At 28.6% G+C, this 57,671-nt stretch carries 60 protein-coding genes (1 of these 60 running past the window's edge); 44 read left to right on the forward strand and 16 right to left on the reverse strand.

All coding sequences use genetic code 11. From position 1 onward, the window contains the following. On the reverse strand, positions 1–286 hold a 286-nt coding region (locus CRU95_RS04695), incomplete at its 3' end, for a fumarate hydratase (RefSeq protein WP_258238635.1). A gap of 196 nt (positions 287–482) precedes the next feature. On the opposite strand from CRU95_RS04695, the gene CRU95_RS04700 reads away from it, so the two are divergent. From CRU95_RS04700 to CRU95_RS04715, 4 genes are read left to right on the forward strand one after another with little or no spacing between them, the layout of a single operon-like run. Further along, positions 483–773: a hypothetical protein gene (locus tag CRU95_RS04700; protein ID WP_129099999.1), complete on the forward strand. Its 291-nt coding sequence runs from the start codon at positions 483–485 to the stop codon at positions 771–773. Between the two features lie 11 nt (positions 774–784). Further along, the gene (locus CRU95_RS04705) at positions 785–1,462 is read left to right on the forward strand and encodes a response regulator transcription factor (RefSeq protein WP_129100000.1); all 678 of its coding nucleotides are present in this window, start codon (positions 785–787) and stop codon (positions 1,460–1,462) included. Next, positions 1,459–2,706: an ArsS family sensor histidine kinase gene (locus tag CRU95_RS04710; protein ID WP_129100001.1), complete on the forward strand. Its 1,248-nt coding sequence runs from the start codon at positions 1,459–1,461 to the stop codon at positions 2,704–2,706. Before CRU95_RS04705 ends, CRU95_RS04710 begins: the two co-directional genes overlap by 4 nt. 17 nt (positions 2,707–2,723) lie before the next feature. Then, positions 2,724–3,842 carry an aminoacetone oxidase family FAD-binding enzyme gene (locus tag CRU95_RS04715; RefSeq protein ID WP_309109217.1) on the forward strand — a complete coding sequence of 373 codons (1,119 nt, stop codon included), beginning with the start codon at positions 2,724–2,726 and terminating at the stop codon, positions 3,840–3,842. Between the two features lie 2 nt (positions 3,843–3,844). On the opposite strand, the gene CRU95_RS04720 is transcribed toward CRU95_RS04715, so the two are convergent. The 3 genes from CRU95_RS04720 to CRU95_RS04730 are packed head-to-tail and all read right to left on the reverse strand — an operon-like array spanning position 3,845 to position 6,272. Then, on the reverse strand, positions 3,845–4,654 hold the full coding sequence (locus CRU95_RS04720) for a metal ABC transporter permease (RefSeq protein WP_129100003.1): 810 nt from the start codon (positions 4,652–4,654) through the stop codon (positions 3,845–3,847). A gap of 8 nt (positions 4,655–4,662) precedes the next feature. Then, positions 4,663–5,412, reverse strand: a complete 750-nt coding sequence (locus CRU95_RS04725; RefSeq protein ID WP_258238636.1) for a metal ABC transporter ATP-binding protein — start codon at positions 5,410–5,412, stop codon at positions 4,663–4,665. Further along, on the reverse strand, positions 5,403–6,272 hold the full coding sequence (locus CRU95_RS04730) for a metal ABC transporter solute-binding protein, Zn/Mn family (protein WP_164969732.1): 870 nt from the start codon (positions 6,270–6,272) through the stop codon (positions 5,403–5,405). The genes CRU95_RS04725 and CRU95_RS04730 overlap by 10 nt, the downstream gene beginning before the upstream one ends. Before the next feature lie 159 nt (positions 6,273–6,431). Between CRU95_RS04730 and CRU95_RS16585 the strand changes: the two genes are divergently transcribed. The 10 genes from CRU95_RS16585 (at position 6,432) to CRU95_RS04775 (ending at position 13,394) form a co-directional block, all read left to right on the forward strand. Next, the gene (locus tag CRU95_RS16585; RefSeq protein ID WP_164969733.1) at positions 6,432–6,590 is read left to right on the forward strand and encodes a hypothetical protein; all 159 of its coding nucleotides are present in this window, start codon (positions 6,432–6,434) and stop codon (positions 6,588–6,590) included. 45 nt (positions 6,591–6,635) lie between these two features. Next, a complete protein-coding gene (locus CRU95_RS04735; protein WP_129100005.1) occupies positions 6,636–7,448 on the forward strand; it encodes a TIGR00282 family metallophosphoesterase in 813 nt (270 codons plus the stop codon). Further along, complete coding sequence (locus CRU95_RS04740) at positions 7,441–8,082, forward strand: 3-methyladenine DNA glycosylase (protein WP_129100006.1); 642 nt, start codon at positions 7,441–7,443, stop codon at positions 8,080–8,082. Before CRU95_RS04735 ends, CRU95_RS04740 begins: the two co-directional genes overlap by 8 nt. Before the next feature lie 13 nt (positions 8,083–8,095). Next, entirely contained in the window at positions 8,096–8,884 is a 789-nt protein-coding gene (locus CRU95_RS04745) for an AAA family ATPase (protein ID WP_013134495.1), read from the forward strand. A gap of 1 nt (position 8,885) precedes the next feature. After that, positions 8,886–9,137 (forward strand): hypothetical protein, encoded by a 252-nt coding sequence (locus CRU95_RS04750; protein ID WP_129100007.1) that lies wholly within the window; start codon positions 8,886–8,888, stop codon positions 9,135–9,137. 14 nt (positions 9,138–9,151) lie between these two features. Then, on the forward strand, positions 9,152–9,862 hold the full coding sequence (gene ubiE / locus CRU95_RS04755; protein ID WP_129100008.1) for a bifunctional demethylmenaquinone methyltransferase/2-methoxy-6-polyprenyl-1,4-benzoquinol methylase UbiE: 711 nt from the start codon (positions 9,152–9,154) through the stop codon (positions 9,860–9,862). An 8-nt stretch (positions 9,863–9,870) separates the two neighbouring features. Beyond that, the gene (gene xseA / locus CRU95_RS04760; RefSeq protein ID WP_129100009.1) at positions 9,871–11,058 is read left to right on the forward strand and encodes an exodeoxyribonuclease VII large subunit; all 1,188 of its coding nucleotides are present in this window, start codon (positions 9,871–9,873) and stop codon (positions 11,056–11,058) included. A gap of 68 nt (positions 11,059–11,126) precedes the next feature. Beyond that, on the forward strand, positions 11,127–11,609 hold the full coding sequence (locus CRU95_RS04765) for a chemotaxis protein CheW (protein WP_129100010.1): 483 nt from the start codon (positions 11,127–11,129) through the stop codon (positions 11,607–11,609). Positions 11,610–11,621: 12 nt separating this feature from the next. Next, positions 11,622–12,026, forward strand: coding sequence for a response regulator (locus CRU95_RS04770; RefSeq protein WP_129100011.1), 405 nt, complete (start codon positions 11,622–11,624; stop codon positions 12,024–12,026). Then, a complete protein-coding gene (locus tag CRU95_RS04775; protein WP_129100012.1) occupies positions 12,027–13,394 on the forward strand; it encodes a response regulator in 1,368 nt (455 codons plus the stop codon). A gap of 4 nt (positions 13,395–13,398) precedes the next feature. Here the strand turns inward: CRU95_RS04775 and CRU95_RS04780 are convergent, their stop codons facing one another. Continuing rightward, positions 13,399–13,926, reverse strand: a complete 528-nt coding sequence (locus CRU95_RS04780) for a peptidylprolyl isomerase (protein ID WP_129100013.1) — start codon at positions 13,924–13,926, stop codon at positions 13,399–13,401. A 131-nt stretch (positions 13,927–14,057) separates the two neighbouring features. Here CRU95_RS04780 and CRU95_RS04785 point away from each other — a divergent pair, with 131 nt between their 5' ends. The 6 genes from CRU95_RS04785 (at position 14,058) to groL (ending at position 18,029) form a co-directional block, all read left to right on the forward strand. Continuing rightward, a complete protein-coding gene (locus CRU95_RS04785) occupies positions 14,058–14,399 on the forward strand; it encodes a ferredoxin (protein WP_258238637.1) in 342 nt (113 codons plus the stop codon). Positions 14,400–14,431: 32 nt separating this feature from the next. Continuing rightward, positions 14,432–14,815, forward strand: coding sequence for an aspartate 1-decarboxylase (gene panD / locus CRU95_RS04790; RefSeq protein ID WP_129100014.1), 384 nt, complete (start codon positions 14,432–14,434; stop codon positions 14,813–14,815). Then, positions 14,808–15,131, forward strand: a complete 324-nt coding sequence (locus CRU95_RS04795; protein WP_013134505.1) for a YbaB/EbfC family nucleoid-associated protein — start codon at positions 14,808–14,810, stop codon at positions 15,129–15,131. The genes panD and CRU95_RS04795 overlap by 8 nt, the downstream gene beginning before the upstream one ends. Continuing rightward, positions 15,131–15,991, forward strand: coding sequence for a polyprenyl synthetase family protein (locus tag CRU95_RS04800; protein ID WP_129100015.1), 861 nt, complete (start codon positions 15,131–15,133; stop codon positions 15,989–15,991). The genes CRU95_RS04795 and CRU95_RS04800 overlap by 1 nt, the downstream gene beginning before the upstream one ends. 137 nt (positions 15,992–16,128) lie before the next feature. Continuing rightward, positions 16,129–16,386, forward strand: coding sequence for a co-chaperone GroES (gene groES, locus CRU95_RS04805; RefSeq protein WP_013134507.1), 258 nt, complete (start codon positions 16,129–16,131; stop codon positions 16,384–16,386). Then, positions 16,386–18,029 (forward strand): chaperonin GroEL, encoded by a 1,644-nt coding sequence (groL, locus tag CRU95_RS04810; protein ID WP_129100016.1) that lies wholly within the window; start codon positions 16,386–16,388, stop codon positions 18,027–18,029. The genes groES and groL overlap by 1 nt, the downstream gene beginning before the upstream one ends. A gap of 298 nt (positions 18,030–18,327) precedes the next feature. Here the strand turns inward: groL and CRU95_RS04815 are convergent, their stop codons facing one another. Then, positions 18,328–18,789, reverse strand: a complete 462-nt coding sequence (locus CRU95_RS04815) for a YkgJ family cysteine cluster protein (RefSeq protein ID WP_375153683.1) — start codon at positions 18,787–18,789, stop codon at positions 18,328–18,330. Between the two features lie 229 nt (positions 18,790–19,018). Here CRU95_RS04815 and glmS point away from each other — a divergent pair, with 229 nt between their 5' ends. The 16 genes from glmS to CRU95_RS04895 all read left to right on the forward strand — a co-directional run bounded on the left by glmS (position 19,019) and on the right by CRU95_RS04895 (position 37,718). Next, the gene (gene glmS / locus CRU95_RS04820; protein WP_129100018.1) at positions 19,019–20,818 is read left to right on the forward strand and encodes a glutamine--fructose-6-phosphate transaminase (isomerizing); all 1,800 of its coding nucleotides are present in this window, start codon (positions 19,019–19,021) and stop codon (positions 20,816–20,818) included. Positions 20,819–21,070: 252 nt separating this feature from the next. Next, positions 21,071–22,288 (forward strand): methionine adenosyltransferase, encoded by a 1,218-nt coding sequence (metK, locus tag CRU95_RS04825; protein ID WP_129100019.1) that lies wholly within the window; start codon positions 21,071–21,073, stop codon positions 22,286–22,288. Between the two features lie 18 nt (positions 22,289–22,306). Then, complete coding sequence (gene accD / locus CRU95_RS04830; protein WP_129100020.1) at positions 22,307–23,176, forward strand: acetyl-CoA carboxylase, carboxyltransferase subunit beta; 870 nt, start codon at positions 22,307–22,309, stop codon at positions 23,174–23,176. Further along, positions 23,176–23,787: a thiamine phosphate synthase gene (locus CRU95_RS04835; protein WP_129100021.1), complete on the forward strand. Its 612-nt coding sequence runs from the start codon at positions 23,176–23,178 to the stop codon at positions 23,785–23,787. Before accD ends, CRU95_RS04835 begins: the two co-directional genes overlap by 1 nt. Continuing rightward, the gene (locus tag CRU95_RS04840; RefSeq protein ID WP_258238644.1) at positions 23,783–24,241 is read left to right on the forward strand and encodes a 23S rRNA (pseudouridine(1915)-N(3))-methyltransferase RlmH; all 459 of its coding nucleotides are present in this window, start codon (positions 23,783–23,785) and stop codon (positions 24,239–24,241) included. Before CRU95_RS04835 ends, CRU95_RS04840 begins: the two co-directional genes overlap by 5 nt. A 50-nt stretch (positions 24,242–24,291) precedes the next feature. Then, positions 24,292–24,648, forward strand: coding sequence for an RNA polymerase-binding protein DksA (gene dksA, locus CRU95_RS04845; protein ID WP_129100023.1), 357 nt, complete (start codon positions 24,292–24,294; stop codon positions 24,646–24,648). A gap of 16 nt (positions 24,649–24,664) precedes the next feature. Beyond that, positions 24,665–25,681: a hypothetical protein gene (locus CRU95_RS04850; protein WP_129100024.1), complete on the forward strand. Its 1,017-nt coding sequence runs from the start codon at positions 24,665–24,667 to the stop codon at positions 25,679–25,681. 1 nt (position 25,682) lies between these two features. Next, a complete protein-coding gene (locus CRU95_RS04855; protein ID WP_129100025.1) occupies positions 25,683–26,633 on the forward strand; it encodes a tRNA-dihydrouridine synthase in 951 nt (316 codons plus the stop codon). Between the two features lie 24 nt (positions 26,634–26,657). Beyond that, on the forward strand, positions 26,658–27,470 hold the full coding sequence (locus CRU95_RS04860) for a 50S ribosomal protein L11 methyltransferase (protein WP_129100026.1): 813 nt from the start codon (positions 26,658–26,660) through the stop codon (positions 27,468–27,470). 1 nt (position 27,471) lies between these two features. Then, on the forward strand, positions 27,472–29,550 hold the full coding sequence (gene ftsH, locus CRU95_RS04865; RefSeq protein WP_129100027.1) for an ATP-dependent zinc metalloprotease FtsH: 2,079 nt from the start codon (positions 27,472–27,474) through the stop codon (positions 29,548–29,550). Next, on the forward strand, positions 29,543–30,118 hold the full coding sequence (locus tag CRU95_RS04870) for a hypothetical protein (RefSeq protein ID WP_129100028.1): 576 nt from the start codon (positions 29,543–29,545) through the stop codon (positions 30,116–30,118). The genes ftsH and CRU95_RS04870 overlap by 8 nt, the downstream gene beginning before the upstream one ends. A gap of 230 nt (positions 30,119–30,348) precedes the next feature. Then, a complete protein-coding gene (locus CRU95_RS04875) occupies positions 30,349–31,902 on the forward strand; it encodes a 2-isopropylmalate synthase (protein WP_129100029.1) in 1,554 nt (517 codons plus the stop codon). Between the two features lie 116 nt (positions 31,903–32,018). Next, positions 32,019–34,019, forward strand: coding sequence for a DUF1538 family protein (locus CRU95_RS04880; RefSeq protein ID WP_129100030.1), 2,001 nt, complete (start codon positions 32,019–32,021; stop codon positions 34,017–34,019). Beyond that, complete coding sequence (locus tag CRU95_RS04885; protein WP_129100031.1) at positions 34,003–34,335, forward strand: thioredoxin family protein; 333 nt, start codon at positions 34,003–34,005, stop codon at positions 34,333–34,335. The genes CRU95_RS04880 and CRU95_RS04885 overlap by 17 nt, the downstream gene beginning before the upstream one ends. Beyond that, positions 34,336–34,755, forward strand: a complete 420-nt coding sequence (locus CRU95_RS04890) for a heme-binding domain-containing protein (RefSeq protein WP_129100032.1) — start codon at positions 34,336–34,338, stop codon at positions 34,753–34,755. Beyond that, positions 34,755–37,718, forward strand: a complete 2,964-nt coding sequence (locus CRU95_RS04895) for an HNH endonuclease (RefSeq protein WP_129100033.1) — start codon at positions 34,755–34,757, stop codon at positions 37,716–37,718. The genes CRU95_RS04890 and CRU95_RS04895 overlap by 1 nt, the downstream gene beginning before the upstream one ends. A 35-nt stretch (positions 37,719–37,753) precedes the next feature. Here the strand turns inward: CRU95_RS04895 and eat are convergent, their stop codons facing one another. The 4 genes from eat to CRU95_RS04915 form a co-directional block, all read right to left on the reverse strand. Then, on the reverse strand, positions 37,754–39,175 hold the full coding sequence (gene eat / locus CRU95_RS04900; protein ID WP_129100034.1) for an ethanolamine permease: 1,422 nt from the start codon (positions 39,173–39,175) through the stop codon (positions 37,754–37,756). A gap of 12 nt (positions 39,176–39,187) precedes the next feature. Continuing rightward, entirely contained in the window at positions 39,188–40,078 is an 891-nt protein-coding gene (eutC, locus tag CRU95_RS04905; RefSeq protein WP_129100035.1) for an ethanolamine ammonia-lyase subunit EutC, read from the reverse strand. Between the two features lies 1 nt (position 40,079). Further along, entirely contained in the window at positions 40,080–41,480 is a 1,401-nt protein-coding gene (locus CRU95_RS04910) for an ethanolamine ammonia-lyase subunit EutB (protein ID WP_129100036.1), read from the reverse strand. A 211-nt stretch (positions 41,481–41,691) separates the two neighbouring features. Continuing rightward, on the reverse strand, positions 41,692–43,548 hold the full coding sequence (locus CRU95_RS04915) for a GGDEF domain-containing protein (protein WP_129100037.1): 1,857 nt from the start codon (positions 43,546–43,548) through the stop codon (positions 41,692–41,694). A gap of 191 nt (positions 43,549–43,739) precedes the next feature. On the opposite strand from CRU95_RS04915, the gene CRU95_RS04920 reads away from it, so the two are divergent. Continuing rightward, positions 43,740–44,126 carry a response regulator gene (locus CRU95_RS04920; protein WP_129100038.1) on the forward strand — a complete coding sequence of 129 codons (387 nt, stop codon included), beginning with the start codon at positions 43,740–43,742 and terminating at the stop codon, positions 44,124–44,126. Positions 44,127–44,149: 23 nt separating this feature from the next. On the opposite strand, the gene CRU95_RS04925 is transcribed toward CRU95_RS04920, so the two are convergent. From CRU95_RS04925 to CRU95_RS04945, 5 genes are all read right to left on the reverse strand, one after another. Next, positions 44,150–45,469, reverse strand: a complete 1,320-nt coding sequence (locus tag CRU95_RS04925) for an MFS transporter (RefSeq protein ID WP_129100039.1) — start codon at positions 45,467–45,469, stop codon at positions 44,150–44,152. A 1-nt stretch (position 45,470) separates the two neighbouring features. Further along, entirely contained in the window at positions 45,471–46,178 is a 708-nt protein-coding gene (hisA, locus tag CRU95_RS04930) for a 1-(5-phosphoribosyl)-5-[(5-phosphoribosylamino)methylideneamino]imidazole-4-carboxamide isomerase (protein ID WP_129100040.1), read from the reverse strand. Positions 46,179–46,193: 15 nt separating this feature from the next. Then, positions 46,194–47,045, reverse strand: a complete 852-nt coding sequence (locus CRU95_RS04935) for a TIGR01777 family oxidoreductase (protein ID WP_129100041.1) — start codon at positions 47,043–47,045, stop codon at positions 46,194–46,196. A gap of 12 nt (positions 47,046–47,057) precedes the next feature. Beyond that, positions 47,058–47,663, reverse strand: coding sequence for an imidazole glycerol phosphate synthase subunit HisH (gene hisH / locus CRU95_RS04940; protein ID WP_129100042.1), 606 nt, complete (start codon positions 47,661–47,663; stop codon positions 47,058–47,060). 61 nt (positions 47,664–47,724) lie between these two features. Continuing rightward, on the reverse strand, positions 47,725–48,297 hold the full coding sequence (locus CRU95_RS04945; RefSeq protein WP_129100043.1) for a ComF family protein: 573 nt from the start codon (positions 48,295–48,297) through the stop codon (positions 47,725–47,727). A 125-nt stretch (positions 48,298–48,422) separates the two neighbouring features. Between CRU95_RS04945 and CRU95_RS16785 the strand changes: the two genes are divergently transcribed. After that, positions 48,423–50,684, forward strand: coding sequence for a methyl-accepting chemotaxis protein (locus tag CRU95_RS16785; RefSeq protein WP_129100044.1), 2,262 nt, complete (start codon positions 48,423–48,425; stop codon positions 50,682–50,684). Between the two features lie 76 nt (positions 50,685–50,760). Beyond that, a complete protein-coding gene (locus CRU95_RS04955) occupies positions 50,761–52,086 on the forward strand; it encodes an MATE family efflux transporter (RefSeq protein WP_129100045.1) in 1,326 nt (441 codons plus the stop codon). A 39-nt stretch (positions 52,087–52,125) separates the two neighbouring features. On the opposite strand, the gene CRU95_RS04960 is transcribed toward CRU95_RS04955, so the two are convergent. Beyond that, positions 52,126–52,764: a Crp/Fnr family transcriptional regulator gene (locus tag CRU95_RS04960; RefSeq protein WP_164969734.1), complete on the reverse strand. Its 639-nt coding sequence runs from the start codon at positions 52,762–52,764 to the stop codon at positions 52,126–52,128. A 555-nt stretch (positions 52,765–53,319) separates the two neighbouring features. Here CRU95_RS04960 and CRU95_RS04965 point away from each other — a divergent pair. The 5 genes in view from CRU95_RS04965 to CRU95_RS04985 are tightly spaced (at most 10 nt apart) and all read left to right on the forward strand, a layout consistent with a single transcriptional unit that may run on beyond the window. Beyond that, positions 53,320–53,880 carry a 4Fe-4S dicluster domain-containing protein gene (locus tag CRU95_RS04965; RefSeq protein WP_129100047.1) on the forward strand — a complete coding sequence of 187 codons (561 nt, stop codon included), beginning with the start codon at positions 53,320–53,322 and terminating at the stop codon, positions 53,878–53,880. Between the two features lie 10 nt (positions 53,881–53,890). Further along, entirely contained in the window at positions 53,891–55,852 is a 1,962-nt protein-coding gene (locus tag CRU95_RS04970) for a proton-conducting transporter membrane subunit (RefSeq protein WP_129100048.1), read from the forward strand. Between the two features lie 10 nt (positions 55,853–55,862). Continuing rightward, complete coding sequence (locus CRU95_RS04975) at positions 55,863–56,786, forward strand: respiratory chain complex I subunit 1 family protein (protein ID WP_129100049.1); 924 nt, start codon at positions 55,863–55,865, stop codon at positions 56,784–56,786. Between the two features lies 1 nt (position 56,787). Beyond that, the gene (gene hyfE, locus CRU95_RS04980; protein WP_129100050.1) at positions 56,788–57,435 is read left to right on the forward strand and encodes a hydrogenase 4 membrane subunit; all 648 of its coding nucleotides are present in this window, start codon (positions 56,788–56,790) and stop codon (positions 57,433–57,435) included. A gap of 3 nt (positions 57,436–57,438) precedes the next feature. Then, on the forward strand, positions 57,439–57,671 hold the start of the coding sequence (locus tag CRU95_RS04985; RefSeq protein WP_129100051.1) for a hydrogenase 4 subunit F. It continues 1,252 nt past the right edge of the window; 233 of the gene's 1,485 nt are visible here — the first part of the coding sequence; its start codon is at positions 57,439–57,441; its stop codon lies beyond the right edge, outside the window.

The raw sequence follows: 57,671 nt of genomic DNA on the forward strand, positions 1-57,671 counted from the left end.
CATTTAATAAATCAACTAACTCTTTTTTAATATCTAAAGGAGCATTTAATCCAACCTTTACAAAGATATTAACACTTCCTGTATCTTGACATAAAGGTCTATGACCCATTGCACACATTTTTGAATTTATTAATATTTGTCCAATTGCATTTTTTGCAGCTTCACCTTTTTCTACATTATAAGCTTCTACCATTCCTTTTACAAAATCTTCTGGATGATAAAACGATATATATTGACATGCATCTGCTATACTCTCGATTATATCTTGCTCGGTTATTTTTTTCATAATTTAGATACCTTTATAATTAAATTATCTAAGTATAACTAATAAATGTTTATGAAGTTTAGTTTTTTATAATATAAAATCATATGAAATTTATGTGAATATTTTAGTAACACATATTAACTTTGAGTTAACATTTTATTTAGAAATGGTTATATGTCTCTGTCACAATTACTAAAAGATAATCAAGGAGGAATAGATGAAAAAAGTTCTTATAACGGTATTGTTATTAAGTAGTTTAGTCTCAACATTTCTATTTGCAGTAGATTTGAAAAAAAGTAATAGTGAATTTAAAAATAATCCAAAAGTAAAAATAAACTCTTATACTAAAGTGTTTAAAGATGGAGAGTTTGATAAAGAAAAATATATGGATATCTCTTTGAATAACAATAAAAATATGGTAGAATACGAAGCTTCTTTAACAAAAAAGATTTATAATATTTTAACAGATAAACAAAAAAAACAACTAAAAAAAATGCTTGACTCATAAAGGTTTTTAAAATGATAAATATAGCAATGGTGGAAGATGATGCTGAATTAGCAGAAGTTTTAACTGAATACTTAAGTAAATTTAATATAAAAGTAACAAATTACGAAGAGCCTTTTTTGGCCCTTAGTAGTTTAAAAATAAATAAATTTGATTTGATAATTTTAGACTTAACACTTCCAGGTATGGATGGCTTAGATGTTTGCAAACAAATAATTACAAATCATGATATTCCAATTATTATCTCAAGTGCTAGAAGTGATATCACTGATAAGGTTACTGCTTTACAATTAGGAGCTGATGATTATTTACCAAAGCCATATGACCCAAGAGAGCTAGAAGTAAGAATTAAAACTATTTTACGAAGATATAATATTAGCTCTAAAATAGAAGAAAAGCCAAAAAAACCTTTTATTTTTGACGAAGAAAAAAAAGAGATAAGAAAAAATGGAAAGTTTATTAGGCTAACAGCTGCTGAATATGAAGTTTTATCTCTTTTGATAAAAAGAGAAGGATTTATTGTTTCAAGGGATGATATCTTTGAAAATAGTGATTTATTAAATAGTGATTATGATAATATTGGTTCACTTGCAGTAATTATAAATAGAATAAGACACAAAATAGAAGCAAATCCTAAAACACCCAATTTCTTACACACAATAAGAGGAATGGGATACAAATTTTTACAATGAAAAAAGAATCAATATTTTTTACTATAACAATTAGTTTTTTCATATCTATATTTTTAGTTATAGCTAGTTTCATTATACTTGTACTTCATACTCAAGATGATAAAGAAAAGCATCTTTCTAAAAAATATTTACCAGTTGCAAAGATGGTATTAGAACAACAAAGAACAAATGGATTGACAAAGTTTTTTGTAGAGTCTTTATCAAATATGGATATGGAATTTATAAATGATATTGGAAAAATGAATGCAGTTTTATATAATCCCCAAACAAAAGTTGCTTTAGAGCGAAGATATAGAACAATTTTAGTTAGAGTTTTAGATTTACATGGTGATAGTTTTTTATTTATAAAAAGTGATGGTTTAGAAATAATGTTTAAAGATAGTGATTATAAACATGTGAATCCTTTGATCTCTTTAATAGTAGTTTTTACAGTATTGTTTATTACAATTATTCTATCTTTTATTACTACTTGGAAAAAACTATATCCAATCAAACTTTTAAAGGATAAAGTTAAAACCCTTGGTGAAGAAGATTTTGATTTTGAATACCATACCAATGATTTAGATGAAGTTTCTCAATTAGCAATAGAGTTTAAAAATACAGCAAAGAAATTAAAAGACATAAAAGAATCAAGAAATGTCTTTATTAGAAATATAATGCATGAACTAAAAACTCCTATTACTAAAGGTAAATTTTTAAGTGAGTTAGAAAATAGTGATGAAAATGCTGAAAAGATGAGAAGAGTATTTACAAGATTGGAATCGCTTATTAAAGAATTTACACAAATTGAAGAACTAATTTCTTCTACAAAAAATATCGTAAAAAACAACTATTTTCTAGATGACATTATAGACAATGCCACAGATATGCTTATGCTAGAAGATGATGTTATTATCTCAGAATATGAAAATAAAAAATTAAATGTTAATTTCAAACTTTTTTGTTTGGCAGTTAAAAATTTAATTGATAATGCAATAAAATACTCAGATGATAAAAAAGTGACTGTAAAAACAAATGAGAAAGATGAAATAATATTTGAAAATAAAGGAAAAGGTCTGAAATATTCCCTTGATAAATATTTCGAACCATTTTTTGCAAATGAGAGTAAAAGTAAAAATAGCTTTGGACTTGGTTTATACATAGTAAACTCTATTCTTAAAGCAAATAATTGCATACTTAAATACGAATATAAAGATGGAATAAATATTTTTAAAATAGCTAAAAGTGAACAAAAGGATAAATAATATTTGATATTGCAATTATAGGGGCAGGAGCAAGTGGCTTGATGCTTGCAACACACTTAAAAAATGATAATGTTTGTTTAATAGACACTAATGCAAAGGTTGGTGCAAAAATTAAAGTATCAGGTGGAGCAAAGTGTAATATTACTAATAACAAAGTTTCGTCTAATAATTACCTAGGTGAAAATGATTTTGTATCTTCAGTTTTAAAAGAGTTTTCAAATGAAGACTTAATTAGATTTTTAAAAAAACAAAATTTAGATTTCAACCTTAATGAAAAAATTGTAAAAGGAACTTTCTTTTGTAACACTTCTCAAGATGTTATTGATATGTTTTCAAAACTTATAAAAAATAAAAGAGTTTTTTTTAATACAACAGTAACAGATGTAAAGTGTGAAGATTTCTATAAAATAAAAACAAACAATAAAACAATAGAAGCAAAAAAATTAGTAATAGCAAGTGGAGGTTTGAGTTATCAAAGTTTGGGTGCTAGTTCTATTGCTTTTGATATCGCAAAATCTTTTAATCATAAAATAAGTCCTTTAAATGCAGCCCTTGTAGGTTTTACTGTTCAAAAAGAACAGTTTTGGTTCAAAGAATTAAGTGGAATTTCTATGTTTGTAAAAGCAAGTGTGGAAAATAAGAGTTTTGAAGGAGGTCTTCTTTTTGCCCATAAAGGAATAACTGGACCTGTGATTTTAAATAGTTCTTTATATTGGAAAAAAGGAAAGATGAGTATAGACTTTTTGCCAAATAAAACTTTTAAATCCTTTTTAAAAGGTAATAAAAATATCTCTTCAAGTTTTAATCTGCCCAAAAGATTTATGCAAGAGTTTTTAAAATCAGTTCAAATAGATGATAAAGCAATTAGTAGTTTGACAAAAGAAGAATTAAATAAATTAGAAGTTTTAAAAAACTATGAATTCTCCCCTGCTGGAAACTTTGGATATACAAAAGCAGAAGTTACAAAAGGTGGAGTTGAAGTTGATGAGATTGATGTTAAAACCATGGAAAGCAAAATCAAAAAGGATTTATACTTTATAGGTGAAGCTTTGGATGTAACAGGCGAACTTGGAGGATTTAATTTTCAGTTTGCTTTTTCTTCTGCTTATGTATGTGCAAAAGAGCTAAATAAATAGATTTATAAAGCTCTTTTTTTGTTTATTTTTAGCGTTAAACTTAGTATAAATAAAACTAATGAAGTTACCACAATAGTAGCACCACTTGGTAAAGATATATAAAATGAGACAAAAAGCCCAATTACAACAGCTAAAACTGCAAAAAGTACTGCCAATAAGCAAGTTATAAAAAAGCTTTTTTCAAATTGCATTGCAGAAATTACTGGCATAATCATTAAGGCACCTATTAATAGTACACCAATAATTTTTATGGATAATCCAACAGTAATTGCCACAAGTGAAACTAACATATAATTTAAAAAACTTACATTTATTCCAGAAGCTTTTGCAACTTCTTCATCAAATGCCACAAAAAGTAATTTTTGATAATTATTGATAATGAAAAAAGCTGATAAAACTCCAAATATACAAATTGTCCAAATATCTTCTTTTGAAACAGCAACAATTGAACCAAAGAGATAACTAAATAAAGCTACATTAAAAGAGTTTGAAAGTGAAACTATAATAATTGCAAGTGCAAGGGCTGAAGATAAAAATATTGATAAAATAGAATCAGAATATATATTATGGTTTTTTCTTAGGTATTCTATAAAAAGTGAAGCTAAAATGGCTATTATAATTGCACTATATGTCGTTGAGATTGAGAACAAAAAACCAAGGGCAACACCAAGTAGGGAAATATGAGCTAAAGCATCAGATAACATAGAATACCTTCTTACAACTACAAAAGTACCTAAGGTAGGTGCTAAAATTGCAATAAAAATACCTGCTATAAAAGCTCTTATCATAAAAGAGTATTCAAAGATTTCCATATATTTCCTTAGTGATGATGGCAAATAATATTAGTGTCAATGCCATATAATTTACTCATTTGTTTATTATTTAATATTTCATGTGGAGTATGGCATGATAGAAGAGTTTGGTTAATACATAAAACTCTTTTTATATCATTTACAATCACTCCTAAATCGTGAGTGACAAAAAGTATTGTGATATTATCTTCTTTATTTAATTTTTTTAATATTTCATAAAATTTTGTTTGAGAATTGGTATCTACACCTGTATTTGGTTCATCAAGTATTAATAATTCTGGACTACTTATAAGTGCTCTAGCTATCATTACTCTTTGTCTTTGACCACCTGAAAGTTCAGAAACTCTTCTATTTTTCAAATCAGTAATTTCAATTTTTTCCATAATAGATTCAATTTTTTTATGATCTTCTTTTGATATTTTTGAAAACAAAGAAGTTTTATAGGCTAATCCAAGATTAATCACTTCTTGTACAGTAATAGGGAAACTACTGTCAATTAAAGTTGCTCGTTGTGGTACATATCCAATTTTATAATATTGTTTGAATAAAGATTGTTTGGTATTAAATAGTTTAATATCTGCAATATTAGGATTTATTAATCCTAATATTATTTTCATTAAGGTACTTTTACCACCACCATTGGGACCAATGATGGCAGCATATTCACCCCTTAATATTTCAAAAGATATATCTTGAAGGATATCTTTATATCCTAGGTTTTTTATATCAATTATGATATCAGAGAATTTTATTGACAATTCATTGCATCTTTTAATTTAGCTAAATTTTCTACCATAATAGAAACAAAACCAATATTTTCTTCATTTTGTTTTTGGGTTATATTTTCAACTGGACTTAGTTCATCTGTTTTAACATTTGCTTCATCAGCAATTGTTTTTGCTATTTTGTCACTTGCAAACTCTTCAAAAAATATTGTATGAATATTTTCTTTTTTTACTATTTTAATAAGCTCGGCAATTTGTTTAGCTGATGGTTCCTCATCCGGAGACATACCAGAAATAGAGTATTGTGTTATTCCATAATCATTTGCTAAATATCCAAATGCATCATGATTTACAACAACTTTTTTATTTTTACAACTTTTTAAAGTCTGATATTTTGTTTGCAAAGTAGTTATTTCTTTTAGATATGTACTTGCATTTTTTTGATAACTTTTTTTGTTCGCAGGGTCTTTTTTGATTAAAAGAGATTCAACATTTTTTATCATCTTAATATAGTTATCAAAACTTAGCCAATAGTGAGGATCATAAACTTTACCATCTTCAAACTCTTTATGGGTTGCTAGTTTTACATGTTTGCTCATATCAAATATTTTATCAGCTATTTCCATTGATTTTATAACTTTTGTACTCCAAGGTTCCATAACTTTACCACTAGTTATAAATAAATCACTTTTTGATAAAAGAGCCATACTTTTTGGATTTGGTTCAAAATCATGGGGTTCTGTTCCAAATGGAATTAAATTATTTAGAACAACATTTTTCCCACCAACTTCTTTAACTACACTATATAGTGGATATATAGTTGTTGTAACTGTTAATTTAGCAAACAAAACTGATGATGCTAATATACTTAATACTAAAATTTTTTTAAACATTTTTTTTCCTTTTAATGCAACTAAGTCGCATTTGATTTTGGAATCATACATCCGAATCTCTTAAATGCAACTTAGTTGCAAAAGTAATTAAATTTTATATTTAATCATTTACATTAGAATAATTAGCTACTTTTATAAATATAATATAAAGGAGTAAAGATGTGTCTAGTAGTATCCTTACTATCTTTTGTAATTGCATATAATTTTTATGACTCAAAAAATTTAATGCCAACAATTATAAGTTTTACAATTGGTCTATTTTTTCTTTTGCTTATGATTCGAAATATAAAAAATGAGAGAAATAAAAGAAAAAACTAACTCTTTTATTGATACAATCCAATTAGATAAATTAAGGGAAATAATTTGAAAATAGCATTTATTGGTGATATAGTTGGTAGACCTGGTAGAAAAATAATAGAACAAAATTTAAAAAAACTAAGAGCAAAATATGCAATAGATTTTGTAATTGCAAATGGTGAAAATGCAAGTCATGGTTTTGGACTAACAGTTAAAAATGCCAATGAACTTTTTAAAGTAGGGGTTGATTTAATAACAGGAGGAAATCACTCTTTTGATAAAAAACAAGAGATGATAAATCTAGTAACAACTCAAAATGTACTTAGACCAGCAAACTTTCCTGAAGCAATGCCAGGTGTTGGACATATGGTATTTGATGTAGCAGGTGAAAAACTTGCAGTTATAAATTTGATGGGAAATTTTGCAATGCCAATTTGTAATAATCCTTTTAATAAAGCAAGCCAAATTATGAAAGAGCTTGAAGAGCAAAATATCAAAAATATTTTTATAGATTTTCATGGTGAGGCTACAAGTGAAAAAAGAGTTATGGCTATGATGTTTAATGGAAAAGTAAGTGGTATTTGTGGAACTCACACTCATGTGGGAACTGATGATTTACAAATAGTTGATGGAACTACATATTTAAGTGATATTGGATTAACTGGTTGCAGAGACAATGTCATAGGAATGGATGCAAAAAATCCAATAGATAAAGCAACAACTGGTTTAGGTGGGCATTTTACTATTTCAAGCTCATGCAAATCTATTTTACAAGTTCTTGTGATGGATTTAGAAGATGGTAAATCAAAAGATGCTTTTAAAATAAAAATATTATGTGACAAAGATGAAGAGATAATTACAAAGGCACTTTTTGAATAGTATTTTAAACTCATTTGATTTATATATTTTTTTAAATGCAAAAAATTTAATAGATTCAAAGTATAAATACTGGTGGCCAACAAACAGTGATTTTGAAGTTTTTATAGGTGCAATTTTAACACAAAATACAAAATGGACAAATGTAGAAAAATCTTTAGAAAATTTAAGAAAACTACAACTTTTTGATTTAGAAAAGCTTTCAACAGTTGATACAGATGTTTTAATATCTGCAATTACTCCAAGTGGTTTTAAAAATCAAAAGTCAGTAAGAATCAAAAAAATATGTGAAAATATACTTGAAGAGTTTGGAGATTTTGAAACTTTTAAACAAAATGTATATAGAGATTGGTTACTTTCTCAAAAGGGAATTGGGGCAGAAACTTGTGATGCAATTTTGTGTTATGCTTGTCATAAAGAAGAGATGGTTGTTGATTCTTACACCAATAGACTAGTCAAAACTTTTGGATATGAGTTTGAAAGTTATGATGATCTCAAAGCTTGGTTAGAATATGGAATTAATGAAAATTTCGATAAAATTGACTCGCTTTATGATTATGACATTACATTAAATATGATATATTGTAGATTTCATGGCAAAATTGTAGAATTCATGAAAAATCAAAAAAAGTCTTAAAGGATTTATAAAAATGATTATTATTCCTCAAACTAAAGGTGGCGTTGGAAAATCAACAGTTGCTATGCAAGTAATAGCTCCATATTTGTATAAAAAGCATGGAAAAAAGATTACTTACATAGAAATTGATGATGAGAATAATGATAGTCAATCATTTACAACAACGCAAATAGTAAATAAAAGAATGTTAAGAACAAACAAAGTAAGTGATTTGGATGAGCTTATTTTAATGGATGATAATCATGAAATAATTATAGATGTTGGTGGAAATAAGACTTCATCATTAGTTTTAGAAGAGATTAAAAAAGTGGGTTCTTTTGGAAATTTGAAATGGATTATTCCTTTAGGTGATGGTGAACTTGATGGAAAAAATGCAATTGCGACTATGAAAAAAATAAGAAAAATAGAACAAAGTCCTGATGAAAATATTATTTTTGCCTTAAATCGTGCAATATCCATGGAAAAAGATTATGTGGAAGAACAATTTATAAATTTCTTTGGGCATAAATACTTAGCTTCAAATACAGTAATGTATGATTTTATGAAAGATCCAAAATACTTTACAGTTAAAAATGATAAAGTAATTACAATGAGCAGATATTTAGGTAGTACAGTTTGGGAAATGGCACACAATAATACTGACTTTAGGGAAAAAGCATTAAAAGCAAAAGAAGCTGGTGATGTTGCAAGTGCAAAGAAATATATATTTTTTAGAAGAGTACAATCAGAAGCACAAGATTATGTTTTAAATGTATTAAATCCAATCTTTAAAGATTTGGATAAATGGCTAGAAAAAAAATAACATGAGTGATATGAGTTTCAAACAAGCAAAAGAGCTTGTTGAAAAATTAGAGTTAACAGAATTAACACTTAAAAAATCAACTGATGATATAGATAAATCAAGTAAAAAATTTAACGAAGCTTTAAAAATGCAAGAGCATTTATTGAAACTTATGCAAGAAAAAGACAAAAAATTAGATGTTTTAAAATTATTAGTAGTTTTAAATGTTGGATTTATTGGAGGCTTACTTGCTGGAGTTTTTTTATTTAAATAATAGGGATATTTATAATGGGTAAACAAGAAAAAATAGTATCAATGTTCAATGACATAGCAGGAACTTATGATGTAGCAAATAGAGTTATGAGTATGGGGATTGATAAAACTTGGAGAAATAAAGCTTGTAATTTAGCTTTTTCTTTTTATGGTAAAAACAAAATAGAAAAGATAATTGATGTGGCTTGTGGTACAGGTGATATGCTTACTACTTGGCAAAAAGTAGCAGATAAAAATGCAATAGAGATTCAAAATAGAGTTGGAGTAGATCCAAGTGTTGGAATGATGGATGTGGCAAGGGTAAAACTACCAAGTGTAGAGTTTATTGAAGCTGGTGCTGAATTACTTCCTTTTGATAGTGAAGTAGCAGATATTATCTCTATTTCTTATGGAATTAGAAATGTTGTTAAAAGACAAGAAGCTTTCCATGAATTTGCAAGAACTCTAAAAAAAGATGGACTTTTAGTTATTTTAGAGTTTACAAAAAATGAAAAAAACTCTCCACTTGATTATCTAACAGATTTTTATTTAAATAAAATCTTACCAACGGTAGGTGGAATTATTTCAAAAAACAAAGAAGCATACACATATTTACCAACTTCAATTGATGAGTTCTTAACTCAAGATAATTTATGTTTAGAGTTAAAAGAAGCAGGATTGGAACCTATTTATGTAAAAGGCTTTTCAATGAATATTTCAACACTATTTATTGCAAGAAAGGTTTGATTTAACATATGAATCAAGCCATTAGTGTCTCAACACTAAACAATCAAATCAAGTCTTTACTTGAAACTACTTTTATTGGTGTATATGTTCAAGGGGAAATTTCTAACTTGACATATCACTCTTCAGGACATATATATTTCTCTGTAAAAGATGAAAACTCTACAATCTCTTGTGTAATGTTTAGGGGAAATGCTCAATATTTAAAGTTCAGATTAGAAGTAGGCATGAAAATTATAATCTCTGGAAGTATCACTGCATATATTCCAAGAGGAAATTATCAATTAATGTGTACAAAAATTGACCCAGATGGTCAAGGTTCACTTGCTCTTGCCTTTGAGCAATTAAAAGAAAAACTTCAAAAAGAGGGACTTTTTGATTCAAACATTAAAAAAACTCTTCCAAAATATCCTAAAAATATTGTAATGGTAACATCTCCTACGGGTGCTGCTATTGAAGATATGAAAAAAGTTGCACAAAATAGATGGCCTTTGGCAAATCTTATTTTAATTCCTACTTTAGTTCAAGGTGAAGCTTCAAAATTTGATATAGTAAACTCAATAAAAAAAGCTGATAGTTTAAACTGTGATGTGATGATTGTGGGACGAGGTGGAGGAAGTATTGAAGACCTTTGGGCTTTCAATGAAGAAGTTGTAGCAAGGGCTATTTATGAAGCAAAAACACCTGTAATATCAGCAGTTGGACATGAAGTTGATTTTTTAATTTCTGATTTTGTAGCAGATGTTAGAGCCGCAACTCCTTCAAATGCCATGGAGATAGCACTTCCTGATAAAAATGAACATCTTCAATATTTGGATAATTTACAAGTAGAATTTGAAAATAGATTTAAAAGAGTTCTTTATAATAAAGAACAAGTATTATTAAATTACAGAAAATATTTTGAGCAACACTCATTAGACAAGAAATTTTCATTTATTCAAAAAGAGATAGATTATTTGAAATCAAACTTTTCTAATGCTTTATCTCAAATATTAAGACAAAAGCAAAATGAATTGACTTATCTAAAAACTGCTTATGAATCAGCTCATCCAGACAAGAAAATAAAAGATGGATATGTTCAAATTTCAAAAAATAATCAAGTTATTAGTTTAGATAATGTACAAGTTAATGAAGAAATAATATTAGAAAGTTCAAAATTGAAAGTTAGATGTAATATTTTAGATATTAAAAATATATAAAATTTAAGCTAAATATAGTAAAATATAACAAAAAATGGTAACACACTATTAATAGGAGTTCAGTTCATATGGAAAATAAAAATAAAGACAATGCCGTAATTGATTACGCTAACACAAGTGAGTATATGAAGTTCGTATTAGGTTCTATGCAATACGCAATTGAGCTACCTAAAATTAGGGAAATTTTGACTTATCCAGAGATGATAACTGTTTTGCCAAATGTTCCTACATATATAAAAGGGCTTATTAATTTAAGAGGTGAAGTTGTTCCTGTTGTGGATTTAAGAATTAAATTTAAAACAGGTGAGATTGTAAATAATCAAAATACAGCTGTAATTGCTGTTGTAACAGAAGATAAAAGAATGATTGGCATTGTTGTTGATAAAGTTGATGATGTACAAAGACTTGACTTAACATCTTTATCTCCAGTATCTGAAATAGGTTCATCAATTCCTGCAAAATATCTAAAAGGCTTTGTAAGACTGCATAATAATGAAATGTTAGTAATAATGGACATTGAAACTGTTGTTAGCAAAGCAGAATTAGAATAAAAAAGGTGACTGATGTCAGAAAGTTTACAAGAAAGTATTAATAAGCTAAAAAAACTAAGATTTCTTTTTGTAGAAGATGAAAAAGATTTGTTGGATATTATTGCTGAAACACTAAAAAAATTAGAAGTAAACTTTCTTCTAGCCAAAAATGGACAAGAAGGACTAGAGGTTTTAAAAGAACACTCTAGTGAAATAGATATAGTGGTAACTGACATAAGCATGCCAGTGATGAATGGTTTAGAGATGATTAAAGAAGCCAAAGTTTTATATCCCCACTTGGAAATTATTATTATGACAGCTCATACTGAAGCTAAATATAAAATAGAAGCTGAAAGTTATGGTGTAAAGGATTATTTACTTAAACCATTTGATTTTATAAAATTTATTGAGTTAATTAATCAAAAAAAGATAAATTAAATGTCTTTAGATAAGACTTTATTAAAAGAAATCACTATTTTATATGTAGAAGATGATGATCTGATGAGAACAGAATTAGCTTCTTTACTTACAAATTTTTTTTCCCAAGTTTTTTGTGCTAGTAATGGTGTTATGGGTTTAGAAGTATTTAAAAAAAATCATAAAAAAATTGATCTTATAATTAGTGATATTAATATGCCCAAGATGTCTGGTATTGATATGATAAAAGAAATTAGAAATTTTGATAAAGAGGTGGGAGTAATATTCTCAACTGCATACTCAGATAAAGAATTTTTGATTGATTCTATAAAATTAAAAGTAGTTAATTATATTGTAAAACCAATTGATATAAGAGCCTTATTGGAATCTATTAGTGAGTTTGCAGAACACTTATCCTCTAAAAAAATCATTAAAACTAAAAATAAAGAGCTCTCTTTATACAAAGAAGCAATTGATGTAAACAGTATAGTAATAAAAACGGATATTCAAATGAATATAACTTATGTAAACTCTCATTTTTGTAAAATATCAGGTTTTTCAAAAACTGAACTTATAGGAAAAGAGTTTTCAAGTTTAAAGTATCATGATATGAATATAAAAATCTATAATAATATGTTTGCAAAGATTTTAGATAATAAAATGTGGAAAGGAAAGCTAAAACAAATTACAAAAGATAATAATATCTTGATTTTGGATTCTTCTATAATCCCTTCCCATGATGAAGATGGTAATATCAATGGCTCAATGATTATTCAAAGTGATATAACACAAGACATTAAAAAACAAAAGGAAGTTGAAGTAGCTTTAATGAAAGAAAAAAGTGATATTTTTATTCGAACAAAAGAGACTTTTGCTAAAAACAATGTACAAATAAATGAACTTGAAAATCAAGTTAAGCAACTTTTTGATGAGCTTAGAAAAACAGAATTAGATAACGAAAAATATTTAAAACTATTAGATAAATATAAAGATGACATTAAAATCTTGACATCAAAGGTTAATAAATATGAGAAGAGTGAGATAAGTGATATAAAAGGTATTGATGTCTTAAAAATTCAAAAAGATAATGCGAATTTGAAAATTGAAATTAAAAGATTAAGAGATAATATGGAAAAGCTTATTCTTAATTCTCAGAAAAAAGTAAGTCAATTAAGAACTGCTTCAAGTTTAGAAGTTGAACATTTAGAAAAAGAGTTAAAAAAAGTTAAATCTACACATACTTCAGTAGATAAAAAAGTACTACTAGAAAAAGTCAAATATTGGGAAGAAAAAGCAAAAGAAAAAAGAGACAGAATTGAGGATTTAGAAAAAAGAGTTATGAGTCTTGTTGACTCAAAAACTCTTTCAAAAATTTATAATGGAAAGTAAGATTTTATTTTATCTCTAAAGAAATAATTTTTTGCTCTGTTAGAGGTTTATTACCTTGATATTGACCATTTGTCGGGACATTTTCTAATTTTTTCACTACATCCATACCTTTTTTTACATATCCAAAAATTGTGTGTCTACCATTTAACCAATAAGTTGGAACAGTAGTTATAAAAAATTGACTTCCATTTGTATTAGGACCTGAATTTGCCATTGCTAAAATTCCTGGTTTATCAAACACTGCATTTGGCGCAAACTCATCTTTAAATGGTTTCCCCCAAATTGATTCACCACCTCTACCTGTACCTGTTGGATCACCACCTTGAATCATAAAATCTTTTATAATTCTGTGAAAAATTAGATTATTGTAATAACCATTCTTTGCATGAGTTGTAAAGTTTTCAACTGCAAGTGGAGCCATATCAGGTCTTAACTCAATTTCAATTGTACCTTGAGTTGTTTTTAAAATTGCTACAGGATTTGCAGCAAAAACTGAAATAGCTAAAATTGCTAAGATAAAGATTTTTTTCATTTTACACCTTTGTTTTTTTAGAAATAAAGTATATTATCTTAGCTTTTAAGAGTTTATTAAAAAAATAGTTTTTAGAAGTCTTTAATATTTATTGGATAGAATTATTGAAAATATGACAATAAGGAAGAAAAATGGAAATGCCAGTTATCCCCCAACCAACATTCTATATGTTCAAATGCGAACAAAGCGCACCTCCTGGGATGCCAAAACCTAGCTGTGTAACAGAAGATAATAGAGATTTATTTAATTATTTAGCTCAAAAAATGATGGAAAAAGGTTTAATGGGACCTGTGCAAGCAATTAGAACTTCATGTCTTGGAAGATGTCAAATGGGTCCTGTTCTTTTAGTAGAACCAGGACATACAATGTACTGCAAATTATCTAAGGAAAAAATAGATAAAATTGTGCAAGAACATATAATAGGTGGAACCCCTGTTCAAGAATTTGTTATTCCAGAACAGTTTTGGGGGTGAACCTATTAATTTAACAAAATAAAAGAGGAATTATGACAATTGATATGCTTTATAGCAAAATTCATAGAGCAACAGTAACTGATGCAAATTTGAATTATGTAGGCTCAATTACAATTGATGAAGAACTTATGAACGCATCAAGTTTAAGAGTTGGACAAAAAGTAGAAATAGTAAATGTAAATAATGGCGAAAGATTTGCCACTTATGTTATAAAAGGAAAAGCTGGAAGTAAAGACATGTGTCTAAATGGAGCCGCAGCTAGAAAAGTAGAAGTTGGTGATAAAATAATTGTCATTGCTTATGCTTCTTATAGTGAAAAAGAATTAGAAAACTATAAGCCAATAGTTGTGCTTGTAGATGAAAAAAATAATGTAACTACTATAACAAATGAATTAATTGGGAGTGATCATGTTTGATGGAATAGATTTAAGTAAACTTAATCTAAATGATATTATGGGTCAAGTTCAAAATATGAGCGAAAAAGCAAAAGAAGATAATGCTTCAAAAATCTTTACCTCAAAAGCAGGTGGAGGAATGGTTGAATTATCAATAAATGGAAATTCTGAAGTTATTGATTTACAAATTGATGACTCTTTACTTGAAGATAAAGACTCTCTACAAATTTTACTAATTTCTGCTATGAATGATGTAATAAAACAATCAGATGAAAATAAAAAAATGATGGCTATGAACATGATGAGTGGTATGGGATCATTTGGTCAAAATAAATAATGAACAGACTTTTAGAAACTTTTGAAAACTATTTAAAATCTAACCTTCCAGTATCAAAAACTTTTCATCCTCATTTTGAAGAGGCCTTGAGTTTGATGATGGATGCTGGAGGTAAAAGATTTCGACCTATGCTTTTATTAGGAATTGTAAATTCAAAAAATTCCCTTCTTGTTAAAAGTGCTCTTCCTGTAGCTTTAGGGTTAGAGATGCTTCATACTTACTCTTTAGTGCATGATGACTTACCTGCAATGGATGATGCCGATTTACGAAGAGGATTTGAAACTTTACATAAAAAGTTTGATGAGGTAACAGCTATTCTTGTAGGTGATGCTTTAAATACTGAAGCTTTTAATAAAATTGCAAATGCGCCATTAGATAGTGATGTTAAAATTGAGTGTATAAAAGTATTGGCAAGTGATGGTGGAATTGATGGAATGATTATTGGTCAAGCTATTGATTGCTTTTTTGAGAACCAAAAACTTGAGCTTGCTCAACTTGAATTTTTGCATATACATAAAACTGCAAAATTAATAGCAGCTAGTTTAAAAATGGGTGCGATTATCGCTAACTATGATTTAGTTACTCAAGAAAAGCTTTACAATTTTGGAATAGATATTGGACTTTTGTTTCAAATTCAAGATGATATTTTAGATGAAACACAAAGTTCACAAGAAGCTGGAAAAACTACACATAATGATGGATCAAAAAACTCTTTTGTAAATTTACTTGGACTTGAAGGTGCAATTATGGCTGCAAATGAACTTGCATTAAAATGTGAAGTTAGTTTAAACTCTTTAGATGAAAATTTGTATAATTCACTTAATAATTTATTAAAAAAATATATAAATAGACATAAATAAAATACTTCACAAACTCTTAGTCATCTTTACTCAATTTACTTGACAAAAATCAAAAATTTTATTACAATTTAGCACTCAAAAAAATAGAGTGCTAAAACTTACAAAATTTATAAAGAAACTTGATAGGAGAGTATATAATGACATTTAAACCACTAGGGAAAAGGGTTCTTGTAGAAAGAACTGAAGTAGAATCAAAAACTGCAAGTGGAATCATTTTAGTTGATTCAGCAAAAGAAAAACCAAATACTGCTGTTGTAAAAGCAATTGGTTCAGAAGTAACAGAATTAAAAGAGGGTGATACTATTGTATTTGAACAATATAGAGGTACAGAGTTCACTTTAGATGGACAAGATTATTTAGTATTAGAAATTGAAAATATTATAGGAGTTATGTAATGGCAAAAGAAGTATTATTTAGTGATTCAGCAAGAAATAGATTATATGCAGGTGTTGAGAAATTAGCAGATGCAGTAAAAGTTACAATGGGACCTAGAGGAAGAAATGTATTATTACAAAAATCTTTCGGTGCCCCTTCAATCACAAAAGATGGTGTTTCTGTTGCAAGAGAGATTGAATTAGCAGATACATTAGAAAATATGGGAGCACAACTTGTAAAAGAAGTTGCTTCAAAAACTGCTGATGAAGCAGGAGATGGAACTACAACAGCTACTGTTTTAGCTCACTCTATTTTTAAAGAAGGATTGAGAAATGTAACAGCAGGAGCTAACCCTATTATTTTAAAAAGAGGTATGGATAAAGCTACTGAAGCTATTTTAGTTAATTTAAAAGCAGCATCAAGAATTGTTGCAAATAAAACTGAAATAGAACAAGTTGCTACTATCTCTGCAAACTCTGATCATGCAATTGGTTCAATGATTGCAGAAGCTATGGAAAAAGTTGGGAAAGATGGAGTTATTACTGTTGAAGAAGCAAAAGGTATTTCTGATGAATTAGAAGTAGTTGAAGGTATGCAATTTGATAGAGGATACTTATCTCCATATTTCGTAACAAATTCTGAAAAAATGATTACAGAATTAGCTAATCCATATATTTTATTATATGATAAAAAAATCTCTAACTTAAAAGAGATGTTACCAATCTTAGAAGCTGTTAATCAAGCTGGAAGACCTTTATTAATTATTGCAGAAGATGTTGATGGTGAAGCATTAGCAACTTTAGTTGTAAATAGATTAAGAGGTTCATTAAACATAGCAGCTGTAAAAGCTCCAGGTTTTGGTGATAGAAGAAAAGCTATGCTACAAGATATCGCTGTTCTTACAAATGGTACAGTTGTATCAGAAGAATTAGGTATGAAACTTGATACTTGTGGAATTGATGTACTTGGAACTGCTGCAAAAGTTGTGATTGATAAAGATAATACAACTATCGTAGATGGTGAAGGAAGTACTGAAGCTGTAAATGGTAGAGTAGCTCAAATAAAATCAGAAATTGAAAATACAACTAGTGATTATGATAAAGAAAAACTACAAGAAAGACTTGCAAAACTAAGTGGCGGAGTTGCAGTTATTAAAGTTGGGGCTGCTAGTGAAACTGAAATGAAAGAGAAAAAAGATAGAGTTGATGATGCCTTAAGTGCAACAAGAGCTGCTGTTGAAGAAGGTATTGTAATAGGTGGTGGAGCTGCATTAATCAGAGCTGCTGCAAAAGTTAAACTTGACCTTACAGGTGACGAAGCTATCGGAGCTGCTATTGTTTTAAGAGCTATTAAAGCACCTATGAAACAAATTGCAATCAATGCTGGATTTGATGCTGGTGTTGTTGTAAATGAAGTAGAAAGATCAGAAAATGAAAATATTGGATTCAATGCTGCAAGTGGTGAATATGTAGATATGTTTGAAGCTGGAATCGTAGATCCTGCAAAAGTTGGAAGAATCGCAATGCAAAATGCTGTTTCAGTTGCTTCATTATTATTAACTACAGAAGCTACAGTAACAGATATAAAAGAAGAAAAATCTGCTCCTGCTATGCCAGATATGGGTGGTATGGGCGGAATGGGAGGTATGGGTGGAATGATGTAAAAATAGACTTAATCTATTTTTACTTTTTCTCTTATATCAAAAGGATTATTTTTAATAATCCTTCCCTTTTTAGTATAGACATAAAAAAAGGCCCTTTTTATAAAGGACCTTTTTAACTTTTGAAGCTTACAAACTTTGTAAACTCAAGCTTTGGTAAAATAAAGCTTTTTAATTTTTAAAGATTAACAATAAATTTTGGTATAAATTCTACCACTGTAGAAGTACTCTCATTTAAACCTCCATATTGCTTTGGATAATGTAATTATATCCAAATATAAACTTAAAGTAAAACTTATACCTATATATTATACTTTTTTAAATGAATTAAAGAGTCTAAATGCATCGTAATATAGGGGTTTATTTCTTTTCCAATATATTTATAAAATTTAATATTATTGATTGTAGTTACTAGTTTAAAATCATCAAAATTGTTAAAATTTTCAAGTTTTCTATGGGTATTTATATATCTTGTTTGATAATCATCAAAAATATATGAGTCAAAAGAGGGTGAAACTTTTCCATTTTTTACAAGATCACTTCCAACTTCAGAAATTCCTGGACAATTAATATCATAATAAACTACATTATCAATATTTGTACTAAGAGGATAGGCTTTACAAACTGTTGGTCGATTTTCATAAATGGTACATTTAAAGTCTTCAATATAAGGGCATAAACTTTTTCCATCACTTAATAATATAGTAGCTTTTAAGTATCCCATATCTCCAAAAGTAAATAAAATGGGAAAGTTTTTATACACATTTTCAAAATCTTCAAGAATTATTTGACAGTAAATACTTCCTTTTCTTCCATCACAGCATCTAGCCTCACAATTTTCACAAGTAGAGAAAAAAATATCTTTGTCAATTTTTAAAAATGATTTGATAGTAACTCCTTGAAATAAAAAAGAATTGTATCAAAAAATGCTAAAAGTAATATATCATCTATTTTTTTGTACAATATCACTTTAAAATTAAAAAGGCTAATTTATGTGTGGAATTGTTGGTTACATTGGAAATAAAAAAACAGAAGATATTTTATTAGATGGTTTAAAAGAGCTTGAATACAGAGGTTATGATAGTGCAGGAATTGCCCTATTAAATAATGACAAAATAGAAGTATTTAAAGCCTTAGGAAAGTTAAAGAATCTAGAGCAAAAAGTAAAAACAAATCACACTTACCATTTAGGAATAGGGCATACTAGATGGGCAACACATGGAAAACCAACAGAATTAAATGCACATCCTCATTTAGGAGAATACTCTTATGTTGTACATAATGGAATTATAGAAAATTATAAAGAGTTAAAAGAAGAGTTACAAGCAGCTGGTCATAAGTTTGTATCACAAACAGATACTGAAGTTATCGTTCATTTGTTTGAATTTTATAATAACAAATTAAATGATTGCAAGACTTCTTTTCAAAATACAATAAAAAGATTAGAAGGTGCTTTTTCTATACTTTTGATTTCAAAATCTTGTCCAAATGATATATACTTTTTTAAACATGGGTCTCCATTAATTATAGCTCGTGGTAATGAAGAAAATGAAGTATTATTTGCTTCTTCAGATGCCCCATTAATAGGACTAGCAAATGAAGTTGTATATTTAGAAGATGGTTGTGGAGGAGTAGCAAGTGCAAATCGAATAGAATTTTTTGATGAACAAAGAGTTTCTTGGGGAGTATTGCCTACATCAAAACAATTTGCACAAAAAGATGGATATAGATTTTTTATGGAAAAAGAGATTCATGAACAATGTATAGTTACAAGTGACGCAATGCTTGGAAGAATGTGTGATGAAAAGGTTGATTTTGAAGAGTTTGATTCTTCTATTATTGAAGGAATTGAAGAGATTAAAATTTGTGCTTGTGGTACATCTTTTCATGCAGGACTTACAGCTTCATATTTGTTTGAAAGATTAACAAAGGTTAGATGTAGTGTTGAAATTGCAAGTGAATTTAGATATAAAGAACCTCTTTTAAATAAGAATACACTTTTTATAGTTATCTCACAAAGTGGTGAAACAGCTGATACTTTAGAAGCTTTAAAAATGGCAAATAAAGAGGGCCTTAAATCAATTGTAGTTTGTAATGTAGATAACTCATCTATGACAAGAGTTGCTAATTATTCAGTTTTAACAAGAGCTGGTATTGAAAAGGGAGTTGCTTCAACAAAAGCATTTTCTACTCAAACAGTAGTTTTATGGATGATGGCACTTTATTTTGCACAATATAAAAATTCAATTAGTATTGAAGATTTAAATAGTGAATTAAAAGCCTTAAGAGAAGTTCCAAAGTCACTTAAAGTTTATGATTATACACATGAAAAAACAAAAAGATTATCAAAAAGATATCTTCACGGTCATGGGTTCTTTTTTATTGGAAGAGATGTATTTTTTCCTCTTGCTTTAGAAGGGGCACTTAAATTAAAAGAGATATCTTATTTACATGCAGAAGGTTATCCAGCAGGTGAGATGAAACATGGACCAATAGCTTTAGCCGATCCAGAACTTTTTACAATAGCTTTAATGCCTCAAAATTTGCTATATGACAAAATCAAATCAAATGTAGAAGAACTAAGTGCAAGAGATAGTACAATTTGTGCTATCTCACCCCTTGATTTTGAATTAGCAGATGATTATATAAAAACAAATAAGTATGATCATTATATGTTAGAATTTTTTGAGATGTTAGTTGTATTACAACTATTTTCAATGGAGATATCAGTAAGACTTGGAAATGATGTAGATATGCCAAGAAACTTAGCAAAGTCAGTAACGGTCGAGTAAAAGGTTTTCTTAAAAATACTAATTACAATATAGTTTAAAGTTATAAAAGTAAATTTTGGATAAAATTCGTAACTTTTTATAAAAGTGTTCAAGCTTTTAATTTTATTTTTTATTTTAACTTTAATTAGTTGGAAAACGAAAATGGAAAACAAAAGAATGGAAAACGATACAAAGTGAAGTTTCGTTTACAATTGCCAAGCATGCTAAACAAAACTTTCTCTTGGTTGGAAAACAAAGGAATGGAAAACAAAGATGGAAAACAAAACAGAATATTTATTTACTAGTGAAGTAGTAAGCCCAGGTCACCCTGATAAGTGTGCAGACATTATAGCAGATAGTATAGTTGATAAGTTAATTATCGGAGATAGCAAAAGTAGAGTTGCCTCAGAGGTTTTTGTTGCAGGTAAACATGTTGTTATTGGTGGAGAAGTTACTTCAGCTACAAATTTATCTGAACAAGATTATAAAGATTTAGTAATTGAAGCATTAGCAAAAATTGGATATAATGGTCATCCTCATTTTACAAAAGAGGAGTGTTTACACCCTGATGATGTAAATGTACAAGTTTTATTAAATAGACAATCTCCTGATATTAATCAAGGTGTTGATCAAGTTGATGGTGAAACTGGTGCTGGTGATCAAGGAATTATGTTTGGTTATGCAAATAGTGAAACATCAAACTTTATGCCAAGTGCAATTACATATGCAAGAATGCTTATGGAAAAGGTTTATACTTATGCCTTAGCTAATCCAGATGTTTTAGGTGTGGATATTAAAACACAAGTTACAGTTGATTATGAAACAAAAGAGAACTTTGAAAATTGTTTACCAAAACATATTCATACTATCGTTGTTTCGGCTCCTTGTGTATCTTCTATGAATATAGATACAGTAAGAAAATTAATCTTAGGATTAATTAAAGAGACAAATTTACCAAAAGAGTTATTTGATTTAGAAAAAACTATTATTCATATTAACCCAACAGGAAAATATGTATCACACTCTTCTTTACATGATTCAGGATTAACAGGAAGAAAACTTATTGTTGATTCTTTTGGAGGATATGCACCAATTGGTGGTGGAGCTCAGTCAAGTAAAGATTATACAAAAGTCGATAGAAGTGGATTATATGCAGGACGTTGGATAGCAAAACATATTGTTGCTTCTGGAATTGCTAAAAAAGCAATTGTTCAATTATCTTATGCAATTGGTGTTGCTAAACCAACTTCAATTTCAGTTGATACTTGTGGGACTTGTATTGATGGATTAAATGATGATATTTTATCTACTTTTGTACATGATAGTTTTTCGTTAACTCCAAACTGGATTACGAAAAAATTCAATTTAGATAAACCAAGTGCAGATACTTTTCTTTATGCAGATGTAGCAGCACGAGGTCAAGTTGGACAAGAGGATTATCCTTGGGAACAACTTGATGAATTGGACAAGTTTATAAGTTTGAAAAAATAGTTTTAAGAAGGATATATAATGGATTTGAAGAATTTATTTAATAAAATAAAATTTGATAGTAAAAAAGAACAACCGACAAAAAAAGATGCACCAAGCCATTGGATAAAGTGTCCTGAATGTAGTTCTTTGATGTTTTTTAAGGAAGTAGAGTCTCAAAACAATATATGTCCTAAATGTAACTTTCACATGAGAATTGGTGCTAAAAGAAGAATCGAAATTATATGTGATGAAAATAGTTTTGTTGAATATGATAATGACTTAATTCCAAATGATCCATTAAACTTTGTTGATAGTAAATCTTATAAAAAAAGAGTTGATGAAGCTGTTAAAAAAACAGGAAGAGACTCTTCTGTTGTAAGTGGTGAATGTACTATCAATGGTGTTGGTGTTCAAATGGCAATTTTTGATTTTGCTTTTATGGGTGGAAGTTTAGGTTCTGTTGAGGGTGAAAAGATTGTTAGATGTGTAAATCGTGCACTAGAAAAGAAACAAGGTGTTATTATTGTTTCTGCTTCTGGAGGTGCTAGAATGCAAGAATCAACATTTGCCCTAATGCAAATGGCTAAAACTTCTGCTGCACTAAAAAAACTTGATTCTGCGGGACTTCCTTATATTTCAGTTTTAACTGATCCTACTATGGGTGGAGTTTCTGCTTCATTTGCTTTTTTAGGTGATATTATTATGGCAGAACCAGGTGCATTAGTTGGATTCGCAGGTCAAAGAGTTATTAAGCAAACTATTGGAGCAGATTTACCTGAAGGTTTCCAAAGAGCTGAATTCTTACTTGAAAAAGGTTCTATTGATATGGTTGTTAATAGAGCAGATATGAAAAAAACACTTTCTGATTTATTAACAATGTTTTCAAGTAATACTATTCAAGTTAGTTAATGAATAAAAATCGTTTTGAAGAACTTTTGGGATTTAATCCTAAAAATTTTTCAAATGAGTTATATGCTTTATGTGACTTTCAAACTCTACAAAATAAAAATATCTCCCTTGAAAGATTTTTAGAACTTTGTTCGAAATTTGATGCAAAAATTATTCAATATAGAGATAAATTTTCTAATATTGAAACAAAAAAAGAAAATCTTTTTTATTTAAAAAGTAAAACAAATATTCCAATTATTATTAATGATGAGATAGCTTTAGTACAATATTGTGATGGTTTACATTTAGGACAAGAAGATTTTGAAAAAATTAATTCAAATAAACAATTAGTTGTAAAATTAATAAGAAAAAAAATTGGAAATAAGCTTTTGGGTCTTTCTACACACAATGAAAAAGAGATATTAGAAGCAAATAATTTGGATTTAGATATGATAGGACTTGGAGCTTACAGAATAACCACAACGAAAGATGTGAATGTAATGTTAGGTAATAAGATATCTTATCTTGCAAAGATCTCAAAACATCCAGTTTGTGCTATAGGTGGTGTAAAGATTGCTGAATCAATAGCAAATATCTCTTTTAATGTAGTAGGGTCAAATTTATATGATTAAAATAAATATCTATCAAATTGCAAAATCTTCAAATGATGAGTTTAATAAAATTATTGAAGATTTTATAAAGATGTCTTCAAAGTATGCAAAAGTTGAAATATATAACTTATTTAATAAAAAAATTGGAAAAGCTCAAACTATTTCAGATATAGAAGCAAAGAAATCTTATAGTGAAGTTTTTGAACCTTTTTTAAATAATGGGTATAATATTGCATTAGATGTTTTAGGAAAGAAAGTTGATAGTTATGAATTTGCACAGTTGTTACAAAATAATGCAGTAATTAACTTTTTTATTGGTGGTGCTTTTGGATTTGAAACATCTTTTTTACATAAATGTGATAAAAAAATTAGTTTAAGTGAACTTACATTTGCTCATAAAATAGCGAATATAGTGTTGCTAGAACAAATTTTTAGAGCTTTGTGTATAAATAATAACCATCCCTATCATAAATAATTTAGATAATTTTGAGTATAATGTCGAAATTTTTAGATTAAGGGTTAAAAGTGGCGAATACAAAACAAATAGATGAGTTAAAAATTATTTTAGCAGAAAGAAAAGAATTAATAGAAAAAAATATTCAGGGGAGTAGAGACAGTCTAGATTCTTTAAAAAATTCAGAGTGTAATGATGATTATGATTATGCTGAGGTTTCAAGTGATTCGTTCAAAGAGGGGATTATTGCGAATCAACAATCTAAAGAGTTAAGTGAGATTGAAGATGCACTTAAAAGAATAGATAACAAGACTTATGGTATTTGTGAAATGTGTGATGAATCTATTGCAATTGGAAGATTAAGAGCAAAACCATTTGCAAAATTTTGTACACCTTGTAGAGAGATTTATGAGAGTGAGAATAATTAAATCTAAAGGATAATTTATGGGACTTAAAAAATATATAGCTTTTTCATTGTTGTTAATAATCGCAGTTTATATATTTGTTTTTAGTATACAAACAGGTAATTTTACAGTAAGTATTTTAGATTATTCACTTGCTTTACCAATAGCAGTTTGGGTTATATTGCCTCTTGTTGTACTTTTTTTAGTAACTATCTTACATATAGTTTTTTATGGTTTTAAAAACTATTTACAAGCAAGTGCTATAAAAAAAGATGAAGAGAATATAATTGAGTTTTTTAAAGATTTATTATTAGGAAATAATTCTAATAAAAAATTTAAACAAAAAGCATTAAAGGAATTAGCAGATATTTTAGCACAAATGAAATTATCTCCGAAAGTTGAAAATTTTGAATCTTCAAATAATGATATTAAAACTATTGTAAATAATATGATTAAAATCAATTCAGGAGAGTATGTAAGTGATAAGTCTTTTAAATTTAACAAAAATGGACAAATTGCACAAAAAAATATTTTAAATAAAGTAAATGAAGATGTTGATTATGCAATTGATGTTTTGAAAAAATCAAAAGATTTTTCAGATAAAATTGTAAAAGCTGCATTTTTTAATGTAGTAGAAAATAAGACTATGACAACAATTAAAAAACTTCTAGATGGTTTAAAACTTGATAAAGAGATGTTGATAGAACTTATGAAAAAAGATTCTGAGAATTCTGATTTTGCATTAGAACATGACACAATAATTAAATATATAAAAGATGTTGAGTTTGATAAAGAAGATTATTTAACATTTGCTAAACTGTATAAAAAATCTGTTCAACCAGATGAACTTATAAAAATGTTCGAAACAATTTCAAATGATAATGAATTAGCAATGGATGCATATTTAGTTGTTTTATTTGAATACGAAATGATTGACAAGGTTAGAGAGACTTTAAATGGTTATAAAAAAGAAGAATACCAATCTTTTAGAGCTCTTTTAGATTTAAAAGATTCAGGTAAATATTATACTTTAGAGAATCTTTGTTATAACAAATAATATGAAAAAACTTGATTTTAGCCAACCCTTAATAGTGTTGGCTCCCCTTGCTGGATATACTGATTTACCTTTTCGTGCAGTTGTAAAAAAATTTGGTGCGGATTTAACTATTTCTGAAATGATTTCATCAAATGCACTTGTTTATAGTTCTCAAAAAACTTTTAAAATGATAGAGAAATCTCCTTCAGAAGATCCATATTTTGTACAAATTGCAGGTAATAAGGCAGAACTAGTTCGTGATGCAGTTGAAATACTCAATGACATGGAAGGTATTGACGGTATTGATTTAAATTGTGGTTGTCCCGCACCAAAAGTTTTTAATCATGGAAGTGGTTCTAATCTTTTAGGTGATTTGAAAAAATTAGAAGAGATTTTAGGAACAGTTAAAAAATATAATAAAAAACTTTACACAAGTGCGAAAGTGCGAATTGGAGTAAATGAAAAGATTCCAGTTGATATTGCAAAAGCAGTTGAATCTTGTGGGGTTGATTTTATTTCTGTTCATGGAAGAACAAGAGCGGGGAAATATAAAGCACCAGTTGATTATGATGCAATAAAAGCGATAAAAGATGCTGTTTCAATTCCAGTAATTGCAAATGGTGATATAAAAGATTATAAAAAAGCTAAAGAAGTTCTTGCTCATACAAATGCAGATGGATTAATGATTGGAAGAGGTGCTATTGGTAAACCTTGGATTTTTTATCAATTAAAAAATGAAGTAGAAGATATAAGTGAAGATATAAAAAAAGCTATTATCTTAGAGCATTATGATGCAGTATTAAAGTTCCATGGTGAGCATGGTGCAATAATGTTTAGAAAACTACTTCATTCTTATTCTAAAGGCTACAATGGTGCCTCAGAGTTTAGAGATATAATTAATACAATAAAAGAACCAGATATTATGAGAGATACAATTGAAAGTTTTTTTACAGAAAATGAGTTACAAAATTAGATTAAACTTTATAAAGGGCAATATGTGAAAGAAAATTATTATGAGTTAGTTATAAATGTTAAAAGTTCACAAGAGTTGTTCATAGATTTATTGACTCAATTAACTCAAGGTGCAGTTGAGATAGAAGAAAACAGACTTATTGCAAGAAGTGAAGAGAATTTAGAAGATATTGAATTTGGAATAAAAGAGTTTGCAAGAGCATTAGGAGTTGAGTGTATTACTTCTTTAAAAGTGAAAAAAAATGAAGATTGGATAAAAAAGTATCAAGAATCTGTAAAAGCAGTAGAAGTTGGTAAATTTTTTGTAAGACCATCTTGGATTGAAGCTAAAGATGATAAAATTGATATTATCATAAATCCAGCACTATCATTTGGTTCAGGTCATCATGAGACAACAAATAGTTGTTTAGAAGCTATTTCAAAATATATGAAAAGTGAATATGAAGTTCTTGATGTGGGGTGTGGAAGTGGTATTTTATCAATTGCAGCTAGTAAATTAGGTGCAAAAGTTGATATTTGTGATACAGATGAAGTCTGTATTGAAAGTTCAAAGTCTAATTTTTTGTTAAATAATGCACATTTCTCTCAAGCATGGACAGGAAGTGCAATGGCTTCTAATAAGAAGTATGATTTCGTTATTGCAAATATCGTTGCAGATGTTTTAGTAATGATTTCTAAAGAGTTGAAAAAATGCTTAAAAGAGGGTTCTACCTTAGTATTATCAGGGATATTAGATAATCATTTAAATAAAGTATTGAAAAAATTTGAAGATTTAGAACAAATTGAGGTAATTCAAAAAAATGAATGGGTTACCCTTGTATTAAAAAAAGGAGTTTAGTTTGAGAAATAAGAAAAACAATAAACAAGACAAAAACAACAATAACAACAATAATAACAATAATAATAACTTTTTTAGTAATAATCCGTTGTTAGTTTTTGTTTTATTTTCACTTGTAACAATTATGGCTTTTAAAGCCTTGTTTCCAGAAGAACAAGGAGGAACTGCAACAAATCAAAATATCCAAGCATTTGGACAAACAAAACATAAGACTATTGCATATTCTGATTTAAAAAATTTAATTAGCAGTGGAAAAATCCAATATGTTGGAATTGGAAATACTAATATTAAAGCTGTATCTAAACAAAATGGTTCGGATATTACAACTTATACGGCTAGAAGAGTTGTTCCAGATAGCACACTAATTCCTATGTTAGAAAAGAATGGAATAGATTATGGTGGAGTTAATGAGGAAAATGTTTTAGCTGATATTTTATTTGGTTGGGTTTTACCTATATTTATATTCTTTGCAATTTGGATGTTCCTAGCTAAAAGAATGTCAAAATCTATGGGTGGTGGAAGTGGAGGAATCCTAGGAATTGGATCTTCTAAAAAAATGATAAACTCAGAAAAACCAAATGTAAAATTTGAAGATATGGCTGGAAATAAAGAGGCTAAAGAAGAAGTTCAAGAAGTTGTTGATTTCTTAAAAGATCCAGATAGATATGTAAAACTTGGAGCTCAAATTCCAAAAGGTGTTTTACTAGTAGGACCTCCAGGTACAGGTAAAACTCTACTTGCAAAAGCAGTTGCAGGTGAAGCAGATGTTGAATTTTTATCAGTATCTGGTTCTGCATTTATTGAAATGTTTGTTGGGGTTGGAGCTTCAAGAGTTAGAGACCTATTTGAACAAGCAAAAAAAGTAGCACCTGCAATTATTTTTATTGATGAAATTGATGCTATTGGAAAGAGTAGAGCATCAGGTGGACCAATGGGTGGAAATGATGAAAGAGAACAAACTCTAAATCAACTTTTAGCAGAAATGGATGGATTCGCAACAGAATCTGCGCCTGTTATTGTACTTGCTGCAACAAATAGACCTGAAGTTCTTGATCCTGCACTTTTAAGACCAGGAAGATTTGATAGACAAGTTTTAGTTGATAAACCTGACTTTGAAGGTAGAAAAGAGATTTTAAATGTACACATCAAAGGTGTAAAAGTTGGAAAAGATGTTGACTTAGTTGAAGTAGCTCGTATGACTGCTGGATTAGCAGGGGCTGATTTAGCAAATATTATTAATGAAGCAGCACTATTAGCAGGACGAGCAAAAAAAGAAGAAGTTACATACTCTGATTTTAAAGAAGCAGTAGAAAGACAAATTGCTGGATTAGAAAAAAAATCAAGAAGAATATCTCCAAAAGAGAGAAAAATTGTAGCTTACCATGAATCTGGACATGCATTAATTGCAGAGATTACAAAAGGTGCTAAAAAAGTAAATAAAGTTTCTATTGTTCCAAGAGGACTTGCAGCTTTAGGATATACACTTAACAATCCTGAAGAGAATAAATATTTAATGCAAAAACATGAACTAATAGCTGAAGTTGACGTGTTATTAGGTGGACGAGCTGCAGAAGAAGTATTTATCAAAGAGATTAGTACAGGTGCTGGAAATGACCTAGAAAGAGCAACAGATATTGTTAAATCTATGGCTTCTATTTATGGTATGAGTGATATTGCTGGATTAATGGTTTTAGAAAAAAGGTCAAATCAATTTTTAGGTGGTCAAACACAAAAAGATTTCTCTGATAATATGGCGAAAGACCTTGATACTCATATTAAAACTGTATTAAACGAAAGATATGAAATCGTTCTTCAATCGTTAAGAGACAATAGTAATGCAATTGAAGAGATGACTAAAGAACTACTTGAAGTAGAAGTTATTTCAGGTGAGAGAGTAAGAGAAATTATTAAAGCTAATGGCGGAGTTGTTTTTGAAGATGAAGATTTACACTCAGGAAAAATAGAAAACAATGTTGAATTAGATGTAGATAGTACAGAATCATCTGAAGACAAAAAAGAAGATAACTCTTCAAATAATGATGATGAATCTAAAGATAAAGAAGATAAAAAAGATGATTAACAACTTTGTAGCAAGAGAGGGAAGAGTTTTTATTTATATCTCTTTTGCTATTTTTGTATTTTCATATTTGTTTATATGTGATACATTTGCTTTTATTTGCTTTTTAATAATTTTATTTTTAATATTTATTTATAGAAATAATCTAAAAGCAAAAGTAAAAGTTGATTCATTAGTCTCTCCTGTAAGTGGAGAAATTATTGCAATTGATAAAGTTAATTCTCAAAATATAATTTATATAAGCGTAGGAGTATTAAATTCACATATTTTAATTGCTCCAAAAGACTCATTATTTAAAGAAGAGTTACATAAAAATGGACTTAACTTTTGTACAAATACTTATAAAGCAAAAGAATTAAATGAAAAAAGAATATTAAGTTTTGATGATATTAAATTAGAATTGATATCTGGAAGATTTAATATTTCACATGAATTTGTGAGTAAATCAAATGTAAACCAATATGATAAAATAGGTATTTTTGTAAATGGTATTGTAAAAGTTTATATTCCTTCTTCATACTATTTAAATTTAAAACTTGGACAAAAAGTAAAAGTAGGAGAAGTTTTATAAACTTTTCCTTGACAAATCTCATTTAATAAAATATAATTGTCTTCTAAATTTAATAGGAGAGCGTAATGAAAAATATCAATTTTTTCAAAAATCATTTTACCAAAAGTACAAACTCTCAACTTCTCCTCAAAAACTTCCTCTAATATTTATTATATAAATACAATTTAATTTCCGCACAAGTTTTTCTTTTTTTTAAAGATATAATATGCCCAATATACAAAGGTTACAAGATGGATAAAAATAGAATTATAGTATTTGATACTACATTAAGAGATGGGGAACAAAGTCCTGGTTGTTCAATGAATACTGACGAAAAAATTAAAGTTGCTTTACAATTAGAAAAGTTAGGTGTTGATGTTATTGAAGCTGGTTTTGCAGCTGCAAGTCCTGGGGATTTTGATGCTGTTTCAAGAATAGCAGAAGTTGTTAAAAACTCAAGTATTTGTTCTTTAAGTAGAGCAATTGAAAATGATATTAAACAATCAGGTTTAGCTGTACAAAAAGCTGCAATGCACAGAATTCACACTTTTATTGCAACTTCACCAATACACATGAAATATAAATTAAAAATGAGTGAAGAAGAAGTTATTAAAAGAGCAGTTCGTGCGGTTGAATATGCAAGAACATTTGTTGATGATGTAGAGTTTTCTTTAGAAGATGCAGGAAGAAGTGAAATCTCTTTTATGAAAGAGGTTATGGATGCAGTTATTGCAGCAGGGGCAAGTACAATTAACTTACCAGATACTGTAGGATATAGATTACCAACAGAATTAGGTGCAATGGTAAAAGAATTAAGTGATTTTGCAGGAGATAGAGCAATAATCTCAGTTCACAATCACAATGACTTAGGATTGGCAACAGCGAATACTTTATCTGCTGTTTTAAATGGTGCTAGACAAATAGAAGTTACAGTTAATGGTTTGGGTGAGAGAGCAGGGAATTCTGCTTTAGAAGAGGCTGTAATGGCTATTAAAACGAGAAAAGATGCCTTTGGTGATTTATATACAAATATAAATACAAAAGAGATATATCCATCATCTAGATTAGTAGCAACAATTACAGGTGTTGAACCACAACAAAACAAAGCTATTGTTGGTAAAAATGCATTTGCCCATGAAAGTGGAATTCATCAAGATGGTATGTTAAAAAATCAAGAAACATATGAAATCATGAAACCTGAAGATATTGGTGTTTACAAAGAATCTAATTTGATTTTAGGAAAACATAGTGGTCGTGCAGCATTTAGAGATAAAATAGAGCACTTAGGATTTGATAAAATACCTGATGAAGAGTTAAATACTGCATTTGAAAAATTTAAAGCCTTAGCTGATAAGAAAAAAGATGTTACTGATGATGATATTAGAATGTTAGTTACAGATGAGTCTTTAAATCATGATAAAACTTATGAATTAGTTGGATTACAAATTTCTGACTGTTCATCAGGAACTCCAATGGCATCTGTGTCAATTAAACATAAAGATGAAGTTATGATTGAAGCAAATATTGGTAATGGTACAATGGATGCAATTTTCAAAACTATTGATAGACTTACAGGTTATAGTGGAGAATTACAAAGTTATAATGTAACTTCAGTAACTGAAGGTAAAGATGCCTTAGCAAAAGTAACAACAAGAGTTATTTTTGATAAATCTTCACCATCATTTGTGGGACATGGTTTAAGTATTGATACTATGCTTGCAACTGCAAAGGCGTATTTAGGTGCACTTAATTCATATCTTTCTCAAAAAGAGAGATTAGCTAAAAACAGTGAACATCAAATTTAATATAAGAGATTAATCTCTTATATTATTTCTTCTTTAAAATTATCCTTTTAAAACTTTTATTTTATTTTATTTCGCTAATATATTATAAATTTAACAAAAAAGGTGCGCTTTAAAATATGATGCAGTTTAACTTTTTCTTAAAATTATTAAAAGATTCATTTAGAGATCTTCTTCCAATAATTTTAGTAATCTTATTCTTTCAATTAGCAATTTTACAAACAGTACCACCTGGGTGGATATCTACAACTATTGGTTTAATTATTGTAGCTGTTGGGCTTGCAATTTTTTTACAAGGTTTGGAAATAGGTATATTTCCAGTTGGGGAAAGCCTTGCTCGTGATTTTGCAAAATCTGGATGGACAATTTGGATTTTAATATTTGGTTTTATGATAGGTTTTGGTACAACTATTGCAGAACCAGCTCTTGCAGTTATTGCAGACAAGGCAGCTTCAATTTCTAGTGGTAGAATTGATGCTTCGGTTCTACGATTTGTTGTTGCAGGTTCTGTTGGTTTTGCAATTTTACTTGGTGTTTACAGAATAATAAAAGGTCATCCAATTCACTATTATATAATAGTAGGATATCTTTTTGTAGTAAGTATTACTTTTTTTGCTCCAAAAGAGATTATTGGACTTGCGTATGACTTAGGAGGAGTTACAACTTCTACTGTAACCGTTCCTTTAGTTGCAGCCCTTGGTATTGGATTAGCTTCAAATATAAAAGGACGAAATCCTGTAATTGATGGATTTGGACTTATTGCTTTTGCTTCACTTACTCCTATGATTTTTGTACAAATTTATGGAATAGCTGTTTATTCTTTGGTTGATGCAAAAGATGTTGCAGCAATCGCAATTAATCCAATAATCTCTTCACCAAAAGACATAACAATAAGTTCTGTGATAATGGGGATAATTGCAGTTATAAAAGATGTAACACCAATATTACTTATTATATTGTTTTTCCAATATGGTGTATTGAAAAAAAGCATTCAAAATATAAAAACTGTATTTTTAGGATTTGTTCTTGTTATTATTGGTTTATATGCATTTATATTAGGGTTAGAACTAGGGCTATTTACCCTTGGTGAAACAATGGCTTATGAATTAACAAAAAGTAAGTCAGTATTAGTAATCTATGCCTTTGCCTTTGCCATTGGATTTTCTACAACTATGGCAGAACCTGCACTTATGGCCATTGCAAAAAAAGCAAAAGAGATTAGTGATGGTAGAATAAATGACTTTGCACTAAGACTGTTTGTTGCACTTGGCGTTGCCATTGGTATTGCTCTTGGTGCCTTTAGAATAGTTGATGGTGGACATATCCATTATTATATTATTGTAGGATATATTGTTGTTATAATCTTAACTTTTATAGCACCAAAGTATATTATTCCAATAGCTTATGATAGTGGTGGAGTTACAACTTCAACTGTAACTGTTCCTTTAGTAGCAGCACTTGGAATTGGACTTGCAACAAATATTCCAGGAAGAAGCCCACTTATTGATGGTTTTGGACTTATTGCTTTTGCTTCACTATTTCCTATGATTACAGTTATGTTGTATGGGATACTAACTGAAAAACTTGGAGTTAAGTCAGATACACAAATTGAAGCTGAAAATATCTTACGAGACAATTTAGTTGATGCTGAGAATATGGATTTAGCAACTGTAAATATTGATGGAAGTAATAGAAGACACTCATTACCGATGGATTTTTATGCGGTTGCAATAATAGTTCCAAAAGATAAAAAAATAGATGCAATACAAGCAGCTAGTAAAGCTGGTGCAAATGGTGTTACAGTTTTAAGAGCAGATGGTATGGGACTTGGGAAAATGCACAATTTCTATCGAACATCTTTTGAAGCAAATGATTCTTTACTTCTATTTTTATTACCAAAAGCTAGGGTAAATCCTGTGATAAAATCAATTATTCACTCACTTCATATTACTACAGAAGGAAAAGGTATCGCTTTTGCTTTTCCTTTAACTCACATGAAAGGGATTAGTTTAAGTAGACATGATATTTTTCAAAATAGAAAAGATAGAAAAGATGGAAATGAAGAAAATGAAGAAAGTAATGAAAAAGAATTAACAAAAGAAGATGGAAGTAATAAATAATTTAGAACAGATAAAAGAGAAGATAGCCTCGAAAGAGGCTTTGATTATATACTTTTCTTCTAAAAATTGTTCAGTATGCAAAGTATTAAAACCAAAGATAGAAAAAGAAATTTCAACTTATTTCGATAAAATTAGTTTTTTCGAAATAAGAATTGATGAGAGCTTAGAAATAAGTTCTTATTTTTCAGTATTTCAAGCTCCTACAATTTTATTTTACCTTGATGGGAAAGAGTTTTTAAGAGAAGGAAAAAATATAAGCATAAGTGTTTTTATTGATGCAATAAAAAGGCCTTATGAGATGTTTTATGGAGAATAAATGAAAATTACTATTTTAATATTTTTTATAGTGTTGCTTTTAATGCAAGCAATACAAATAGACAAAACAAACCCCGTTACTGACAAGTCTTTAGAGATACAAGCACCAAAAGAGGTTAAAGTTTTATTAAAAAATGCTTGTTATGATTGCCACTCAAGTGAAACTATTTGGCCATGGTATAGTTCAATCGCACCTGGATCTTGGATAATAGAAGGGCATGTGGTTGATGGAAGAAAAGCATTAGATTTTAGTACTTGGGCAAATTATACAAAAGAAGAAAAAGAAAAAAAACTTAAAAAAATACATAGAACAGTTTATGCTGCTATGCCTTTGGCTAGTTATATTTGGATACATAAAGAAGCCAATTTAACAAAAGAACAAAGAGCCTTGATAAGAGAATGGACAGGAGTTAGAAAATAGTGGTAAATGCTGAGCTTAATGACCTTTTACAAGATAAAAAAGAACTTCTAACAATAACTTATTTTAAACTTCAAAAAAAGTTTGAAGAAAAATATGGATCAAATACTGTAGTTCTTATGGAAATAGGAACCTTTTTTGAAGTTTATGAAGTAAATAATGAAGAAGAACAAATAGGTAAAGCAAAAGAGATTGCTGAGCTTTTAAATATACAATTGACAAGAAAAAACAAGGCAATTTTAGAAAACTCTAAAGAGAATCCAATTATGGCAGGAGTTCCTGCAATTTCATTAGAAAAACATCTTGCTAGAATAATTGGTGAACAAAAGTACACAGTTGTATTAATAAGACAAAAAGGTCTTCCTCCTAAAGTTAGCAGATATATTGATACAGTTGTAAGTCCTGGGACAAACTTTGATTTTGTAATTGACCAAGACGAAAATAATATTACTTCACTTACAATAGATTGTAATAAAGGAATCTTTTCTGTTGGTTATAGTGCCATTGATGTTACAACTGGAAAGTGTTATTACAATGAAGTTCATGGAACAAGCGAAGATAAAAATTTTGCCCTTGATGAGTGCTTCAATTATATGAATATGCACAAAACAAATGAGGTAGTTATCTCCTTTTGTGATAAAGCAATAAATCAAAAAGAGATAATAGAATATCTTGAATTATCTCATAAAACTTTTCATATAAGTTCATTTAGACCAAAAATTGTTTATCAAAATGAGTTATTTAAAAATGTATTCAACATAGAATCACTTCTAACCTCAATAGAACATCTTGATATGGAAAGAGTTCCTTTAGCTACTGAATCATTAGCAGTGTTGATTGATTTTGTAATTGGGCATGATGCTAAAATTATTCAAAAATTATCTTTCCCTCAAAAGCTAGATATTAGCAGATACATTTATCTTGGAAATAATGCCTTAGAACAATTAAATATAATAGAAACTTCTCATAATCCATCTTTAATAAAAATAATAAATAATACTTCAACTGCTATGGGTAAAAGACTTTTAAAAGAGAGACTTACACATCCTGTAAAAGATGAAAAAGAGTTACTTAGACGATATGCTTTATCAAAAGAGTTATATGATTATCATACTCCAATTGAAAGTGAATTAGCAAATATTTATGATATAGAAAGATTAACTAGAAGAATTAAACTCTCAAGACTTCATCCCTTTGAATTAAATTATTTATATGATTCACTTATTAGTATCAAAGAAGTAGTGGCTTTTATGGAAAACTATAAGTTTTTTACAGCACCTTGTACATCTGCTGAGTTACAGATGTTTATTGACTCTATTGATTCTACTTTTGATTTATCTATTAGTGGCAAGTATATGCTAAAAGATGTGGAAGCAAATATGATTTGTGAAGGAATCAATACAAAAATTGATGAGCTTACAAATGAAAATAAAAAATTAGTAGATAAATTAGATATTTTAAGAGTGCATATATTAGGATTCTTAAAATCAAATGATCAAAACTTTGTTAGTATTCAAAGACTTGATAAAGAAGGGTTTTATTTAGGACTTACAAAAAGCAGATTTAATCTTATGAGAGAAGAACTTTTAAACTCTCATCTGATAATAGATGATGAGCTACTTTTATTTAAAGATTTTAAAATAAAAGTACAAACAAATTCTGTAAAAATAACTTGTAAACTAACAGAAGATATTTCAGATAAATATGTTCATAATTTAAGAAAAATTATTGAGTTAAATAAACTTGTTTTTAAAGAAAAACTTCTGGAATTTGAGAAAAAGTTTGCAGTATTATTGGAAGAGTTAGTTCAATTTATTGCTGAAATTGATTTAACAGTTTCAAATATAAAAACAGCTAAAAAACATAATTATTCACCTCCAAAAATAGTAAAAACTAAAGATGATGAAAGTTTTATTGAACTTATAGATTTAAGACATCCTATAATTGAACATGGAGAAGAGCAGGGTATTTATGTGCCTAATGATATTATTTTAGGAGAACTTAGTCTTGCAAGTGATGAGTACAAAAATAATGTAATCATTAAAAACTCAAATCCAATAAATATGTTTAATAACAAAATGCATGGTGTTTTACTTTATGGAATAAATTCAAGTGGAAAATCTTCTCTTATGAAATCAATAGGAATAGCAGTAATTTTAGCTCAAGCTGGATTTTATGTACCGTGTAAATCAATGAGATTCTCTATTTTTGATGCAGTATTTACAAGAATTTCAGGAGCTGATAATATTGCAAAAGGATTATCTTCTTTTGCAGTTGAGATGTTAGAACTTAAAAATATATTTAATAGAGCTACTAAGAATTCACTTGTACTTGGTGATGAGATAAGTCATAGTACTGAAACTATGAGTGGAGTTAGTATTGTGGCAAGTGCTATATTAAAACTAGCAAAATTAGAATCAATTTTTATGTTTGCTACACACTTACATCAACTACCTGAACTTCCAGAAATAGAAAAACTAAAAAATATAATATGTCTACACTTATCTGTTATGTATGAAGATAGTGAAGATAAACTTATATTTAATAGAAAACTTCAATATGGAAGTGGAAGTAGTATGTATGGTTTAGAGTATGCTAAATCACTTCATATGGATAAAGAGTTCCTTAAAATGGCAAATGATATAAGAAAAAAACTAACAGATGATTATGAACCAATTGAGAGAATTTCACAAAGAAAAACTTCAAAATACAATAAAGACCTTATTGTTTCTACTTGTGTAATATGTGGAAAAAATGTTGATGATGTACATCACATAAAAGAGCAATCTAGGGCAAATAAAGATGGCTTCATAGGTCATGTAAATGCAAATCACAAATATAATCTAATACCACTATGTAAAGAACATCATAAAATGGTTCATGAAGGCAAAATAAATGTAAATGGATTTATTGCTACTTCAAAAGGTTTGGAATTACATTATACGATGGTGGATGAAGAAAAATAACATAGACATTATAGTCTATGTTATTTAATTAGATTTTAATTTTCACTTAACTCATGAATTAAGTCAGCTTCCGCAGCTTCAAGCATAGCAAACTCTTCTTCAGCCGTTTTTGCAACTAAATGGTTTTTACTATAGAAGAAGTAATATAAAGCACCAATTGCATATAAAACAAGAGTATAATTAAATGCTCTTGGGTCAAAAGCATAAACACCTGTTAGGGCAATGATTGATAATATAAAAGCAATACCAGAAGTTAGAACTCCACCAGGAGTTTTATAAGGTCTTGGCATATCTGGATTTTTAACTCTTAATAAGATATGACTAAATGCCATTAGTGCATATGAAATCGTAGCCCCTACAACTGCCATAGCTAACATTAAATCACCCTCACCAGTTAGTGAAGCTAAGAATCCTAAAACACCTGGAACAATTAAAGCCCAAGTAGGAGTTTTCTTTTTGCTTGTTAAAGATAAAAATTGTGGTAGGTAACCAGCTCTTGATAAGGCAAATACTAATCTACTATATCCGTAAATGATAGAGAAAAATGATGCAATTAAACCAGCTAATCCTAATACATTAACAATAGTTGCTAAAGTAGTATTCCCATTTACATTTAAAGCATCTACTAATGGAACAGCACTTTTACCCATTGCATCAGCACCTGCAACACCTGCAAGTAAAAATACAACTAAAACTGCAGAGATAAGTAGAAAAATCATAGCTGCAATAATACCTTTTGGTACATCTTTTTCAGGATTTTTTGCTTCTTCAGCAGCTAATGGTACACCTTCAACTGCTAGGAATAACCACATACCAAATGGCAATGCAGCCCAAACACCATGCCAACCAAATGGTAAAAAGCTAGTAGCTCCAGCAACATCAGCAGAAGCTTTAATATCAAATAGATTTGACACATCAAAATTACCAATTAAAGCAAGAGCAGTAGCAATAATAGCAAATACAGCTAAAGCACTAATTACCATCATAGTTTTTAAAGCTTCCCCTGCACCAAATAAGTGAATTGCAATAAATACTGCATAAAATAGTGCATAAACTAATGGTCCATTAATACCGAGTAAAGCCTCAACAGCAGAACCAATAAAAATAACAATAGCAGCAGGTGCAATAGCATACTCTATTAAAATAGCAAGTCCAGTTAAATATCCACCAGCTGGTCCCATAACCTGTCTTGCAAAGCTATATCCACCACCAGCAGCTGGTATTGCAGCTGACATTTCAGCTAATGCTAAAACTAAACAAAAATACATTACAGCCATTAAAGCAGCAGCAATGGCAAATCCACCCCAACCAGCTTCTGCAATACCAAAGTTCCATCCAGCAAAATCACCTGAAATAACATATGAAATACCAAGTCCAGCAAGTAACATCCAACCAGCTGTTCCCCTTTTTAACTGTCTTTTTGCAAGATAGTCTTGATCAATTTTAGTTTTTCCCATTTCTCTTATCCTTTAGTTTAGAAGAAAGTTTTCTTCACTGTTAGTTAGTTCGATTTCATCATTTGTCGTTCTATCTTTTAAATTTACTCCTGATAATTCCAATCTTCGAGATTCTTTTAATAGATAAATTGTTTTTTTTACAGCCTCGGCATAAGATAATCCATCTAACCGAACATTTGAGATACAATTTCTACTTGCATCTGTAAGGCCAACCTGTGCGTCCCAGGTAAGATATAAACCAAGACTATCAGGGGAGCTTAACCCTGGTCTTTCTCCAATTAATACTAAGGTTGCTTTTGCATTTAATAACATGCCAACTTCATCGCCAATAGCTACTCTTCCTTGTTGAACAACTGTAAAAGGGGCTATGCTCCATTCTTGTTTATCTTGTGATAGTGCTTGGCATAATTTATCTATAAAATTAATGGCATTTTCTTTTATTGCCAAAGATGAAAGCCCATCTACAATTACAATTGCTAAATCATAAGGTCTAGTTTCAACTGAAACTGTATCTTTTAATATGTTATGTGATTTTTGATTTAGTTTTCTTCCTAAATCAGGTCTTTGCAGATATTCAATTCTATCTTTTGCTTCAGAGTGTAGAAGAATAGCTTTATGTCCTTTTTGTAAGAGCTCCTTATTAGTTCTATTTGAAGTTACAATATTTACATTAAATGAGGTATTATTTATTTGTTCAAAAATATAATCTACATCTAGGGGTAAATGAACAGCATCTTGTGCTTGGGCATGTGCTAATTGAAACTCTAGTAAGTGAGAAGTAGGAAGACTAACTCCACTTCTTCCTAATCCAATTCTTGCATCTGTATACTCTCTTAGGACTGACCATGGATTTTTTATAACATTTGATTTATTTGATGTTTCATTTATGATTTTATTTTCCATATTAAGCTCCAATTACTTTTTTAAGTGATTTTGAAAAGCCAGAAGGGATATCATCATTTAAAGAGAATGTATCTGTATTTGTAAATATTTCCATCTTTTTTAACCATGCTTCAAATTCAGGAGCAGGATGCAAGTCTAAAACTCTTCTTGCATAAAGGGCATCATGGAAAGAGGTTGTTTGATAATTAAGCATGATATCATCAGAACCTGGAATTCCCATAATAAAATTACATCCAGCAACTCCAAGTAGAGTTAATAAGTTGTCCATATCATTTTGATCTGCATCTGCATGGTTTGTATAACAAATATCACAACCCATTGGAAGTCCTAATAGTTTCCCACAAAAGTGATCTTCTAATCCTGCCCTTGTAATTTCTTTTCCATCAAATAAATATTCAGGTCCAATAAAACCAACAACAGTATTTACTAATAATGGGTCAAACTTTTTAGCAACAGCATAAGCTCTTGCTTCACAAGTTTGTTGGTCAACTCCAAAGTTTGCATTTGCTGATAGGGAACTTCCTTGTCCTGTCTCAAAATACATAACATTATTTCCAACGGTTCCTCTATTTAAAGAGAGTGCTGCTTCTCTTGCTTCTTTTAAAATAGATAAATTAACCCCAAAGCTTGTATTTGTACCTTCCGTTCCTCCAATAGATTGGAAAACCAAATCAACTGGTGCCTTTTTTTCAATAGCTTCAATAGTATTTGTAACATGGGTTAAAACGCATGATTGAGTAGGAATCTCATATTTTGTAATTATTTCATCCATTATTTTTAGAAGTTTTATAGTTTGTTCAACATTATCAGTTGCTGGATTAATACCAATTACTGCATCCCCATTTCCATATAATAATCCATCTAAAATACTTGCCGTTATTCCTCTAACATCATCTGTTGGATGATTTGGTTGTAATCTTGTTGAAAGATGATTTTTTAGTCCAATTGTATCTCTAAATGCAGTTTTTACAGGACATTTTTTTGCTACTAATATTAAATCTTGATTTCTCATTATTTTGCTTACTGCTGCTACCATTTCAGGTGTCATACCAGCTCTTGCTTGTTTTATTAATTCAGGTGTTGTATTATCACTTAAGAGCCAATCTCTAAAGTCCCCAACGCTTAGATGAGAGATGATTTTAAAAGCTTCACTATCATGGTCATCTATAATAAGTCTAGTGATTTCATCTTTTTCATATGAGATAAGATGCTCTTCTAAAAAAGTTTTTAGACGTACTTCAGCTAATCTCATTTGAGCTATTACTCTCTCTTGTGATGAATTTGCAGCAACTCCTGCTAAAACATCCCCTGATCTTTTGGGTGTGGCTTTTGCCATTAAATCAGCTAAGTTTTTAAAGGTATAAGTTTTTTGTCCAAGTATATGTTTATATGTATTTTTCATAGTCAATCCTAATGTAAAATATCAAAGAATTTTGGTTATTAATTTCTTTAGAATAATTTTACAGTAGAATTGTAGCTTGAATGTAGGTGTAAAGATATCTATAAATGTATAAAAAATATACAGATTTTATATAATTAAAATAATTAATAAAGTTGATTGTTTTTGGAAGATTATTTAATAATATTAAAATAAAAGGATGATAAAGACAATTTTAATAATTGTCTTTATCTTTATTTATGAGAAGGTCTTTTGTAAATCTTATGACTTTATTTCTACCTGTCTCTTTTGCTTTATATAAACATAAATCAGCAAATTTGATACATTTCCACATCTGATCAGTATCACTAGGTAAGAAAGAATAACCAATACTTACAGTTTTACTAAATGATTCATTATTAAAAGTATATACTAATTTTGAAAATTCACTATTTATTCTTGTAGCTAGATCTTTTGCACTCTCTTCAGTTGGGTTTTCCATAATTATTAGGAATTCTTCCCCTCCAAATCTAATAATGAAATCATTATCAGAAATTTCTGCTTTCATTGTTTTTGAAAGTTTTTGTAAAATGGTATCACCTGCATCATGTCCATAAGTATCATTAACCATTTTAAAATAATCAATATCTAAGAACATAACAGCATAAGTTGAACCAAGAGTTAATTCTTGAGGCATTTTTTTCTCTATAAACTCATCTAAATATTTTCTATTATAAAGTCCTGTCAATCCATCAACAAGATTTCGCTCTCTTAAAACATCCATTAGAATTTTACTTTCTAAAATAGGTTTTGTCTCTTCTAAATATTTTTTAATAATTCCTATTTTGTATTTAGTCTCTTCTAAATGGTTTTTACTATCACACAGAACATGAACAGTTATACTTTTGTGTTTATTTATTGTAAATGGAATACAAATATAATCTGAACAATCATCACAAGTAGCAATTCTACAAATTTCTGGGAAGTTTTCTGATAAAACTACTGTATCTGTTCGCTCCGCTCTACATTGCTCTTTTATATTTTTAAGTAGACTACAACATGGTCTTGTATTTTCTGTAGAGAATATTACTTTTCTGTTATCTCTTTTTAAATCATTTTCATAAATACAAAAGCTTTCTATTTTTAACTTATCTTTAAAAACTTGTACTAATCTATAATAAATATCATCTTTAGTTAAATCAGTTTCTATAGTTTTTTTATAGTTATATATTTCTGTAATATCTTCTATTATCTTTTGTGCAGTTAAAAGTTTGTCACTACTTGTACTACTAGCTCTATTATGCACAAATGATGTTAAGTTTTTCTCAATACCCGTTAGTACGGTTTCAAGTTTTTCAATGATTTCATTTAGCCATTGAAAGGCTTCTTTATCTTCTTTTAGAACACCTTCTTTTGCTCTAACTGAATAGTCACCTTCATGTACTTTTTTTAACACTTCTGTAATTGAATCAAATGATGAAGTATAAGGTTTGATTTTTCTACTTATATAAATAAGTATAAGTATTAAAAATACTGTAATAATTGCAATTATATTTAACAATACAGTAATACTTGAAATTCTATCATCTTGAATATCAAATTCTAAAGATATAGCACCTAAAACCTCTCCTTCTTTTGCATTATGACAGCTTAAGCAATTTGGTTTATCAACTGATGAAGCAGTATAAGGAATAGTGATTCTTAAAGTAGCACTTTTTAAAGACTCACTAGGAAGAGTAATTACTTTTCCTGTTCTTAAAACTTTTTCATCAATCGCATCTTTTGGTTTTTCATTTCTATTTGCAGATTTACCAAATTGTTTTGAAACATTATCTCCTCTTATTATCCATAAATCTTTTATCTCTTTTATTTGACTAATGCTAGTTAAAAAAGTTTCTCTTTTATCCATTGTTCCATTAATCATATGGGAAGTTAATGTCTCTTTTACAATGTCTGCAGCTAAATAAGCTCTTTTTATAGCTCCGTTATATCCACTTTCTCTTGAACCAATTGCAACTAATGCTACGATTACTATAGTTAATAAAGTAACCATTGAAAAGATTATTATCGTAATTTTTTTATTTGAATCCATCTTTTAACCTAAATTAGAGTTTAAATAATTTTATCATAATTAGAATTTAATTTTAATATAACTATTTGTAATTTTAGAAAAAAATTGTTATTTTATGTTGATTTAATATAAATTATTTATAATTAAAGCAAAAGTAAGAAGTAGTTTTAAGTATATTCTTAATATAATTTATTTTTAGTTAAAGGAAAATAATGAATTTAAGAGTTTTGGTTGTAGATGATAGCTCAACTATGAGAAGAATCATTGTTAATGTTTTAACACAACTAGGCATCTCTACTGATTATATTCATGAAGCAGAAGATGGATTAGTTGCCTTAGGAAAAGTAAAAACAAATAGCTATGATGTGATTTTAACAGATTGGAATATGCCAAGGATGAATGGATTACAGTTTGTTCAAAATGTTAGAAAATTACCTAAATACGCACATACACCAATTTTAATGATAACAACTGAAGGTGGGAAAACAGAAGTTATAGAAGCTTTAAAAAGTGGAGTTAATAATTATATAGTAAAACCATTTAACGCAGATACACTAAAATCAAAATTAGAACCTATATTAAATAAAAGTAAGAAATAAAACTTATTAAATTTTAATTGTAATTAATCTTCTTGAACCTCAGGAAGTTTTTTTGCTAAAAATATTGCGACTACACCTACTAAAGATAAAAATAAAATAATCCCACCAACTCCAATTATAGAACTAAGAGTTCCAATTGAACCACTTAAAAGTAATATTATTCCAATTAAGGTATTACTAACAGCTACATAATCTGTCCTTTTATTTCCCTCTGCTAAATCAACTATATATGTTTTTCTTCCAATTCTTATACCTTGATACCCAATACTTAAAACAAAATAGATAATAGGCATAATCCATATATATGAAAAAAGCTGAGAATAAAAATAATAAATTAAAGATACAATAAAACCTACAGTTGTAGCAATTGTTGCTCCCCAAAGCATGACTCTTTTACTAGATATATCTGAAAATTTACCCCAAAAATTAGCAGACAATAAATCTGCTAATCCACTTGAAAGAATAAAAAGACCTAATAAATAAGTATCATCATTTGAGTGTTCTTTAGCTATGATTACAAAAAAGGGTGCGCTTAAAACTGAACATAAAAATAGTGCTCTTGTTATCACAAAAAGTCTAAATGGTTTATCAGTTTTTAAAATAGATAGTTTTTTAATAGCTACAGTAAAGGCATTTCCTCCACCCTGTGTTTCCCCTGCGAACTCGTTTATTTGTGAATATATAATTGCTGCTAAAATCCAAAAAACTCCAGCGATAAAAAGTAGTACTCCAAAGTTTTGGGAAGAAAAAGGTTTTTCTCCATTTAATAAAAAATAGACTCCAAGGACAACAACAAGCAGACCTGAAAGCATTGCAGAAAGTCCATTTAAAGCACCTCTTCTTGTTTTAGGAATTGTTTTACCTATTACATCTTTTGCTGCAACTGAACACAATCCTCTTGCTAAACTCATAAGTATAAGTAATGCAATAATTGCTAAACCAGCATTTATTCCTTTTAAATTCCAAGCTACAAGACCAATTCCAAAGATACATAAGGCTTGTAAGATTGAGCCAATTACCCAAGTCCATTTTCTAAGAGGAAGTTTCCTAATATAAGATGCTATAAAAAGTTGAGGAAGAAGTGAGCCTGATTCTCTAATTGGAACTAAAAAACTGATCAAAAATACAGGAACATTTAAGCTATGCATTATCCAAGGTAAAATTATTTTTGTATTAGAAATTGCATCTGCAAGTTTAGTAAAGAAGTAACTAATAAGAGTTAGAAAAAAATTACCAGCTACCACTTTACAAGCTTTTTCATCTATAGCTTTGCAAACTCTTGCATCTTCTTCATTTACAAGTTTATTGTATATACTATCTGTATTGAATTTTTTTAAAGGCATATTATAAAGCTTTAAATCCTTCTTCTAAGTCAAGTGACCCTTCGTAAAAAGCTTTTCCAACTATAACACCAGCAATATTTCCATTTGCTTTACAGTTTGTTATATCATTTATATCTTTTACTCCACCACTAGCAATTGTATCTATTCCACTAGCAAGGGCAATTGATTCTGTGAATTCTACATTTACACCACAAAGCATCCCATCTTTACTTATATCTGTACAAATAATAGCTTGAACACCTGCATTTGCAAACTCTTTAGCCAAAGTTGTAGCTTCCATAGTAGATACTTCTGCCCAACCTTCAACTGCAACCATTCCATTCATCGCATCAATTCCAACAGCAATTGGATAACGGGAAGCCATATCTTTTACAAATTGTGGATCTTTTACTGCAATTGAACCTAAAATTAATCTATCAACTCCTAGTTCAACATACATTTTGATAGTCTCTTCATCACGAATACCACCACCAAGTTCGATTTTAAGATTACAGTTTTCTCTTATTTTTCTGATTTGTTCCAAGTTTGCTGGTTTTCCTGCAAATGCTCCATTTAAATCTACTATATGAACCCATTTACTTCCAAGTTCTTCAAATCTACGTGCAACTTGCCAAGGCTCATCCGAATAGATTTTTGCACTATCCATTAAACCTTTGCTTAGTCTTACTGCTTTTCCATCTTTTAAATCAATCGCTGGTAATATATCCATAATAAATGCTATCCTTTATTTACATAAGTTTTCTATAGTCTCTTGTATTGTTTTATATTTAAAATCAAAGCCTAAATCTAATAATTTTTTAGGAAAGGCACTTTGCCCATCTGTTAAGACTTTTGCACCTTCACTAAAAATAATATTTAAAACAAATTCTGGCACTGGAAGTATAGTAGGTCTTTTTAGTGTTTTTCCTAAAGCTTGAGTTAATCCTTTGTTTGTAGTTGGAGTTGGAGCACTTAAATTAAATGTATCTTCATAAGAGTTCTCAATTACAAATTTATAGGCTTCAAGTAAATCTTCAATATGAATATATGAAAATGCTTGTTCACCACTTCCTATTACACCACCAAGTCCTAATTTAAAAGGAAGTATCATTTTTTGTAAAGCTCCACCATCTTTTCCTAAAACTATTCCAAATCTAAAAATAGAGACTTTTGTATTTTCACTTTTTGCTTTTAAAGCTTCTTTTTCCCACTCTTGACAAATTGACGATAAAAAATCATTTGAATAAGTTCCATTTTCATCATAAGTTGCTTTATTGTCATATATACCAACAGCAGAAGTTGAGATTAATAATTTGGGTGGATTATCTATATTATTTATTGCGGATACTAATTTTTGTGTAGTATTTATTCTACTTGAGTAAAGAAGTTTTTTATAACTCTCACTCCATCTATTTATTATATTTGCACCAGCAAGGTTTATTAATATATCGCTTTTATCAAGTAAATCCTCCAGTTTAGTTTTATCATTTAAAATTTCTCTTTTTATAGGAAGAATTTTATAATCTAAATTGGTAAAGAATTTAGTCAAACTACTACCTACAAATCCACTAGCTCCAGATATTGCTATTGTCTTCATGGTTTATCCTTTTTATAGTTTAGTAAAGTTCTTTAAAATCTGAATTCCATTGTCATGTGATTTTTCTGGATGAGGTTGAAAACCGTAAATATTATCTTTTTTTACAGCACTTACAAACTCATATCCATAAATAGTTTTTCCAATAATATTTTCTTCACTAGTAAGCGCATGGAAAGAGTGAACAAAATATAAATATGGATTCTTTAGTCCATTAAATAAAGGGTCATTATTATTTATAATTGTATTCCAACCCATATGTGGTACTTTAAAATCTTCATGCATCTTAGTTTTATCAAATTTTACAACTTCACCATTTATAAGACCCAATCCATCACTATGACCAAATTCTTGTGAACTTTCAAAAAGAAGTTGCATACCTAAGCAAATCCCAATCATAGGTTTACCAGTTTTTGAATACTCTAATATTGCTTCTTTCATACCTGTAGTATTTAAGTTACTCATTGCATCTGCAAAAGCACCAACACCTGGTAAAATAATTCTGTCAAAGTTTTTTAGCTCATTTGGGTCTTTTACAATTGATGCTTTTGCATCCAACAAATGACAAGCATTGTAAACGCTTGCTAAATTTCCCATATTATAATCAATAATTCCAATCACTTCTGTCCCTTTAATTGGTTCCACCAATTAAAGGGAACCCTATCATATAAAATAAATTATACTAAAGTTTTGCATCAGCTAGGGTTAAAGAAAATAATACTTTATTGTTTTTTTTCTCTAAAGCTTTTTTGGCTTCTCTAATTGTAGCACCAGTAGTAATTATATCATCGCATAAAATTGTTGTTTTATCATAAATATTTGTTAATTTAAAACGCCTTGGATTTTTTTCTCTATATTCTTTATCTTTACCCGCATATTTGACAATATTTGTTGCTTTTAGAACATTATATTGAGCCTTGATATTTTTTGAGTTTAATGCATGAGCTAAAATTGCAGTGTGTGAAAACTCATGTCTTGAATGATCATCAATAGGTATAGATATTATCTCATTATTGTAATGAAAAGTAGAAGCAAATTTTTCAAAAGATAATTTTGCAAGTATATTAAAAATCTTATCCCCAAAAAAATAATATTTTGAAGAGAGTAAGTCTTCAAGTTCACTAAGAGAGTAAAAAGAGTAATTATAAAATCCTTCTTCAACTTCTCTTTTATAAAAAGAAGGAGTAAGTAATGTTGTCTCACAGGACTTGCATATTATTTTAAAAGACAAATTTTCACATAGTAAACATTTCATGATCAATTTTAACTAAAAATTTATTAATTAATTTAATTTAAGTTTTTTTAAGAAAAATATAAATGGTAAATTTTCTTTTACTAAAATTATGATATTATTTCAAAAAATAATAATAAGGAATTACAGTGATTAAATTTAAATCTCTAAAATCAAAATTTTTAGCTTATATAATATCTACTCTTTTTGTAGTATTTGTTATTGTTACAATCATATTATCAAATATTATTGCAAATAAATCTATACAAGAATCAGAAAATCAATTTCAAGGTAGTGCAGAGCATATTGCAATTGCATTTAATACATTAGATAATAACTTACATGAAGTTATGAAAGGGTATTTAAATGTTATAAAAACATATTTACCTGATTCTTATAATATAGATAAAGAAAAAATAGTAAAAGTAGGAAAAATAGATGCTCCAGCTTTTTATAATGGCACTACATTATTAAATAATAATTTTGAGCCTTTAGAAAAATATACTCAGACAACAAGTGTAATTGCTACAGTTTTTGCAAGAATGGGTGATGATTTTGTAAGAGTAACAACTACATTAAAAAAAGAGAATGGAACTCGAGCTTTTGGAACAATGTTAGGACAAAAGTCACCTGCAATGAAATCTATGCTAGAAGGTAAAACTTTTTATGGGAAAGTAAAGCTTTTTGGGAAAGATTATTATGTGGTATATGAACCAATTTTAAGGGATAATAAAGTTATTGGAATCCTTTTCATTGGATATGATTTTACATCTGCTTTAAGTTCTCTAAAAAAAGATATTAGAGATATAAAAATCAATAATGATGGATATGCTTTTATGATGGATAAAAAAGGTAATTTAATTATTCATCCAAAAAATGAAGGTAAAAATCTTTTAGATGTAAAAGATAACAAAGGAAATTTCACTTTTAAAGATATGATAAAAGGTGAAGATAGACTTATAAAATATACAAATACTGATAATATTGAAAAAATTGCATATGTAAAGCATCTAAAAGGATTTAATGCGGTTTTAATAGTAAGTGATACAATTGATGATGTTTATTCTTTCAGTAAAAAAGCAACTACTTATATTTCAATTGCCTTTATTATTACTTTAATTATTATTTCAATTTTATTACTTATTGTTACTTCAAAAGTTGTGGGAAGTCCTCTTGAGAAACTAAATACTGGTCTTTTAGACTTTTTTAAATATATAAATAAAGAAAGTACAAATGTAAAACTTTTAGAGGTAAAAGGCGAAGATGAATTTGCTCAAATGTCTGAAGTAATTAATAAAAACATAAAAAGAACAGAAATTTTAATAAAAGAAGATTTAAGACTTATTGAAGAAGTTAAAGCTGTAGTTAATAGTGCAAAAAATGGTGATTTGAATAAACGAGTGAAAGTAAGTACAAATAATGGTAGTCTTGAAGAATTAAAAAAGATTTTTAATGAGATGCTTAATGTAACAAGTACAAATGTATGCCAAAATGTAAATCAATTAAAAGATGTACTTTTACAATTTAAAAATCTTAATTTTACTCAAAGAATAAAAAATGACTCTGGATTAGTTGCAGTTGGATTAAATGAATTAGCAGAGATAATAAATAAAATGCTTGTTGAAAATAAATCAATAGGGCTTAAATTAGATGATAGCTCAAGACAATTACTTGATAATATGAGTAGACTTAATAATTCTACAAATGAAGCAGCAGCAAGTTTAGAAGAGACTTCAGCAGCCTTAGAAGAGATAACAGGAAATATAAGAAATAATTCTGAAAATATATCTAAAATGTCATCACTTTCTAAAAATGTATTAAACTCTGCAAGTGATGGACAAAAACTTGCAAATGAGACAACAGTATCTATGGATGAGATTAATGAGCAAGTAAAAGCAATCAGTGAAGCAATAGTTTCAATTGATAATATTGCTTTTCAGACAAATATTCTTTCATTAAATGCAGCTGTAGAAGCAGCAACAGCAGGTGAAGCTGGAAAAGGTTTTGCAGTAGTTGCTCAAGAAGTAAGAAACCTAGCAAATAGAAGTAGTGAAGTTGCAAAAGAGATTAAAGACATAGTTGAAAATGCAAGTCACAAAGCTGATAATGGAAAAGAAATAGCTGGAAAAATGATAGAAGGGTATATTCAGCTAAATGAAAATATTTCTCAAACTATTCATCTTATTTCTGATATTGAGATGGCATCAAAAGAGCAGTTACAAGGAATAGAACAAATTAATGATGCAGTTAATAGTTTAGATAAACAAACACAACAAAATGCATCTATTGCAACTCAAACAAATACTATAGCAGTAGAAACTGACCATATTTCAAAAGCTGTATTGAAAAGTGCAGATGATAAAGAGTTTGTAGGGAAAAAAGAAGTGACTTCTAGTACTTATGAGATGTAATTTTTACATCTCATATTAAAGCTTACTTCTAAAATATTAGAGTATCATTTCTAAAAAAATCTACAAAAGAAAATTTATGCTTGTATCGAAACCTTTTATTCTATTTTTAAAATATGTTATTCCTTCTATGTTGGGCTTTTTAGCAGTTTCATCTGCTAGTATTATTGATGGATATTTCGTAGGAAATTATGTGGGTTCTGTAAGTTTAGCAGCAATCAATGTATCTTTCCCACTGTTTAATATCTTGTTTGGATTTGCTTTGATGTTTGCAGTTGGAAGTTCAGTAATAACTGGTAAATTAATGGGAGAGGGCAATAAAGTAGAAGCTTCTAATGTCTTTTCAAAAGCTATTTATGTAATAGTAATACTCTCAATTTCTTTGAATTTGTTACTTTATTTAAATATAGAGAAGGTCTTAGATTTAATAAATGTAAAAGATGAATTAAGAGTTGAAACCCTAAATTATCTTCCTACTATTTTAAAATTTTTACCATTTCTGATGGTAGGGATTACTGTTGATTATTTTGTAAAAGTAGATGAAAACCCAAATTTATCTTTTTTGGCTTTAGTTATAAGTTCACTTGTAAATATTGTTCTAGATTATATTTTTATAGTAAAACTTGATTGGGGCATAAATGGTGCTGCATATGCCACTGGTATTTCACAAGTTGTTATTTTATTGGTTTTACTTCCACATTTTTTTATGAAAAAGACAACACTTAGATTAATAAAACCAAGGGGGAGTTTTTTAAGTATATTTAATGCTTTGAAAAATGGTTCTTCTGAGTTTGTAAATGAATCATCAGTAGGTATTACCATCTTAATTTTTAATTATATTTTGCTAAAAACCTTTGGTCCTTTGGGTATTGCTTCATTTACTATTGTTGGTTATTTTATAACAATTAGCATTATGACTAGTTATGCTGTTTCAGATTCTTTGCAAGCTATTATTAGTAAGAATTATGGTGCACAATATTTCAATAGAATGAAAAGTTTTTTAAAATTAGGATTAGTAAGTATTTTATGTGTAGAAATAGTTTTAACTCTATTTGTGATAATTACCCCAGAGACATTGATAAATATATTTATCAATGATACTGATATAAAAACAAAAGAGATAACAATAAAGTTCATCTCCTATGTGTGGCCAGCTTTTATTTTTTCAGGCTTAAACATGTTAGCAAGTGCATATTTAACATCAATACAAAAGCCACTTTATTCTGGACTAATAGCTATTATGAGAAGTTTTATTTTTCCTATGATATTTATTTTTACTTTACCTTTTGTTTTTGGGAATATAGGAATATTTATAGCCTTGTCTTGCGCAGAGATAGTTACTTTTATTTTCGCTTTTAGATTTTTTATGAAAAATAGACCAAGTGTTTTAGCTAAATTTGTTTAACCTACATGTTGATAATGGAATATTTTAAAATTGATAAAACTAATCATAGTTTTCAAGTTTATTAAATTGATGAATTATAAGTCTATTTTTATCAATTTTTCCTATAATATTTTTCTTTATTAAATCATTCATAATAGTTGATACTGTTTGACGCTTTGACCCAATAAAACTTGAAAGATCTTTAATAGATAAATTTAAATCTATGCAATATTTGCCATCTATTAATGTATCTTGTGTTGTAGCAATTTCCATTAGAAATAATGCAACTTTTCTTTTACAAGATTTAAAAACAAGATTTTTGATTATATTTCTTTCTAGTTCTGCTCTGTGTTTAAGAGATCTAATAACAGAGGTAGAAAACTCTTTATTAGCAAACAAATAAGTAAATTTCTCTGCATCAATTAAATAAACTTCACTATCTTCTAAAAATTCAATACTACATGAAGTCTCAGGAATAATTATATTGTTCTGTTTTAAAAAATATAAAACAAACTCTTCTCCATCTTCATAAATCATGGCTTTTGCTTTTCCACTTTTAAATACATAAAGTGTCAAAGTTCCATCTTCATACTCTAAAGCTCCTTTTTTAAACTTCTTTGTTTTTAATGAAGAAAAATCCTCTTCAGACAAAATCTCTGTTAAATTAATTGAATCAATTCTTAATCTATTGGAATCCATTTTCATCCTTAAAGTAAAAGTGTCTTTTAAGCTTAACTTCAAAAATACTAGCAATATTATTCTTTTGTTATCATAAAGCTAAATAAATTTATCAAAATCTACTTATTTAAAAATAATTATTATTAAATAATTATATACCTAATAAAATAATTTTATGTAAAAAATTATGGGAAAAGTGTCAGCGATGTGACAGAAATAAAAATAATTTACTCTGTATAGCCTCATGAATTCGACATTATTGATAAAAAATCATATTTTAAAGTTATTTTAAATTTTAAAACTTTTTTTATTTTGTCATATCCCTGACAGAAAAAAAATTATTAATATATTAAAATTTTGGAAGTTTTTAAATTATATTTAAGTATTTATACTACTTATAATTTTTAAAGTATTAAGACAGAAGTGAAGAATAAGAAAAAAATTGGTGCAGTTAGTGTGATTATATATTTATCAACTAGTTGCTTAAATGAAAAAAATTATACTTTTCAAAATTCGTGATTAAACAGATGTGCAAATGCATCTATCTGAATTAAATCAAACATTAAGGAGATAGTTATGAGCTTAGCGTTGAATAATAAATTTGTTGTTGCAAATCCAAATACTTGCATAGGGTGTGCTACATGTATGGCGGCATGTTATGAGTCTGCATACGAAAGAGGTAAATTAGCAGTTCCAAGATTAGTTGTGACTAGAACATTTAGTGGAACGGTACCTAATATATGTAGACAATGTGATGATGCCCCTTGTGCAAATGTTTGTCCCGTTGGGGCATTGGAGTTTGGTAAAGATTCTATTTTAGTGCACGAAGAGTTATGTATAGGTTGCAAAATGTGTACTTTAGTTTGTCCTTTTGGTGCAATTAGACCAGAAGCAGAGCTAATGCCTTCTATTGACTATATTACTGAACCTAAATATAACTTAGGTATTGAATCAGAAGTTGGTGCAAAAAGTATTGCGGTTAAATGTGATTTATGTATAGGAAGAGAAGATGGACCAGCCTGTGTTGAAGTTTGTCCAACAGAAGCTTTATCTTTTGCAAATAATAATAATGCCATTGATGATACTGCAAAAAGAAGTATTGAAGTTTATATAAAAGAAAGAGCAAAATTTTTGTAAAGGATAATTTATGACACAAGTATATTTTTTATATCTTATTGGATGTGTTATTTCATTATTATTATATAAACAAAATAGAATTGCTGGAAAAATAGGATTTAGTATATCTGCAATCGCCTCTGCTTATGCAGTATTTTATTTTTTGATGAATTTAGGACAAACAAGTAGTTTTAGTATGTTTGAAAGTTTACTTTATAGTCCAAAATTTATATTAAATCCATTGGGAAACTTTTTTTCATTTGTGGTTTCTCTTATTTCACTAGCTTCATCTGTGTATGCAATACAATATTCACAAGAGTATGAAAATAAAGGAAGTCTTGCTGTTATGGCAAGCATGTTTAATGCCTTTATTTTATCAATGCTTTTATTAATTTCATCATCAGATGTATTTTGGTTTATAATTTTTTGGGAATGTATGACAATAATTTCTGCTTATTTAATTTGTTTTAATGATTCAAAAACTTCATTAAAAGCAATTATGATTTATTTAGGAATTGCACACATCGGAGCTATGTGTATCACAGCAGCATTTTTATTGCTAGCTTCACAAAGTGGTTCATTAGAATTTAGTTCTTTTGAAAATGTAACTTTATCTCCAATTATGGCAAGTATTATTTTTATTCTTGCATTTATTGGATTTGGTTCAAAAGCAGGGATGTTCCCTATGCATGTTTGGTTGCCAAAAGCTCACCCCGCAGCGCCAACTAATGTTTCAGCACTAATGAGTGGGGTTATGATAAAAATTGCAATATTTGGAATTATCAAATTTTGTTTATGGCTTCCAGTGATGCAATGGTGGGGTTTATTAATTATTGTTGTTGGTGCAATATCTGCAATATTAGGTGTACTTTATGCTTTAGTGCAACATGATTACAAAGCACTTTTAGCATATCACTCTGTTGAAAATATAGGAATTATTTTATTAGGTATTGGAACAGGAGTATATGGAATCGCTGCAAATATGCCAACTTTAGCAGCTGTAGGCTTTTTAGCTGGTTTATATCATATTTTAAACCATGCGACTTTCAAAGGTTTATTATTTTTAGGTGCGGGAAGTGTTTTATATAGTACACACACAAAAGATATGGATGCATTAGGTGGATTAGCTAGAAAAATGCCTTTAACAGCATTCGCATTTTTAATTGGTTCTTTATCAATTACAGCAATTCCTCCATTAAATGGTTTTATTAGTGAATGGTTTACTTATCAAGGAATGATTCAAGGTGCATTATCTGAATATGTAAGCAGTAGAGTTGTTTTTACAATCTCCATAATAGCACTAGCCCTAACAGGTGCATTAGCAATCATGTGTTTTGTAAAAGTTTATAGTGTTATTTTTGGTGGTGTACCAAGAGATCAAAAAATCTTTCAAAAAGCAAAAGAAGTTCCTATGACTATGGTTATTGGAATGTTTATTTTAGTTGCTGGATGTGTCGCTTTTGGATTAGGAGCAAATGTAGTAGTTGAAAATATTATGCTTGTAATTTCATCTTTTTCAAAAACATATAATGCAACAAATGGGATTATCGTAACTTCACCAATTGGCTCAATTGTATCACCAGTTTTAATAGCTGTAGTTATAGTAGTTAGTTTATTACTTCCTTTACTGATAGTCAAATTATCAAAAGCAAATAAATCAAAACCAAGATTAACAGATCCATGGGCTTGTGGTTTTAAATATGATAGTCGAATGCAAATGACAGCTTCACCTTTTACAGGTGATTTAAGAAGACTTCTTAATTGGTTATACAAAAGTGAAACAAAAGTTATAGACCAAGGTTATTTTAAACCAGTTGTATATGAAACACATGCAAAAGATGTTTGGTGGAGTTATTTATATGAACCAGTAATTAAATTAACTCTTAATACAGCAAAATTTGTTGCAAAAATGCAAAATGGAAATGTAAATGCGTACTCATTATATATCTTACTTGCTTTATGCCTTTTTGTTGGTATTAGCTACATTATTTAAAGGACAAGTTATGAGTAGTATATTTTTTATGATTATTCAAGTTATTGCAATTGTTCTTGTTGCTCCTTTATTTGATGGAATGGCTAGAAAATTAAGAGCAAAACTTCAATCAAGAGAAGGTATCCCTGATTTTTTCCAAACATATAGGGATATTTATAAATTGATGAAAAGAGCAAGAACCGGACCAAATTGTGCCCATTGGGTTTTTAAAACAGGACCTTATACTCTATTTGCAACAGGTGCAGCATTGTTAGCAGCTATTCCAATTACATATAGTACTAATACTTTTGCAGGTGCTTACTCAGATATTCTAGTATTTATTTATTTAGGTGCCTTATTAAGATTTATATTTGGTGCAACATCAATTGACTCTGGAAATCCATTTGCAGGTGTTGGTGGAGGAAGAGAACAAATAATTGGTATTTTTGTTGAGCCAGTTATGATGATTAGTTTGTTAGTTGTTATTTTATTAGCAAGCACTACTAATTTAGTTGAAATTCAACATATGGTTAGAACAGGACAAATTGGTTACCAAACACCAGCCTTTGCCGTTGCGTCAATATCATTTTTATGGGCAATGTATGTGGAAGCTGGAAGAAATCCATACGATTTAGCAGAAGCAGAACAAGAGTTACAAGAGGGTGTATTAGGTGAATATTCTGGTTCAGATTTTTCCCTTGCACATGCAGCTTTAATTTTAAAACAATTTGCAATGATAGGATTATTCCTTACTATTTTTGAACCTTGGAATTTTGAGAATCCATTTTTAGCACTTATTGGTTTTATTTTTAAAGCAGGAGTTTTTTATGTTGCCGCTGTTTTTATTGACAACTTTGGCCCAAGATTTAAAATATTGACAAGTTTTAAAAATAGTGCAATTCCTCCATTGATTGTTTCATTTATTGCACTTATTTTATATGTTGTAGGAGTTTAAGATGATTGATATACTAAGTATTTTATCAATAGTTTTAATTATTAGTTCACTTTGTGTATTTGGAATCAGAAATTATAAAACAGCCATATATGCATATTCATTTCAAACATTTATATTAGTATTGATATTTTTATATCTTTATGCAACATACTCAGCAAATGAATTAGGTGGATGGGCAATTATTGCATTTTTTACAAAAGTTATGTTTGTTCCATTTATATTATTAAGATTAATAAAAAAAATAAATGTTGTTCATGAAGATGAACCAGTACTTGGATTCTTTGTTAGTCCAATTGTTGCTATTGCTTTTTCTTTAGCTATTGCAATGGCTTTATATCCAATTTATTTAGAATTTTCTTTGATAAAAGAGCATATTCCATTAATTGCATCTATTACAATTTTTATGATAGGTATATTTGGATTTGTTTTAAGAAACTCTGCAATTAAACAAATACTTGCGTATTGTACTTTTGAAAATGGTATTCATTTATCACTTGCTCTAATGGCATACAATTCACCAGAAATTGTTGAACTTGGAATCTTAACTGATGCACTGTTTGCTGTAATTATTTTAGCAATCTTTGCACAAAGATTTTATAAATATTTTGGTTCTTTAGATGTTTCTAAAGCAACTGAATTGAAAGGATAAGTTATGGATATGCAACAATTATTAATTCTATTAATGCTTATTCCATTAGTTTCATCAGTTGTTATTTGGTTTTGTGTAAATAATTATAAACTTTTGAGTACTTTACATGTCATTGCTTCAATACTTACAACAGTCGTAGGTTTAATGGCAGTTTCAAATGTAGTAAATGGAACAACATATTTTCTTTTTGATGATATGTTTTTTCTTGATTCTTTAGGTGCAGTATTTATCTCTCT

Origin of the sequence: Arcobacter sp. F2176 (assembly GCF_004116465.1) — a bacterium.
Lineage (GTDB): Bacteria > Campylobacterota > Campylobacteria > Campylobacterales > Arcobacteraceae > Arcobacter > Arcobacter siniprincipis.

Bases quoted from the DNA above. Each gene is read 5' to 3' on its own strand.
- CRU95_RS04700 (WP_129099999.1), top strand. From the start codon at position 483: ATGAAAAAAGTTCTTATAACGGTATTGTTATTAAGTAGTTTAGTCTCA.
- CRU95_RS04705 (WP_129100000.1), top strand. From the start codon at position 785: ATGATAAATATAGCAATGGTGGAAGATGATGCTGAATTAGCAGAAGTT.
- CRU95_RS04710 (WP_129100001.1), top strand. From the start codon at position 1,459: ATGAAAAAAGAATCAATATTTTTTACTATAACAATTAGTTTTTTCATA.
- CRU95_RS04720 (WP_129100003.1), bottom strand. From the start codon at position 4,654: ATGGAAATCTTTGAATACTCTTTTATGATAAGAGCTTTTATAGCAGGT.
- CRU95_RS04730 (WP_164969732.1), bottom strand. From the start codon at position 6,272: ATGTTTAAAAAAATTTTAGTATTAAGTATATTAGCATCATCAGTTTTG.
- CRU95_RS16585 (WP_164969733.1), top strand. From the start codon at position 6,432: ATGTGTCTAGTAGTATCCTTACTATCTTTTGTAATTGCATATAATTTT.
- CRU95_RS04745 (WP_013134495.1), top strand. From the start codon at position 8,096: ATGATTATTATTCCTCAAACTAAAGGTGGCGTTGGAAAATCAACAGTT.
- CRU95_RS04750 (WP_129100007.1), top strand. From the start codon at position 8,886: ATGAGTGATATGAGTTTCAAACAAGCAAAAGAGCTTGTTGAAAAATTA.
- ubiE (WP_129100008.1), top strand. From the start codon at position 9,152: ATGGGTAAACAAGAAAAAATAGTATCAATGTTCAATGACATAGCAGGA.
- xseA (WP_129100009.1), top strand. From the start codon at position 9,871: ATGAATCAAGCCATTAGTGTCTCAACACTAAACAATCAAATCAAGTCT.
- CRU95_RS04765 (WP_129100010.1), top strand. From the start codon at position 11,127: ATGGAAAATAAAAATAAAGACAATGCCGTAATTGATTACGCTAACACA.
- CRU95_RS04770 (WP_129100011.1), top strand. From the start codon at position 11,622: ATGTCAGAAAGTTTACAAGAAAGTATTAATAAGCTAAAAAAACTAAGA.
- CRU95_RS04775 (WP_129100012.1), top strand. From the start codon at position 12,027: ATGTCTTTAGATAAGACTTTATTAAAAGAAATCACTATTTTATATGTA.
- CRU95_RS04780 (WP_129100013.1), bottom strand. From the start codon at position 13,926: ATGAAAAAAATCTTTATCTTAGCAATTTTAGCTATTTCAGTTTTTGCT.
- CRU95_RS04785 (WP_258238637.1), top strand. From the start codon at position 14,058: ATGGAAATGCCAGTTATCCCCCAACCAACATTCTATATGTTCAAATGC.
- panD (WP_129100014.1), top strand. From the start codon at position 14,432: ATGACAATTGATATGCTTTATAGCAAAATTCATAGAGCAACAGTAACT.
- CRU95_RS04795 (WP_013134505.1), top strand. From the start codon at position 14,808: ATGTTTGATGGAATAGATTTAAGTAAACTTAATCTAAATGATATTATG.
- CRU95_RS04800 (WP_129100015.1), top strand. From the start codon at position 15,131: ATGAACAGACTTTTAGAAACTTTTGAAAACTATTTAAAATCTAACCTT.
- groES (WP_013134507.1), top strand. From the start codon at position 16,129: ATGACATTTAAACCACTAGGGAAAAGGGTTCTTGTAGAAAGAACTGAA.
- groL (WP_129100016.1), top strand. From the start codon at position 16,386: ATGGCAAAAGAAGTATTATTTAGTGATTCAGCAAGAAATAGATTATAT.
- glmS (WP_129100018.1), top strand. From the start codon at position 19,019: ATGTGTGGAATTGTTGGTTACATTGGAAATAAAAAAACAGAAGATATT.
- metK (WP_129100019.1), top strand. From the start codon at position 21,071: ATGGAAAACAAAACAGAATATTTATTTACTAGTGAAGTAGTAAGCCCA.
- accD (WP_129100020.1), top strand. From the start codon at position 22,307: ATGGATTTGAAGAATTTATTTAATAAAATAAAATTTGATAGTAAAAAA.
- CRU95_RS04835 (WP_129100021.1), top strand. From the start codon at position 23,176: ATGAATAAAAATCGTTTTGAAGAACTTTTGGGATTTAATCCTAAAAAT.
- CRU95_RS04850 (WP_129100024.1), top strand. From the start codon at position 24,665: ATGGGACTTAAAAAATATATAGCTTTTTCATTGTTGTTAATAATCGCA.
- CRU95_RS04855 (WP_129100025.1), top strand. From the start codon at position 25,683: ATGAAAAAACTTGATTTTAGCCAACCCTTAATAGTGTTGGCTCCCCTT.
- CRU95_RS04870 (WP_129100028.1), top strand. From the start codon at position 29,543: ATGATTAACAACTTTGTAGCAAGAGAGGGAAGAGTTTTTATTTATATC.
- CRU95_RS04875 (WP_129100029.1), top strand. From the start codon at position 30,349: ATGGATAAAAATAGAATTATAGTATTTGATACTACATTAAGAGATGGG.
- CRU95_RS04880 (WP_129100030.1), top strand. From the start codon at position 32,019: ATGATGCAGTTTAACTTTTTCTTAAAATTATTAAAAGATTCATTTAGA.
- CRU95_RS04885 (WP_129100031.1), top strand. From the start codon at position 34,003: ATGGAAGTAATAAATAATTTAGAACAGATAAAAGAGAAGATAGCCTCG.
- CRU95_RS04890 (WP_129100032.1), top strand. From the start codon at position 34,336: ATGAAAATTACTATTTTAATATTTTTTATAGTGTTGCTTTTAATGCAA.
- eat (WP_129100034.1), bottom strand. From the start codon at position 39,175: ATGGGAAAAACTAAAATTGATCAAGACTATCTTGCAAAAAGACAGTTA.
- eutC (WP_129100035.1), bottom strand. From the start codon at position 40,078: ATGGAAAATAAAATCATAAATGAAACATCAAATAAATCAAATGTTATA.
- CRU95_RS04910 (WP_129100036.1), bottom strand. From the start codon at position 41,480: ATGAAAAATACATATAAACATATACTTGGACAAAAAACTTATACCTTT.
- CRU95_RS04915 (WP_129100037.1), bottom strand. From the start codon at position 43,548: ATGGATTCAAATAAAAAAATTACGATAATAATCTTTTCAATGGTTACT.
- CRU95_RS04920 (WP_129100038.1), top strand. From the start codon at position 43,740: ATGAATTTAAGAGTTTTGGTTGTAGATGATAGCTCAACTATGAGAAGA.
- CRU95_RS04925 (WP_129100039.1), bottom strand. From the start codon at position 45,469: ATGCCTTTAAAAAAATTCAATACAGATAGTATATACAATAAACTTGTA.
- hisA (WP_129100040.1), bottom strand. From the start codon at position 46,178: ATGGATATATTACCAGCGATTGATTTAAAAGATGGAAAAGCAGTAAGA.
- CRU95_RS04935 (WP_129100041.1), bottom strand. From the start codon at position 47,045: ATGAAGACAATAGCAATATCTGGAGCTAGTGGATTTGTAGGTAGTAGT.
- CRU95_RS04945 (WP_129100043.1), bottom strand. From the start codon at position 48,297: ATGAAATGTTTACTATGTGAAAATTTGTCTTTTAAAATAATATGCAAG.
- CRU95_RS04955 (WP_129100045.1), top strand. From the start codon at position 50,761: ATGCTTGTATCGAAACCTTTTATTCTATTTTTAAAATATGTTATTCCT.
- CRU95_RS04960 (WP_164969734.1), bottom strand. From the start codon at position 52,764: ATGGATTCCAATAGATTAAGAATTGATTCAATTAATTTAACAGAGATT.
- CRU95_RS04965 (WP_129100047.1), top strand. From the start codon at position 53,320: ATGAGCTTAGCGTTGAATAATAAATTTGTTGTTGCAAATCCAAATACT.
- CRU95_RS04970 (WP_129100048.1), top strand. From the start codon at position 53,891: ATGACACAAGTATATTTTTTATATCTTATTGGATGTGTTATTTCATTA.
- CRU95_RS04975 (WP_129100049.1), top strand. From the start codon at position 55,863: ATGAGTAGTATATTTTTTATGATTATTCAAGTTATTGCAATTGTTCTT.
- hyfE (WP_129100050.1), top strand. From the start codon at position 56,788: ATGATTGATATACTAAGTATTTTATCAATAGTTTTAATTATTAGTTCA.